We start from the raw sequence: 57,671 nt of genomic DNA, 5'->3' as shown, positions 1-57,671 counted from the left end.
GACTCCACCCTTACTGGCCTGGATATGGGCACCGGCGTGAGCTACCTTGATTTCGAATCACTCAACCTGCATCTTGGAAGCGGTAGCGATCAGCTCACGGTTGTAAGTACCATCAGTGGTTCCACGGCTATCACTGCAGCAGATGGTGACGATCAACTCTTCGTCCTCTCAAGTGAAGGCAATCTTACCCTTGAAGGGAATGCAGGAGCAGACCGACTCACGCTTTATGCAACGAATGGTACTGTCACACTTGCAGGCGGGGCCGATGATGACCGCATACTCATTGGCAACAACCTGACTGGTCTTAATCTGATAAACGGGCCAATCGTTGTTAATGGTGGAACAGGCAACGACCTGCTTGCGCTTGATGACAGCACTGATTCAAGCGATAACAGCGGAATCCTAAGTGAAACCACTGTTACCGGCCTGGGAATGGCGGACGGCATCACCTACCAAAACCTTGAGACACTCGACATTACTCAGGGTGCCGGCAATGACACCTGGATCATTGAAAGCACCATGAATGGCACAACCACCCTTTCGACAGGGGCTGGTGATGATCGATGCACTATCAACCAGGCCGCAGGTACTCTGCAGCTTTTTGGCGAGGACGGAGAGGATACATTCACACTGCGGGCTCTTGGAGGTGTACTCCGTATGGACGGTGGTGAAGAAAACGACCGCTTTGTTCTTGGGAACCTGAGCCAACTCGTTGACAACATTGTTGGACCGGTCACCGTCATCGGTGGTGCAGGGGAAGATAGCATGGTGGTTGATGATTCTGGCGATACGGCAGACAACAGTGCAACTCTGAGTGAGAACAGCCTGACAGGCTTGGGAATGGCAAGCGGGATTGGTTATGACGAACTGGAAAGCATTGACATACGGCTGGGCAAAGGGGCTGATACCCTGACCGTCAATGGAAGCATTTTAGGGACAACGACCCTGATGACAGGTGATGGCCAAGATACGCTTCTGATCAACCAGAGTGGAGGAACGCTTCTTGCCTTCACAGGAGCTGATGAAGATGCAATTCATCTCCGCGAAAGTGATGGCAATGTTATGGTGGATGCGGGTAGTGGCGACGATTCTTTTATTGTGGGGAGTGAGGCAGGTCTGGTTGACGGACTGCAGGGCCCGATATCGCTGATTGGTGGGACCGGGGCGGACAGCCTGGAGATTAATGAGCGTGGGGAAAGTGAGGATAACAGTGGTGTCCTGACCGACTCCACCCTGACCGGTCTGGATATGGGCACAGGCTTGAGCTATCTTGATTTCGAATCACTCAACCTGGATCTTGGAAGCGGTAACGATCAGCTCACTGTTGTAAGCACCATGAGCGGATCCACGGTTATCAATGCAGCGGATGGTGATGATCGCCTCCATATTGGCAGTGCATTCACAGGCCTCAATACATTGAATGGAACTCTCTCTGTGAATGGTGGTTCAGGGGAGGATTTGCTTGAGGTAGATGACAGCGTCGATACCGGTAACAACACGGGTCGTCTGACCGATTCCACCATCACAGGTCTGGGCATGGAAGGAGGCATTTCCTACGCTGCGTTTGAAGAAGTTGAGCTTTCCTTAGGCAGTGGCAACGATCGCCTCGATATCTTCAGTAGTGCGGCTGAAGTAACGACCAGGGTCAATGGTGACTCAGGCAACGATACCTACAACGTAAGCTCGGATGGTGCTGAATTGACCGGTGATCTCGACGGTATTCGGGGTGCACTGGAAATTTTTGATGGTGCAGGGACCAACACCCTCAACATAAGTGACCGGGGCAACACCAATGGCCGAAGTGATCTGGTCTTTTCTGTCAATGCGGTTTCCGGTCTTGGCGATAACGGAGCAGGAACCATTACCTATGCCCCCACCGGCGGATTCAATGGTGGTTTCAATTTCTGGCTGGGTTCAGGTGATGATGACCTCACCATCACGGGGGCCACACCAGGCTTGGTCACCGTTCTTGACTTGGGCGACGGTGATGATCAGGTCACACTCATTGATGAGAACAACGTCGACGACGGTCTTGTTGCCATTCTGGGTGGAGGAGGAGATGATACCATCGATGGATCAGCCTGGAACAGTGATCTCATTGTCTTTGGAGACTATGGCCGCATCAGTTATGAGGGTGAGCACACTCCCGAATCGATCACCTCGCTCATCGCTCGCCCGGGAAATAATGAAGGTGACGACACCATCATCGGCGGCTCTGGGGATGACATCCTTATCGGCAGTGGTGGGAACGATTTTCTGAGTGGGCAGGCAGGAGAGGATAAACTCCTGGGCGACTACGGTATGCTCGTCCTGCAGGATACTGTCCCCAGGGTCATGGAAAGCCTCTTTATGCTTTCCGGTGGCGATGACATCCTTTATGGAGGCAGCGGCGCAGACGCCCTGATCGGTGGTTTTGGAAACGACGAGCTTTATGGCGAGACGGGCAATGATGCGCTTCTTGGCGATAATGGCCAAATCACCTGGCGGCAAGACGGCTCGTTGTACAAAATTGGCTCGTTAGCCTTTTTCGTTGGCGGTAAGGATCTGCTCAGTGGTGGTCCAGGACACGACTTTATGATCGGTGGGTTCAGTGATGATGTATTCGTGGGCTCCATGACCGAAGATATTCTCATTGGGGACAATGGCCAGATCATCCTCAACCGGGAAGGGAAAGTGATCGGGCTTGCTCGCGTCAGCCTGGGGACTCTTGACCTGATCGCCTCCCACCTGCTTGGTGAAGAAACTTATAGCAGAGACGATTCTTGGGAAAAATATACAACCGTTTCGCCCCACTTCCTAGAACCTGAGCATCTCTTGCCGGGTGAACAACCTCCTGGCGTTTTTGACAAAATTCTTCCTGGCCTTGGAGCGAGGGTCTCCCACCATGGGCATGGCCCTGTGGTCGCCGCCACAGATGATGGAGCGAAGCCGCCCCGGCAAGAACAACAGGTGCCGGCAAGTGAGGAGAAAGGGCCCGATGTCCTCCCGACCCCGCCAGATGCACCCAACCCCTCTGTTGACTCCACCCTGGCGGAGACATACACAACGGGAGAAGACAAACAGCTCCAGCTTGAAGCAAGCTCCGAAAATGCTTCCCAGCTTGAAGCGTTGCTGGCTGGCTTCGGCGGCTGGGGGATCGCTCAGGCACAGAACAAAGGCAAGCGCTCCTCCCTGCGCATTGATGCTGGGCAACAAAAAAGAAAACAGCCCTGGAAATGGGAAGATGGCCAAATCAGGAAAGAAGGTGATGCAGGCGGAGCCGCAACAAACGCGCTCTCCTCCCCTCTTCCCGGTTACACCTTTACCCACGCAGGCCAGGAGGAAGAAACGGTGTCGTAACAATACACATTCCCCTGAATCCGTGGGTATGGACTCTCACGGATTCAGAAACAGTACAAACAACATCTGGTTTAATTGGGCAAAATCATTTATTTTCTTCTTTTTTCACAATCAACTCCCTCAATCTGACCTTTATCCCCTTCTGGTAGCCTATCCATATGTCAATGGAATCATCGCCTAGCGAACAACAGCAGACAGTCAAACTCTGGCAAAAATTTTTCAGTGCTTCCAGTGAAACGGACTATTACCGCAACTGGCTCTCCCTCCAATGCCACATAGTCCCGCAAGCCAGGCAGGCGATACTTGTTCTCCGCCAAGATAAAGGGGTTGCTCCCATTGCCCAGTGGCCAGCAGTTGTTGAAGATCCCCAGCAATTTTCCTCCCTTTTTGAGCAAGTGCTGGAAGAGCGCTGTGGGCTGATTGATCCCCTTCCCGAGGCCGGTTGCTATCAAATGGCCTACCCCCTCATAATCGATGGAGAAATCAGCGTCATCCTGGCCTTGGAGGTCAGGGTACCCCGGGAAGAGGTCCTCCACCAGATTATGCGCCAGCTCCAATGGGGAATAGGCTGGCTGGAACTTTTTTTCCGCAGACGGCAGGTGGTGGAAAACGCAACCGTGCTCACCCGTCTCCAAAAAGCGGTGGATCTGTTGGCGGCAGCCTTTGGGGCAGACAATTTTCACAGCGCGACAACGGCCTTTGTCAGTGAGCTGGCTGTAGCCATGCAATGTGAGCGGGTCAGCCTGGGATTTGCCCATAACCGATCCATTCGCCTGGAGGCGGTTTCCCACTCGTCTCATTTTAATGATAAGATGAACCTCAGCCGGGCTATTGTTCAAGCCATGGAAGAGGCCATTATTCAGCGCAAAGAAATCGTTTATCCCCCCGAAACAAAGGCTGAGCTATCCATTCTCCGCGAGCATGAGCAGCTTGCACGACTGCAAAATAACTCGTGTATTGCCAGCTTTCCTCTCTACCATCACGAGCGCTATATCGGCGTGCTGAGTTGTGAGCGTCCCGAGGGGGAGAATTTCAGCCAAGATGATCTTGATTATTTTCGCGCTGTGGTGGCCCTGGTCACCCCTGCGCTTGAGCTTTTGGAAAAGCAGGAGCGACCACTTATCAAAAAGATGGGTGATGCAGCCCGCCAACAGCTTCGCAGGCTTTTTGGCCCCAGGTATGTTGGCCGTAAATTGATTGCAGCGCTCTTTTTGGGAGCTGTTGTCTTTTGTACTTTTGCCAAGGGCGAATACCGACTGACGGCACAGACCGAGCTTGAAGCAATGGTTCGTCGGGCTGTGGTTGCGCCCTATGACGGTTATATCGATCAGGCCCCGGCCCGGGCCGGTGATGTGGTTGATGCAGGCGCACTGCTCTGTACCCTGGATGATCGTGATCTGCGATTAGAGAGACTGGCTCACCTCAGCCAGAGGGCACAGCTCGAGCGCCAGCATCAAAATGCCGTGGCCAAATATGACAGAGCCCAGGCCACGATTATCAATGCCCGATTGGAGCAGGCCACTGCCGAGTTACGGCTCGTTGAAGCCAAACTCTCCCGCTCCCAGCTCAGCGCACCTTTTGCTGGACTCCTGGTGAGTGGTGATCTGAGTCAGCGTCTTGGAGGGGCGGTCGATAAGGGGGAGATCCTTTTTGAGGTGACCCCGCTCAGTGGTTACCGAGTTATTCTCCAGGTAGATGAACGCTGGATTGAGGATGTTCGGGTGGGGCAACTGGGAAAACTGGTATTGGCCTCTCGACCGGAATCCCTGTACCCATTTACGATTTCACAGATAACACCGCTTACCGCCTCAGAAGACGGTCGCACTTTTTTCCGGGTGGAGGCCAAACTGGATACAATCGATTCCGGTCTGCGCCCTGGCATGGAGGGCATCGGGAAAATCTCCATTGATCGCCGCCTCCTCATCTCCATTTGGACCCGTGAACTGAGAGAGTGGCTCCGGCTCTTTTTCTGGCGCTGGATGCCATGAGCCAACAACTCTTCAGCCGCTCCTGGTATAGGGTCGCCCCACTCAAACCACGGCTACGCAGTCATGTCCAGATTCATCGCCACACCTATCGCGGCGAAGACTGGTATATACTTCAAGATCATTTCACAGGTCGCCATCATCGATTTTCCCCGGAAGCCTATCAAATTATCGGTCTGATGAATGGTCAGCTGCGCCTGGATGCCATCTGGGAGGCGGCCTGCGCACGCCTGGGGGAGGACATGCCCACCCAGGATGAGGTCATCGGGTTGGTGGCCCAACTGCATCACTTTGATCTGTTACACACTGAGACCAAGCCGGATTTTGTCGATATAGAGCGTCGTCAGAGCCGCAATCGCCAGAGTCGGTTACGCCAAAGCCTGCGCTCGCCGATGTCGATCGTGCTGCCCCTGTTTGATCCGGAAAAAATGCTTGTGCGTGTGATGCCGCTTATTCGCCCCCTGTTGGGTTGGTTTGGGCTGACGCTCTGGTTGGCAGTGGTGCTCTGCGGTCTTGTCCTGGCAGGTATCCACTGGCAGGATTTGACCAACAATCTCAGCGACAGGATACTCAGCCTGGAAAATCTGGCGCTGATTGGGCTCATTTTTCCCTTTGTCAAAGTGGTGCATGAGTTTGGTCACGCTTTTATGATCAAACGCTTTGGGGGCGAGGTCCATGAAATGGGCATCATGCTTCTGGTGCTTTTTCCCATCCCCTATGTGGATGCGTCCACCTCGCTCTCCTTTCGTAATAAATATCAACGAATGCTGGTGGGAGCCGCCGGCATCATGGTCGAGCTGTTCCTGGCGGCCCTGGCCATGCTGGTCTGGGTGCAGATCGAGCCCGGCCCTGTACGTGCCATCGCTTACAATCTCATGCTGATCGGTGGCGTTTCCACCCTGCTTTTTAACGGCAATCCGCTGATTCGCTTTGATGCCTACTATGTGCTGACTGACTTTCTGGAGATCCCCAATCTCGGGAGCCGCAGCAGCAAATATTTTGGCTATCTGCTCCAGAAATACCTGCTCCACCATAGGGGGGTTGAATCACCGGCAACAACACCAGGAGAGGCGAGCTGGCTCTTGGCCTATGCTCTTGCAAGTAGCGTCTACCGAATTTTCCTTACTATTCGCATCATTCTCTTTATTGCCGGTAAATTTTTTTTTCTCGGTCTCGTGCTCGCGTTCTGGACTGCCGTAAGCATGGTCCTTTTCCCCCTGTCCCGCGCCTTTCATTTTCTGTTCAAGGATAGAGTTATGCAACAAAAACGCTCCCGGGTCATGACGGTGGTCGTGTTGCCCCTTATCCTCCTGGTCCTTGGTCTCGCTCTGGTTCCCTTTCCACTCTCCACCCTGACCCAAGGTGTAGTCTGGGCTCCTGATGAGGCCACAATCCACGCCAGAGCCAATGGTTTTGTCGAACAGATCCTGGTTGCCAATGGATCCCAGGTGACTCCCAACACTAAGATTCTTCAATGTCAGGATCCGGAACTGCAGCTCCGCATTGAGCTCCTCACGGCAGAACTGGGAGAATACAAGGCCAGGTACCAGCAGAGCCGTACCCAGGATCTCTCCCAGGCTGCTATTTTACAGGAGGAGGTGAGCCGGATTCAAACGGAACTCACCCGCGCCCAGGAACGGGCCAAGGATCTGATCATTCGTGCCGAGCTTGGCGGGCAGTTGGTCCTCCCTGAGGCCAACAGTCTGCAGGGACAGTATCTCCATCGCGGGGTTCCCCTGGGCTATATCCTTACCCCGGAACATTTGCTCATTCGTGTGCTTGTTCCCCAAAAAGATATCGATCGAGTTCGTGAACAGACCCTGAAAACAACGGTTCGTCTTGCTGAAAGACCTGAAAGAGAACTCGATGCAAGGATTATTCGTCAGATACCGGCAGCGACTCACCACCTCCCCAGCCTGACGCTGAGTCTTGAGGGCGGCGGCCCATTTGCCCTTGATCCCAACCATCGGGATGAGGCGCGGGTCTTTGACCGGCTGTTCCAGTTCGATTTACGCCTTGTCGAGCCGCTGGCAGACAAAATTAATCAGCGGGTGTATGTCCGTTTCCACCACCCGGCCGAGCCCTTGATCTATCGTTGGGCCCGAGGTCTGCGCCGAATTGTGATGCGTCGCTTTGATATCTGAGCCTATTGCTCTTAGTGTCGAGTTCCTTAACAGCACAAAAAGATGAAATTCTCTTCCCCCTACGAGGGCATAAAAAAACACCCCTGGACTCTACCTGGCAACGATATCATTATGTTTGGTCACTCTCTTTTTTCCCATCCCCCAGCTGACCACACGCTCAGACCGGAACAGGCTGATCGGGTCGAGACCAGTGTTGAGGGCGTTGTGTATGGGGTCCTAGGAAAAGTGCAGCCCCTCTTAAACCTCCGGTTGCGCCCTGCCCGTTTTATCGCACAGGTGGAACAGCTGGTCCCTGGATTCAGGCAACTCAGTGATGGGCAACTACGCCAAGAGGTCCTGGCGCTGGAGCAAAAGCTCCATCAAAATGGTCTTAAACCTTCCCTTGTTGCCAGAAGTTTTGCACTGATCCGTGAGACTTCCTGGCGGGTCCTCGGGCAACGCCATTACCCCTGCCAACTGCACTGCGGCCTGGCGCTGTTACACAATACAGTGGCTGAAATGCAAACCGGTGAGGGAAAGACACTGACAGCAACCCTGGCCGCTGCCACAGTGGCTCTTGCGGGAATGCCTGTCCATGTGGTCAGTGTCAACGACTACCTGACCACCCGTGATGCAGAGGAAATGGGGCCGCTCTACCGAGCCCTGGGGCTGGAGGTCGGTCATGTTGTCCAGGGAATGACTGAGAATGAACGGAAGAAGAGCTATCTGTGCCCCATCACCTATGTCACCAACAAGGAACTTGTCTTTGATTACCTGCGTGACCGCTTGACTCTTGGTGAACAGATTGGTCCACTACAAACCCTTGCGGAAAATCTATACCGAAAGACCAGTCGTAACCGGAGTCTACTGCTGCGAGGCCTGCATTTTGCCCTGGTTGACGAGGCCGATTCCATTTTGATTGATGAGGCCCGCACCCCTCTGATCATCTCAGGAAATGATGATTGCGGTGAAGAACGTCACCACCTGCAAAGGGCCTTACGTCTGGCCCAAGCCCTCATGGCCCCCCAGGATTATACGATCGACCATACGCGGCGCCATATTCGCCTCAGTAAGCAGGGAAAGGCGACAATCAAAAATCAGGCGAAAAATTTTGGTCCCTTATGGCAGGGGCTTGTCTGGCGGGAGGGAATCATAACCCAGGCGCTTGCGTCCCTACATCTCTATCACAAGGATGAGCACTATCTGTTACGTGAGGGAAAAATCGAGATTATAGACGCATTCACCGGACGGGTTATGCCGGATCGTTCCTGGGAACAGGGCCTCCATCAGCTTATTGAAGTTAAAGAGGGCTGTGCACTCAGCCAGCGGCGTACAACCCTTGCCCAAATTAGTTTCCAGCGTTTTTTTCGGAGGTATCTGCACCTTTCCGGGATGACAGGGACCGCTTCGGAGGTGCGCCGGGAACTCTGGACGGTCTATGGGCTGCCAACGCTTCGCATACCGCCCCATAGACCGGTACAGCGCATAACCTGCCCCACAGAAATCCTCCCCACCATCTCCCAAAAATGGGATGCTGTTATCAAACGTGTACAGGAAGAGCAGAGCAAGGGGCGGCCGGTACTCATTGGTACTCGCTCGGTGGCGGCCTCGGAACAGCTTAAAAGGAAGATGGAACAGGCGGGATTACCCCATCAACTCCTTAACGCCCGCCATGACGCAACCGAGGCCCAACTGGTTGCCAGTGCCGGGAAAAAGGGCAATATCACCATAGCCACCAATATGGCAGGGCGGGGAACAGATATTAAACTGGAATCCGGCGTCAAAGATCTGGGCGGCTTGCATGTCATCCTCACTGAACGCCATGAGGCCATGCGAATTGACCGCCAGTTAGCCGGACGCTGTGGCCGGCAAGGTGATCCGGGGAGTTTCGAAGAGATCGTCTCCTGGGAAGACGCACTTTTTCAGGAAACTCCCGCAGCGGACTGGATTAACCGATTGCGCCCTGCCCTCTCCTCCTGTGCGGGTCTCTGGTTGCTTCGCTGGGCGCAGAGGAGCCTGGAAAATTTTCATGCCCGCATGCGCACCGAGCTGTTCCGCCAGGACCAAAAACACAATGAATTACTCTCTTTTTCAGGGCGTCAGGAATAAATTGGAAATACGACGATGCCCTTTTCGGATAAACACTTCAACTCCACCCATCAAGGACAAATGACTATGCCCAAGGCTCAACTCTGGATCATTTTAGGCTGTCTTTTTTTAATACAAACCACAGCCTGGGGAAGTGAACCACTCACCCTTGAGGGTATGCTGGAACCAAGTGAGATTGTTGATTACAGCTGCCAATCGCCTGGAATACTCTCCAAAATTTATGTCGAACGGGGGGATACGGTAAAAGAAGGGCAACTCCTTGCCGAGCTGCAATCAGGTGTTGACCAGGCTATAGTCCAACTGGCGCGGGCCAAGGTGGAGTTTGGTCTGCGCAAAGCCAAACGTAACGAGGATCTCTTTAAGCAGAAGCTCCTTTCAGCCCATCAGAAAGATGAGCTGGAAACTGAAATCCGCCTGGCGCGGATGCAGTTGAAAGAAGCCCAGGAACGGTTAAAACTGCGTAAAATAAGAAGTACCATCAACGGGGTCATTGTCAAACGGACAGGAGCCCCCGGTGAATATGTCAACGAGCTGCCCTTTCTTACGGCTGCCCGCATTGACCCACTCAATGTGGAGGTCATTGTCCCTGCGGCCTTGTATGGAAAGATACAGGAAAATCAGAGCGCGGTTATCGAGCCAGATGAACCCATCGGCGGTCGCTATACGGCAAAGGTGGTGATTATCGATCAGGTGATTGATGCGGCCAGTGGTACCTTTGGGGTGCGGTTACTCCTTCCCAACAACCAGGGCAAGGTCCCGGCCGGGTTAAAATGCCGGGTATATTTTTCCGATACAGTCGCCCAGCAGGCTACCAAAAGTTAAGCAAAAACTCCCCTGAACAACTCTGTTTCAGGGGAGTTGTTTTTGAGATTGTCTCTTACTCTTTATCGGAAAGAGCCTCAATGGTTACCAGAACATCAACATCCTTGCCTATCAGGCCCATTGTATAAAATGCGCCACTCCCAACATTAAGGGCCAATCTATCCAAACTCAGGGTACCATTGAACCCGATCACCTCTTTTCCCTTTGCTGCAGGATGATCTTTGACTCCTGCCAATTGCAGTGGCAGAACCAGCTCATGGGATTTTCCTTTGACCCGCAGGGTGCCCGCCACATTATAGAGACCATTACCGGCATCTGTAATCGACCTTGAAACAAAGGTTATGGTTTTATACTTACCCGCATCGAAAAAATCAGAAGAAAGCAAATGCTTATCGCGTTTTGACTCACCAGTCTCCACCGAGCCGACCTTGATCGTATAAGAAAGACTGCTTGCTTGCAGGTCATCAGGATCAAAGGCAAGAGCAGCCTCTACATCGGTAAAGCGGCCATGCACCTTTGAAAAGATATGATCAATGCTGAAGTAGACGTTGGAATGGACTGCATCCACATCCCAGCTTCGGGCTTGCGCCCAAGCCTGCGGTACACTCAGGGCAAGTAAGGTTACACTCAGGAAAAGAAGACGAAAATATTGCATAGTATCCTCCATGAAGGGGAATGACTTTCAGGGAATCTTGAATAATTGCTTTTTCTGCCAATCCCGGCGTCATGCTTAAAATTTTATCCTCGGAATATCATGTATATGCCTGCGGTAAAATTTTGCGCAATCCTTGGCCTTGATTGAAAAATCTAATTATTCAAGACCCCCTTCAGGTTGAAGGGCGACGAAGACGCACCCTGAGACCAACAGCAGTGGCAAAAACAAATATACAAACAGCGATCAGGCCATAACGGGGGAGCCCGGATTGAAATGATTCACTGACAAAGAGCACATGTAAGGTAAGCAGAAGAAACAGACCATAGCCTAGGGAACGATGCAGCACACGCCAGCCGGCAAAACTGAGTTTCAGCTTGGAGCGAAACAGGGACAGAAGCACTGTCACCAACAAGAGTACCAAGGTGGCGGCCCCCAGCGCCTCCGGCCAATACTCCCATCCAATAGGGAGATTGGAGATGCCTTCCGGTGCGAGAACCAGCAGTACATGGCTTGTTGCCAGCACCGCCACAGCGATACCGTTTCTTCGATGCCAACGCATCAACGTTCCTGAACTGAACCCCTGGGTGAGAAAACCTGGGCGCAGGGCTAGAAGCACCTGCATAACAAGAAAAACAAGGGTGAGCAGGCCTGCAAACTGACCGATCTGCAACAGTATTTTAGCGAAACCAACCTTGTACCACAGGGTCTCGGTCGGATAGAAAAAAGGAACAGCAAGAGCGGCTGCGGTAAGAAGGGCCCCCCCGGCAATTACCAGAATTTTTTTGGTAATACTTTCACGGGGAGATTGGATTGGCTTGTTTTGTTGCACGATATTCTCTCCAGGGAAATGGAACAAATTCGACCAGCCGCTGCTAGACCTGGCAGTGGATGCCGCAATCATCGATCTTGGAAAGAATAATTCTCATTGTTTTAATGCAAATCAACACTGCATTTGAGCAAAGATTGTTTGCAGTCTTGCATACACAGCGAAAAGATTCAGGAGTACTTGCATCCGAGAGCATTCATAGGTGCGGCGGGTGAAGCTGAACAACAAGGGAATTTGTTAAAAATTTTTTGCCGCATCGCTCGAGGATGTTCTTCAGTGATCCGCCAGCCCTCACCGATTCAGGGATTACTTCCAGACACCGTAAATCGAATTTCCGCAGTGGCTGCAATGACCATTCTCGCAGCCTACTACCTGACTGTTAAACCCCTGACGGTGAATCACAAGGTTGCTGCAGGAGGGGCAAAAGGTATCTTCACCATCGGGGATGGCTAGATTGCCGGTGTAAACATAGCGTAATCCTTCTTCAATGCCAATCTCACGGGCACGAATCAGCGATTCCATAGAGGTGGAGGGGCGATCGACCATGTGGTAGGTGGGACGAAATCCACTGACATGCCAGGGGATATCTGGAGATATCGAGACGAGAAATCGGGCGATCTGACGTAACTCATCCTCACTGTCGTTGAGGCCGGGAATGACCAGGGTCGTTACCTCGACGACAACGCCCAGCTCGTAAAACAAACGAATATTTTCACAGACCGGCTCAAGTTGCGCCTTACAAACCTTACGGTAAAAATCCGGCTGAAATGACTTGAGGTCAATATTAATGCCATCAAGCACCGGAGCCAGATGACGCACCACCTCTGCAGTCATAAAACCATTACTGACAAAAATATTTTTTAGCCCCTCTTTGCGGGCGAGGGTGCTGCAATCAAAGGCAAACTCGTAGAATATGGTTGGTTCAACATAGGTATAACTGATGCTCGCACAGCCGGATTTAACCGCTTGCTCCACCACCATGGCAGGGCTGCGCCTGCTTCCAGCGATCTGCCCCTGATGCATCTGCGGATACTGTGAAATCTCATAATTTTGGCAATGGAGACAGTGAAAATTGCAGCCAACTGTGGAGATGGAATAGGAACGGCTACCGGGGAGGAGGTGAAACAAGGGCTTTTTTTCTATGGGGTCAACACTCTCCGCGACCAGCATCCCATAGACCAGTGAAATCAGTTGACCGTTGTGGTTCTCACGAACACCGCAGCGACCTCGTTTTCCCGGTTGAATGTGACAACGGTGATGGCAAAGATGACAGGAGACGCTGCCATCACTCTCTTGTTGATAAAATAGAGCCTCATGCATAACGCAACCCCTTAAGAATTATTGGAAAGCATGGTCTGCAGGTTCGTTTTCTGGTGGGTCAGTTCCAACTTTCTGCGAATGTTTTTTCGATGAATGCTTATTGTGCCAGGCGAAAGGTGCATAATCTCAGCAATCTCTTTGGTTCGTTTCCCCAGTTTCACCAAATTGGCAACCTGCAGCTCTGCCGGAGTCAACCGGTTGAGTTTCGAAGAGAAATTACTGGCAAAGGGAGAGGTAATTTCGTTAATATTGGTGGCAAGTATATCCACCAGAGTACGTTGCTCTGCAGTCAGGTTGGTTTTGCGGAGCCGTTCAAGCAGCGGCTCCACCAGATGCGAAGTGTTCGAGACAACCTGTTCACCTAGTATTTTTCGATCTTCTTCCCTTTTTTTTAAGAGCACGGTCAAGGCAACGTTGGATTCGTGCAACTCTGTTGTTCGGAGCGCTACTCGTCGCTCCAACTCATCGTTCATATCCTGCAGTTGCTCCTGCACCTCGATAAGTTCGGAAATATCACGAAAAGCTCCAACCAGTTTGGTAAACTCGCCTTGCACTTTACAAAAAGGATGGATGGAGACAACGGCTGGGAATTGCTCTCCACCTTGCCGGACCAGGGTCATATTCATGGATTGCATGGGATGGCCCTGTCGCCACTGTCCCATCTGGGAGAGGAGATGTCCTGAACCTTCCTGAGGGCAAATCAGAGAAAGCGATTTTCCCAGGACCGTATCCTGGCGATGACCAAAAAGTCGCTCGGCTCCGGCACTGAAAATATCGATGTGGGCATTGTCTTGGGTCAGACTGCAGACAATCAGGCCAATACTCTGCAATGCCTTATAAATAGAGGCAAGATTTTCAGCCTGCTCTTTTAACTGGAGATTAGCCATCTCCAACTCACTGGTGCGCTGTTGGACCAGTTCTTCAAGGTGGTAGCGGTAGTGCTCCAATTCAACGGAATTTTGCCTGGATTCAGTCACATCCATCATGGCAATGCGTCCGCGTCGCCCACCTGATTGGTCCTCAAAGGCGGCGCCCTCCAGATAAAGCAGACGTTGCCCCCCATCACTATTGGGAATTAAGATTTCACCAGTTGCCTTTTTCCGGGTGGAATAAATTTCTGAAAAAAAAGTTCCCAGCTGATCAAAAGATTCCGGGGCAACGAATTGCTTCAGATGACGCCTAAGCAAACGTGCCCGATCCACCCCCAGTAAAAGGGCGCCTGCCAGATTACTCTCGAGTACCTCTCCCTCCTGATCCACGGTGCAGTAGCCCACTGGAGCAAAATCATAGAGCTGGTAGTATTTTTCCAGTCCGGCCTCAACTTCGGCTCGAGCTAAACGAAGCTCTTCATTTTGCCGCTGCAGTTCAAGACGTTGTTTTTGTAGTTCATTTAAGAGGCGACGCGATCCTGCATCGTTTGTCCTGCCTGAAGTGTTCGCATCCACTATTCCCCTCCGTGGTTATGTATAATAAACATATCTCCATTGAGATGGATACAAATAGGATACAACAGACAAGGTGCTGAGCATACATTTTTTTCTTTCAAAACAGTATGTTCCCTTTTTCATCAAAAGGGTCTTGCCCGCCATCCCTTACGTGACAAAGGCTTCGCAGGAATTGATGTGACTCGCACACCCCTTTTTATCACCAGCAACGCTGAAGAATTATCACTGCGATGAGTTCATGAGAGACGATAAACCACGCTCTGGATCCGGGCAGGCGAGTGCTTGTTGAACAGGCGTATCCCCTTGAATGAATAAGGATTTATTGAAATGGAAATTTTGGTTGTGGAGCACACGCCAGATACACAATTTCCTCGCAGATAGCTTTGCCAAAAAGATTCATTCTTATTAAAGTACCTCTTTTCTCTTGCGTATTCCAAAGGTTCTCGTTGATAATCGCCCAAGAGACCTCTGTTTTTTTCCCTAAAAGGAGTTCATACCATGGATAGTCACCGCCCCTCGGCTCCCCTTCACCTGATGCTCTGGTGGGCAATGCTGGGTCTGCTTTTGCTTCTCGGAGCAAGTCCCCTTTCTGCCAAGGCTGCCAAGGAGTCCCCCATCCGCTTTGCTCCCCTCCCCATGGAGAATCGAGAGGCTCTTGTCCTGAAATTTCGACCAATGATTGAATACCTTGAAGAGCAACTGGGACGCACAATAATTTTCGATTTTTCAGAAAATTACGCAAAAATTTTAGAAAAATTCCAATCAGGAACAATCGATCTGGCCTACCTTGGCCCCCTTCCGTATGTGGAACTACGCGCTGAGTATGCTCAGGCGGAACCGCTGATTCATTTTAAAGAAGCTTCCGGGCAGCCAAAATATACCTGTTCAATCATTGCCCTAGCCGATCAACCCATTAACCTGACCAACCTGCAAGATCACCGTATCGCCCTCACCCAACCGCTATCCACCTGCGGCTACCTCTCTGTCAATGGGCTGTTAAGCAACCATAACTCCAATTGCGAAAAGAACAGCTACCATTATCTGGGGAAACATGATGAAGTCGCCCTTGCGGTCATACGCGGCAAGTTTGATATTGGAGGAATCAAAACCGCCATTGGAAAGCGATACGCTCATATGGGGCTCCGTTTTCTCGCCGAGACTCCCCCATTCCCCGGTTTTGCCCTGATCGGCAACAAGGCGACCCTTTCCCCAGAAACCATGCAGGCAATTCAACAGGCCATGATCACGCTTGATCCGACCCAGAAAGGGGAAAAAGAAATGGCCCGCTGGGGCCGCTCCATCCGCTATGGCGCGGTACGGGCAGCGGATAATGATTACAAGACGGTCCGGGCGTATAAAGGGAATCTGGAGATACCGACTGCCAACAAAGACCTGAATCCATAACGGCGGGTGATTGTTCACGGATTCAGGCAAACATAAAGCCCCCTCCCCGTCTACACCCTCTAGAGGGAATCTTGAATAATTGCTTTTTCTGCCAATCCCGGCGTCATGCTTAAAATTTTATCCTCGGAATATCAGCCATATACCTGCGGTAAAATTTTGCGCAATCCTCGGAGTCTACGCTTACCTGGCCTTGATTGAAAAATCTAATTATTCAAGACACCCTAGAGCCGTTTTCCAAAACCATAAGGGAAGAACGCTTGCATTCACTTTGTTTTACCAATGGCCGCTTTCGCAAAAAGCCTTGAGAACGACATTTCGTGCTCACACAATTATTGGTATGCGCCTTATTACTTATCGAGATATTGTATATGACCGAAAAGCCCACCTACCAGGAGTTGGAGCAAGAGATTAAACGACTTGAAACCTTGTTGAAAAAAAAGGCAGTTGATCAGAAAAAAATTATCCTGAACCAGCAACGGCTCGATTCACTGTGGAAAGTTTCAAGCATGGTGCAGGAGGAGTTTAAAGAAATTTGCGACACCCTGCTCAAAGAAATCGTCAACATGACAGGAAGCGCCTATGGTTTTTTTGGTTTTTTCAACGATGATGAGAGCGAAATGACGGTCTATTCCTGGTCTAAGGCTGTCATGAAAGATTGTGTGGCTTCCCATAAGCCGCTCGTGTTTCCCATTGACCAATCAGGGATATGGGGTAATGCGGTCAGGGAACGAAAACCTGTGGTATACAATGATTATGATCAGAATTGGACAAATAAAAGAGGGCTCCCCGCAGGGCATGTCGAGATCAAAAGAATTCTCTCTGTGCCCGTCTTTTCACTCAGCGGGAAAATAGCGGCCCTGGGCTGTGTTGCAAACAAACATGAAGACTATAGCAATGACGACGTCAGCCAGCTCGTTGCCTACTTACATAACATCCAGCTTATTCTCGAAAGTCGAAAAACTGAAGAAGAGAGAAAACATTTGCTCGAAGTCTCGTTGTCCGAATTAAAGACACTACGCGGTATTTTACCGTTATGCTCCTTCTGCAAAAAAATCCGAGATGATCAAGGGTACTGGGAAAACGTCGACGTTTACATCCATAAATACTCGCAGGCAGATATCAGCCACAGTATTTGTCCGGACTGCATGCAAAAGCACTACCCGGAAGAATATCGTGATATCATGAAAAATAAGGGTCAAAAAGAAAGTTAACATACATCGTATTATTTATGCGCTACACTACCTATTGTCCCCAAAGAGCGCCCATCCCCTCTAGAGGGGGTATCTATAATAACCGCCTTCAATGAAACGTATGCTGACAGGAAATCGACAGAACCGCCTTGTTCTTGTCTTCATCGCCTTATTCTGCCCGCTCTTAATCGGCCTGTTTCTCTCCAGCAACAAAGCCCAGCGAGAGGAAAGCCACTACTCAGAACAACAGGCTATTTTGGACACCGCCTACCGTGCGGCAATCCAGTCGTATCGCCTCGCCATGGAGAGTTTTTTTGATAACGCACTGGACACAGCCCAAACCAAAGCCCTGTTTGCCCATGGTGTAAGCAGCCAGGGGGTGGAGCGGGATATTGCTCGAGGCCAGCTCTACCGTCACCTCTATGAAGCCTACGAATCGATGAAGCGGCAAAATCTCCTGCAGCTTCAATTTCACACCAAAGACGGCTCCAGTTTTCTTCGATTTCATCAGCCCGATCGTTATGGCGATTCACTGTTGACCGCTCGTCCCAGCGTCCGCATCTGTAACGAGAGAAAACAGATTGTCCAGGGGATGGAATTAGGCAAAATACGCTCCGGTTTCTGCTATGTCTTTCCGATGATGGATGCGGCAAACCATCACCAGGGAAGCGTTGAGGTGAGTGTTACCTTTAAATCCATACTGGATGCACTCAAAGAACTCGCCCCGCAGAAAGAGTTCGGCTTTGTGCTGAAGAAGACTCTGGTGGATAAACTGCTCTTTCCTGAGCAGCGCTGGCTGTACAGTCCCTCAATTTTGAACAACGACTATGTGGTTGAGGACGCCAATGCAACCCTGGCCAACAGCCCGGACCCACTCTCCAATACTGCCAGGGAACTCAACAGACAACTCAGTGGTAACGCTTTTGTGCAACAGTCCATGGAAGAGGGGAAGACCTTCTCTGTTACGGTGAATTTAGCCGCTGCCCCCTACACGATCACCCTCTTGCCACTTAAAGACGTCACTCACCGCTTATCAGGATACCTTGTCACCTATGCCCGGGATCCGGTCTTTGCCCAGATCCATCAGGAATTCATTGTTCTGCTGCTCTACTCTCTGCTGGCTCTCTGTTTAATTTTCCTTCTTTTTTGGCGTCTGAACCAGCGCACCCTGGCCCTTGATGAAGAACAGCGTAACTTAAGCGCCATGAACAACGCCTTGGCAGAAGGGGTGTATGTACAAAACAGGCAGGGCATTATCGAACGAGTCAACCCGGCAGCCTGCCAGCTTCTTGGCTATCAACAGTCGGAGTTGATTGGTCAGGTCGCCCATGATCTCTTCCACCGCGATGACGATGGTTTTTGCTGCCCCAAAGAGGAGTGCACCTTTTTTAACAAAACCAATAAGGGGGCAACATTTGACGGCGAAGAGTATTTTCTCTGCAAAAACAGGGAATTACTTTTAGTGGAAATTTCAAGCCGCCCCATCTATCAAAAGAACACCCTTGTGGGTGCCGTAGTCGCCTTTCATGATATAACTACGCGCAAAAGGACGGAAGAAGCTCTGCAAACCAGTGAATCCATCGGTAGACAGCTCTCCACCGCTGTTGAACAAAGTCCTGCCAGCGTCGTGATCACCGACGCGACCGGTGCCATTGAATATGTGAATAAAAAATTCACCCAGAAAACCGGGTACAGTTTTGCTGAAGCCAAAGGCCAGAATCCACGTATACTCAAATCAGGGGCCATGCCCGAGAGCATCTATAAAAACCTCTGGGAGACCATCAGCGCCGGTTTTGAGTGGAAAGGCGAGCTGCAAAACAAACGAAAAGATGGCAGCCTCTACTGGGAATCAATTTCCATCTCGCCTATTCGCAATAAACTCGGTGTCATCACAAACTTTATAGCGATCAAAGAAGATATCACCGACCGTATTCGCATGGAAAGCGAGCTTAGGGAAAACGAGCGTATCCAGCGGGCACTGATCGAAAGTCTTCCCATCGGGCTTGCCATCATTGACGGAGAAAGTCGTATCATCGAAGAGGTGAACCCCTTTGCCGCCGAACTCTTTGGCTCAACCCGAGAGGCAATTATTGGTCACCGCTGCCACCGCTTCCTCTGCCCGGCCAACGAATCAGCCTGCCCTATTGCCGATCTTGGCCTGCAGGTGGATAATTCCGACCGGCTGATACAGCGCACCGATGGACTTGAAGTGCCTGTAATGAAGACGGTCCGTTCCATTACGATTAAGGGACGAACCAAGATGCTGGAATGTTTCGTTGATATTCGTGAACGCAAACGTGCTGAGGAGAAAGTGCAGCACGCCAATCGGCAACTCAAGGACGCCATTGACCGGGCTGAACAACTTGCCAGAGAGGCCGAGGCTGCCAACAAGGCAAAATCACAATTCCTGGCTAACATGAGCCATGAAATTCGTACCCCGATGAATGCTATTTTGGGTATGACGCACCTGGCGATGCAGGCAGGGGACAATGAAAAGCGGCAACGTTTCCTGGAAACCGTACAGCATGCAGCGGAAAGCCTTCTGGGCCTGCTCAATGATATTCTTGATTTTTCAAAAATGGAAGCAGGCCAACTCGAGCTCAACTCAGTCCCCTTCTCACCTGTCCAGCTGATACAGGGCATTATGGCAACCCTGCAAATGCCGGCTGAAGAAAAGGGATTACAGCTCTTGCAGCACCTTGGTTCAAACCTACCGGACTGTCTGCTGGGCGATGATATGCGACTCCGGCAGATTCTTTTAAATCTGATCGGCAATGCCATCAAATTCACCGACAGCGGGTCGATCAGCTTGCATATCGGTCTGGATGAATCCAAGATACCCGGTCAGTACCAGGTCCATATGAGTGTGAGCGACACGGGGGTCGGCATTCCTCCGGAAAAACTCTCCCGCATTTTTAATACTTTTGAACAGGTTGACAACACCTATGCCCGTCAGTATGGGGGAACGGGACTGGGCCTTTCTATTTGCCGCCAGCTCGTCGCGCTTATGGGAGGTCATATCTGGGCCGAAAGCAGTTTAAACAGCGGCAGCACCTTTCATGTGGTAGTGCCGCTGATGGTGGGCAATGTGGCAGATTTACGTCAGCCTGAAGAGACGCCTCTAACACCATCTCCTCAATCGGGTACACTCAAGATTCTGATTGCGGATGACAACGAGGTCAACCGGGATGTGGCCGCAATGCTTCTTGAAAAGGAGCATAGGATTCTCACTGCAAAAAACGGCCTGGAAGCGCTCGAAACACTGACGCAGGATACCGTTGATGTCATCCTTATGGATGTACAGATGCCGGTCATGGACGGACTCACCGCCACCCGCATCATTCGCCAATTTGAACAGGGTATGGAACCGGAGGGTACCCTGCCTCAGGATATTGTCGTAAGCCTCAAGACGAAACTCCAAGGGGGACATCTTGCCATCATCGCCATGACTGCACACGCCATGGGGGGAGATCGTGAAATGTGCCTGAAAGCCGGGATGGATACCTATATCACCAAACCGTTTCAACCAGAGCAGCTCAAAGACATCCTCCTCTCCCTGGAAACAACTAAAAGCTCACGAGCAACAACCACAGAAAATATATCCCCTATGACAGAAGAACATCCAGCCAACGATACAGGACTTACCCCGCCAACCTCGAATGAAGTGGCAGCGTACCTGCAGCAGTCCACCATGCTCAAGCCCGCCCAGATCGAACGCATTCTCGCCGCTGTCCAGCTCAGCCTGGCCGATAACCTGCAAAAAGCGGAAACAGCCGCCGAGGCGGGAGATCTCTCAGCCTTAGCCAAGGCAGCGCACACTCTAAAAGGTACCCTGCTCCAGTGTGGACTACATGACTGGGCCGAAAAAGCCCAGTCTATTTATGACAGCGCCAAACAGGAAGAAACGCTTCCCTATACGGAGCTTCTGGCGCCGATTCGGAGCGGTATGCAGCAACTCATCTGAGCCATCCCCGGAGATCATCCTGAATCCGTGAGCATTTATCGATCACCCACCGTCACGGATCCAGGTTTAAGGGAATCTCGAATAATTGCTTTTTCTGCCAATCTCGGCGTCATGCTGATAATTTTATCCTCGGAGGTAAGCGAAGACTCCGATATCAAACATATGCCTGCGGTAAAATTATCAGCAATCCTTGACCTTGATTGAAAATCTAATTATTCAAGACACCCTTAAGATCATCAAAAGGGGTCTTCTTCTAATACATCAGCTTGGGGGGGATCTATGATCCTCTCTATCTGGTCTTCAAGATCATCCAGTTCCTTTTGCCAGTAACTTCTGCTGGCAAAATCAGCGATGACTCCTGTTTCTCCGTCCTCGACGACCTGATGGGCGCACCAGGCGCAATAATGAATAAAGCGCATGGCCCGGAGAGGCTCGATCAGCTGGAGGCTGGCATAATCAAAGGGGCGAAAAGTCTCATACCCCTCAATAAACAAATTCAACTCTCCACGCACCTCTTCAGGTGGGCCGGGGAGCAGCATCCAGATATCCTGCACCGGTGGCCCAACCACCATATCATCAAAATCCAGCACGTACAGTGAGTCACCCGGTCGATGGATCAGGTTACCGCTGTGACAGTCCCCATGAATTCGTATCATTTCACGTCCAGCAAACAGTGGCGTGATCAGGTTGATGAGGCGATCAGTCAATGCGGTGTAGCGTGCGACCATATCAGCAGGCAACAGGCCGCACTGAAGAATATACGCTGTCTGCGCAGTAGTACTGTGGGCTGGATGCATGCGAACCCGATCCCGTGGCATTTTCTGCTGGCCAACAAGATGCATCCTGCCAAGCAACCTGCCAACGGCCAGCCACAGCTCTTCGTCAAACTCATCAATGAGCCGCCCCCCTTTTTTAGAAAACACGGCAAAATACATTCCATCGATCTGGCCCAAGGTTCGTCCAGCGGCAAGCGGGAGCGGTGCCAACACCGGAATCTCCGCTGCCGAGAGTTCCAGCAGAAAATCATGCTCGTCCTGAAGGGCGGCTGCAGACCAGCGACCAGGTCGGTAAAACTTGACCACCATACCGTTACCTTCGCTGTCGGCAATCTCATAGACGCGATTGATATAACTGTTATAGGAACGACACAGATTAGAGCAGGTGATGCCCATTTCAGCTTCAACAGTTTCCAGTATTCGCTCCGGGACTAATCCCTGAAACGGGCCCTGATGCCCAAGGCGTTCTTGGCTCTTGCTCTGCATGTGTGCCCCCCAGCAAAAAAGTTATGCAGTATCGATCGGGAAAAAGAGCCTGAATCCGTGATCGCAGGATGCTCATGGATTCAGGAAGATGCCATCCCCTGCCCTCAGAATCAGAGAAAAGGACAATAACAGTGGCTAACCTTAGGCAGGATACACTATTTGGCAAGTCTGGATTGCATCAATATGCACAACAGCAGAGAAAAAGCCCCCGTCCGCATGATTCCTTCCAGAATCCGTGACGGCAGGGGATTGCTGAACAGCGGGGAAAATGAGGCAGGATAGGCTCTACCCTTTAGTGAGCAAGAGCGCTCTCCTGATTTTTCAGAAAACAGAGCAATTCTTCATGGGTGGGCTGGCGCTTGGTTTGAGCGGCATGCTGGCGCAGGTGGGGGAGCACGGTCTGCGCTTGATTTTCATTGATTTCAACTCCGATCTGGCTGTACCCCCAACAGACGGCATCTGTGCCCGAGTGTTTTCCCAAAACCAACTCGTGACTCCGACCAAGTTCAGTGGGATTAATGGACTGGTAATTGGCAGGATCCCGTAGAAGTCCGCTGACATGAATGCCAGATTCATGGGTAAAGATTCCAGAACCGACAATAGGCTTGTTCACCGGGACGGGCCGCCGTGAGGCCTGGGCAACGGTTTCAGAAACCGCTGCCAGAGATTGGATGTGAACGCCGGTTTGACGATGGTAAAGCTGATGCAGCGACATCACGACCTCTTCCAGAGGGGCGTTGCCGGTTCGCTCTCCCAGCCCGTTCACCGTGGTGTTCACATGGGTGGCCCCGCCCATAATTGCGGCCAGGGTATTGGCTGTGGCCATCCCCAGATCATTATGGGCGTGCATTTCCAATTCCAAGTTGCAAGCTCCACGGAGTTTTTCAAAAACAGCCTTGGTAGCAAAGGGATCAAGAACGCCCAAGGTATCTGCAAAGCGAAACCTACGCGCCCCGGTACGCTGTGCAACCTCGACCACTTGCAGCAAAAAATCTGGATGAGCCCGGGAGCTGTCTTCACCACCGACACAGACTTCAAACCCCAGGTCCAGTGCCTGGGAAACCATGCGTTCTATACGCGCAAGAACCCAGGTCCGATCACGTTTAATCTTGCGGGCGATCTGCTGATCAGAAACAGGAATGGAAAGATTAAGCGTCCCCACACCAAGCCCTCTGGCAGCGGCCAGGTCATGTTCATGCATTCGACACCAAACCACCAGACGGGCCTGCAGTCCGAGCCCTGCTATGGCTGCGATCTCTTCTCGCTCTTGATGGCCCATGGCTGGAATACCAATCTCCAACTCCGGCACTCCCGCCAGATCAAGCATCTGTGCTATGTGTAAGCGCTCCTCTACGGTAAAGGCCACACCAGCGGTCTGCTCTCCATCGCGTAGGGTTGTGTCGTGGATGGTCACTATGCTCTTCATCTCTTTCATGATCAATCTCCTCAAAATACAACCCATTTATAGCAAAGTGTATTCCATATGAAAGAAACTCAGACCTGGCATAACCTAAGCCTCGACAACAACGTATAAAATCATTTCATATTTTTTTTGGGGGAGTCGTTCCTCGTACCTGAACAGGGCACGCCGCGCACTACAATTATGTACAAACTCACCTCCAAATGACATATTTGTCGACCATGCTTCAATTGAGTCCATTCCAAAAGAAGTTGCAGCGCACAATAATTTGCACTAATGGAGAGGAGAAGTTCGGACCGAATTCGTGACAGTGGGTGGTCCCACACAATATATCCTTCTGAATCATTACAGGGCATCTTGAATAATTGCTTTTTCTGCCAATCCCGGCGTCATGCTTAAAATTTTATCCTCGGAGGTAAGCGAAGACTCCGATATCACATATATGCCTGCGGTAAAATTTTGCACAATCCTTGGCCTTGATTGAAAAATCTAATTATTCAAGACACCCTACAGATTTTCTTGGATTTTTTTATTGTATTCAGTCTCACCCGATGAACGCCTACGGATTCAGGTAAGAAGCTGACCTCGCACTCGATTCCTGGGACTCAAGCATCGTTTTTCGGCATTGATCCCTGCTTTTAGCTTTGGGGGCCCCATGTCTTGTTCTGCATTGCTGACTGATCTTTATGAACTGACCATGCTCGCTGGATATTTTAACGAGGCAATGGCTGATCAAGAGGCGGTTTTTGATCTGTATTTTCGACACAACCCATTTCAGGGAGGTTATGCGGTCTTTGCCGGACTCGAACCAGCCCTGAATAACCTTGAGAATTTCTCGTTTACACCCGATGAGATTGATTACCTGCACTCCCTTGGTTTATTCTCCTCTGCGTTTCTTTCTTTTCTTGAGCAGTTTCGTTTTCAGGGTCAGGTCATAGCTCCTCCCGAGGGGACAGTGGTCTTTGCCCATACCCCTCTGCTCACTGTTCGAGGAACGTTGGCTGAAACCCAGCTGGTTGAGGCCATGCTGCTCAACGTCATCAATTTTCAAACACTGGTGGCAACTAAGGCTGCACGCATCTGTCATGCCGCAGCCCCAGCAGAGGTGATTGAATTTGGATTACGCCGTGCCCAGGGGCCCGATGGCTCCATTTCCGCCGCCCGGGCCGCCTGTGTGGGCGGGGCGAAAGGAACCAGCAACGTACGTGCAGGCCAACTCTATGATCTGCCCGTTCGCGGAACCCATGCCCACAGCTGGGTACAGTCCTTTGATTCAGAACTCAACGCCTTCCGTGCCTATGCCAGAACCTTTCCAGACTCCACCGTGCTGCTGGTGGACACGTATGACACATTACAGCAAGGTGTTCCCAATGCCATCAAAGTTGCTCGGGAACTCAAAGAGCAGGGACACAGGTTGCGAGGCATTCGGCTGGACTCGGGAGATCTGGCCTACCTGAGTAATGAAGCACGCACTATGCTCGATGCGGCAGGATTCCCCGATGTTCCCATACTGGCTTCCAACGAAGTGGATGAAGAGGTGATTGACTCCATCAGGAATGAAGGAGGAAAAGTTGATATCTACGGTGTGGGGACGAAGCTTGCGACCGCTGCCGGTGCGGGTGGCGTAGCGCTGGGTGGGGTGTATAAACTGGTCGAATTTGCAGGCAAGCCCAAGATGAAGATTACCAGTGATCCCGCAAAAACAACCCTCCCTGGTGCGAAACGGGTCCTGCGTGCAATTGGTCCACAAGGAGAATATGTGCAGGACCTGGTCTGCCTCCACCAAGACAGTGCTCAGGCCGGTGACAGGGTGTATGATCCAAAAAATCCGGCCCGCCACACCACCCTGCCTCAGGATATTCGTCTTGTTGACCTGCGCCAGGTTGTCATGGATAAAGGAAAGTGCAGCCTGGCAGCCGAATCAATCGAGACCATGGCCAATCGTTGTCAACAGCAGTTGGCTCTGCTGCCCCCTGGCTGTCGACGCTTTTGCAACCCACACCTGTACAAGGTATCTATCTCTGCCCAACTCAAGGCTTTGCGCTGCCGGTTGATTGAGGCGGCACAATGATCAAGGAGCTGCACCAATGAGTACGACCGCACTCATCCTCGTCGATGTCCAAAATGATTTCTGCCCCGGAGGCAGCTTAGCCGTCCCCAAGGGGGACGCAGTTTTGCCTTCTCTCAACCAGGCTCTTTTTCTGTTCCAGCAAAAAGGGTGGCCAATTGTTGCCAGCAGAGACTGGCACCCCCAAAACACAAACCACTTTCAATCCCATGGGGGGCCATGGCCTGTCCATTGTGTTCAGTACACCTCAGGCGCCTCTTTTCATAGCGGGCTAGAGCTTCCCTGCTCTGCATATATTGTCTCCAAAGGTATGGATGAGACAGCCGATGGCTATTCGGCCTTTGAAGCTCTCGATGAAACCTCAACCCCACTTGCACAACTTTTGCAGAGTCTTGATGTGCATCGACTGGTCGTTGGGGGACTCGCCACAGATTACTGCGTTAAGGCGACTGTTCTGGACGCGTGTAGGTTGGGATTTGAAGTCATTGTCTTAAAAGATGGAGTGGCAGCGGTGAACCTGCAGCCAGAAGACGGGGACAAAGCAATTGAAGCTATGCGACAAGCCGGAGCATCCGTAGTGCCTGTACACGAGCTTTCTTTGTAAAATACCAGGCGCGTTCCCAGTGGAGATGGGACAATTTTGCCCGTCTCTGCCTCCCCCTCCCCCCTGTATCTCCCCATTTGACAAGTTTTCTAACTTGTTCACTCCAGTTCATCAAAACGAGACTTACCGCCCCCGCCCCTCCTATCACACCGTATTTCAGTCCCTATCAGGGGCCTTCTCCTCATAAACACCTGCTAGGTTGCTCGAAAAATAGTCCTCACCAAGACCTGCTCTCAGCTCGGTATTGCACACCTCACCAATGAGCCCAACGACTGAAAACCACACAGAACGGGAACATTTTTCACAGATTATTTAATTATGATGAGCAAACGGGCACATTTTTCCCACCCTCTTCGCTCTTCTGATTTCCCCTGGATAATTACTTCGGTTGAATGGTTCACATCTCCCCTTCTCGACCTGACACAAAAAAAGCTCCACCCCTCGGAAGGTGAGGACTTTTGCACAGTTCAGTTCGTTTTTTGCTCGGACAGGCTCAAGGAAACCTCTGCTTGGTATAACTATTGCTAATTTTGATTCGTTAACGACCAAAAACGAAAGAACCATGGGACAAATATATCAATTTTTTTAGCAGCATTAGCCACGCTGCTGGTTTGCCCCCCAAAAGAGGTTGTCTGCCTGATAGCCCTAAAACAGATTTCAGGAGTACTCCATGACAATGGAATTATGGTGGGAAAGAGCTGACCTCGCCTACAATGAAAAGAACGAATTAATCTTTGCCAATCACAACGTTCATCAGTACGCCAAACAACTCGGAACCCCCCTTTTCCTGTACAGTGCAGAGCGCATCCTGGCAAATATCAAACGTCTTGAGCAGGCACTCCATGCAACCGGACTTAAGAGTAGAGTGTTTTATGCTTTAAAAGCAAACCGTTACTCTCCACTCCTGACTTTTATCAAGTCCTCCACTGGTTGCGGAATCGATGCCTGTGCTCCAGCAGAGGTACGCCGAGCCATGGGCTGCGGTTTTTTAGCCTCGGATATCTCCTACACCGGTACTTCGGTCTCCAACGCAGATCTTGATTTTCTGACTGGGCTTGAAGGATTGAAACTCAACTGCGACGGTTTGAGTATGTTGAGGCGGATAGGTAAAAAAAGCCCGGGAAGAGAAATCGGTATACGCATCAACCCTGCCATGGGCACCGGCTATGGCGAAAACGAACTTCTCCGCTACAGCGGTGAAAAACCAACCAAATTCGGCATTTATGCCTCAGAGCTCAACCAGGCCATCGAGATAGCTGCTCATTACAATCTCACTATCACACGTATCCATTTCCACACCGGGTGCGGGTATCTCAACGATCAATTGGAAATCTGGGAAGAAATTCTTAAAACCTGCTTGAAGATGATTCGAAAAATTCCCAGTGTTCAGGCGGTGAATCTGGGAGGAGGACTCGGAGTTCCGCTCACCCCCAAAGATGCCCATCTGGACCTTGACCAGTGGTCGACTGTGATACAAAGGGTCTTTAACGGAACCGAGTATGAAATCAACGTTGAACCGGGAACCTTTATAGCAAAAGATGCTGGCCTGCTCGTGCTGGAAGCCAACACGGTCGAAAAGAAATCAGGAAAACGATTCATCGGTGTGAACGGCGGCTTTAACCTCACCATGGAGCCAGTCCATTATCAACTGCCGGCTGAACCGGTTCTCTGCCACTTTCAAGGGAACAAAGAAGAAACCTTTGCCCCTGCGCACCTATCTCCGGCGACCTTTGCCGGGAATATCAACGAAGCACTTGACATACTCTATGATGATCTTCCTTTTCCTGAAATTTCCGAGGGAAGTCTCCTGGCCCTGATCAATGCCGGAGCGTACACATCATCAATGCACTCAAACCACTGTATGCGGGGCGAGTTTAACGAATGTCTTCTGCTCGACAGCCTGTAGTCCCCTCTCAAGGACTGCTAGAGCCAGATTGCATTATTTGAAATTACAGGGTGTCTTGCATCTTTAAATTTTTCAATCACGGCCACGGATTGCTCAAAATTTTACCGCAGGCAAAGAGATATTGGCGGAGTCTTCGCTTACCTCTGAGGAAAAATTTTAAGCATGAAACCGGGATTAACAGAAAAAGCAACTGTTCAAGATTCCCTACAGCAAAGACAGGAGAGAAAACATGCTGATTTACCCTGACGAATATGGGCTCGATCCCAATGACGGTTATCCCCAGAAAAAAGACTTCCTTGTCAGCCGCCAAGAGGATGGCAAAGGAGCAGGTGTCTACACCAAAAAAGATATCAAGCGCGGAGAATTTGTTGCCCGAATTACCGGCAATATAGTGCCCAATATTGCGCAACATACCCTGCAGATTACTCCAACCACCCATCTCTACGACCCCTATTTTACCGGTTATCTGCTCCACTCGTGTGCGCCAAATATCTTTTTGGATATGACAGAATTTGAAATATGGGCTCTGCGCGATATTGAGGCTGGTCAGGCGCTGACCATGGATTACGCCTCCACCGAAGACATCCTTTTCAAGCAATTTCCCTGCCTCTGCGGGACCCCCAACTGCCGCTTCTGGATCAGCGGCCGCAAAGAAGAGGTTTCTCCGGAAGGAATACGCCACATAGAGGAGCAGCTCAAAGCACTGGGCCGTGACTCATGCGAAATAGTAACACTTGAGTGCATGTAAGAAGGCATCTATGACGACAATGGTACACACCCCGGTAACGCATCCTGATGCGACAACCCAACAGATAAGCAAAGCAGATAAACGCCACACTCTTCACCCTTGGGCAGATCTCGCGACCGCACCCACAGATGGTGACCTGGTTATCAGCGAGGGTGAGGGATATCACGTTTGCGATTCCGATGGCAAACGCTACATAGATGGCATTGCTGGCATGTGGTGCGTCAACATCGGCTACGGCAATACAGAGATGGCAGAAGCCATGGCCCGGCAGGCTGAAAAGCTGGTCTATTACACGCCGTTTGGAGCAATGACCAACCCGCTCTCTGCAGAGCTTGCCCGTGTTTTGGCCGGGCTCACTCCGGGTGATCTCAACCGGGTACAATTTACCAACAGCGGCTCAGCGGCAGTCGACTCCGCCATTCGTTTTGTTCATTTCTATTTTAGTGCCCTGGGTAAACCAGAGAAAAAACACATCATTTCTCGCCTGGAAAGCTATCACGGCAGCTCGTATCTCACGGCGTCGCTTTCAGGGAAACAGGTTGATCGCACCTATTTCCATTACATGGATGATATTATTCACCATATCTCTGCCCCCAACCCCTATCGCCGTGATCCTGGGCTTTCCCTGGAGGCCTACTGCCAGTCGCTTTTCGATGAATTTGAAGCAAAAATAGACGAGCTGGGGCCAGAAAACATTGCCTGCTTTATTGCCGAGCCGATCATGGGTTCCGGTGGAGTTCTGGTGCCCCCCCCTGGGTATCACAAGGGGATGAAAGCACTCTGTGAAAAATACGATATCCTCTACATCCTCGATGAGGTTGTAACCGGATTTGGCCGTCTGGGCCATTTTTTCTCCGCCGAACCGGTCTGGGAGATCACCCCGGATCTGATCACCTGCGCCAAGGGGATCACCAGTGGCTACCAGCCCATGGGGGCGGTTATTATTTCGGATCGTCTTTTTAATCAAATCTCAGGTGAAAACGCACCTGATGAAGCCTATTTCACCAACGGCTACACCTACTCGGGCCATCCAATCGCCTGCGCTGCAGCCCTCAAAAACATCGAGATAATGCAGCGGGACAAAATCTGTGAGCACGTCCAGGAAGTAGGACCTTACTTTCTCGAGAAACTGAAAACTCTGGAGCAGTATGAAATCATCGGTGAGGTTCGGGGCAACCACCTCATGGCCTGTGTCGAGTGTAATATCAGTGGCAATCCGGTGGCGGCCGAGGACAAAGATATTACCGCTGCCCGCACAGTCGACGCGTTCTGCGACCAGGCCGGGCTCATTGTTCGCCCCTACGAAGCCTTGCTGATCCTCTCCCCTCCCCTCATTATCGATAAGGAAGGAATTGATCAACTGGTGGCGATTATGGCGGCAAGCATTGAAAAAGCCACGGAAAAACTGAGGAAAGAAGAACTGCTCACTGCATAAACCTTTACTTCCGTTCCCTTTTTTGTCCTAAATCGTCATTCCTGCACAACCTGTGCGGGAATGACGTTTTTCATTGAACTGAGTCCATCAGGGAGAAAATAATGCAAGATAAACTACTGATAAACGGTGCGCTCATCGCGGGTGAAGGCAGCATCGAAGAGATAGTCAACCCGGAAAACGGGGAAACAATAGCGCGCATCCCCGGGGCCAATACAGCCCAGGTGAACGATGCGGTTCTAGCCGCAGAACAGGCCTTTGCCAGTTGGTCCCAGGTCACACCTGCAGAACGCAGCGGGCTGCTTGCCAAGGTGGCCGATACCATCGAAGCGCGAGCAGAAGAACTGTCCCGCCTGGAATCACTTGATACCGGAAAACCCTACCAGCGTATGCTGGAAGATGAGATCCCGGCCATTGTCGACTGTTTTCGTTTTTACGCTTCAGCCTGTCGATTAATGAGCGGCTCGGCCGCGGGGGAATACTTTGAGGGCATGACCTCCATGATTCGCCGGGATCCTGTTGGCGTGGTCGCCCAGATCTCCCCCTGGAATTACCCCTTGATGATGGCGGCCTGGAAAATTGCACCGTCACTTGCCGCAGGCAACTGTGTGATCTTCAAGCCCTCGGAAAACACCCCGCTCACCATGCTTGAACTGGCACCGTTTTTTGCCGAACTCTTTCCACCAGGTGTACTCAATATCGTTGCGGGCAATGGCCCCGAGGTGGGTGCCGAGTTGGCCAAACACCCGCGTGTGCGTATGATTTCAGTCACCGGCTCGGTGAACACAGGAAAAGAAGTACTGAAACTGGCAGCAGGCAACTTAAAGCGCACCCACTTTGAGTTGGGCGGCAAGGCACCGGTGATCATCTTTGATGATGCCGATATTAAGGATGCTGTAGAAACCATCCGGAGTTACGGGTATTACAATGCCGGCCAGGATTGTACTGCAGCCTGTAGGGTGTATGTGGCAGAACGCATTTATGACGAATTTGCCACGGAACTCGCCAAGGCAGTCAGCACCATCAAATACGGAGACATCAACGATCCTGAGGCCGAGATTCCACCACTGATCACAGCCCGTCACCTTGAGCGCGTGGATGGCTTTGTTAAGCGGGCCGTGGCCACAGGTCATATTGAGGTGCTTTGTGGAGGAAAACCCGTTGACGGGCCGGGATTTTTCTATGAGCCCACTATCCTTAAAGGTGCCCTGCAACAAGATGAGATTGTGCAGCAGGAGGCCTTTGGTCCAGTGGTGTCCATCACCAAATTCGACAACACCATCGAACAGGCCATTGAGTGGGCCAACGACTGTGAGTACGGCCTGGCTTCATCCGTCTGGACCAAGGACGTGGGGCGTGCCCATGCCATGGCAGCCCGCCTGCAGTACGGAGCCACCTGGATCAACACCCACTTCATGTTGCCCAACGAGATGCCCCACGGCGGTATGAAACAGACCGGCTACGGCAAAGATCTCTCCATGTACGGCCTGGAAGACTACACCATCGTCCGTCATGTGCTGGTGACCCATTAAAAGGCAGATAGAAGGCGGAGGTTTTCCCTCCGCCTTTGGATAGCATAATCAAATAAGGTGACATAGATATTGACACGATAGAGAGTTCCGTGTTAGCAAAATAATAATTTATAGAGTTATATCAAAATCTAATCACGGTGCCCACACGGGCTTGATAGGGAAGAGGGGTGACGCTCAATTGTTTGAGCCATTCCCCCGCGGACCCGCCGCTGTGAGCGAGGACGAAGGGCGACAACGTCACTGATCTCTACGATCGGGAAGACCGCCCTGAGAGTGAATCGCGAGCCAGAAGACCTGCCGTTGATTGAAAACCACAGGCTAACTCCCCGGGGATTGGGAGTGTGGTCCCCCAGCAAAGATAACCATCCCTGCAAAAATTCGTATATCGCACAGGCGTAACCGTTTTTTGCTCTCTTCTGGATCCTTTGCTGTCACCTCACTCCTTTTTTGCCACGAGTTTTTAGCATAAGGAGTGCTCTTCCATGCAGTCATTTCTTCCCTCCCCGCCACTCTGTGTCTTTCTTCGGCACAAACCTAACCTCTGACCCGAGGCGACTTTCCATGTTTTTCCCTCTGCGTACGACAGCCTGGATCAAAGCCAATGCCCACTGACCTGAGCTTTTTCGAAATCATTCCGATTGAGCTCCCCCATGCAATGATTCTGACTCGGCTCGGCTACCGCAGCAAAAGAACGGTCCTTCCCCCGAGACAACGGGAACAACTGGAAGCAACCATTGCCCAGGGGTTCAGCCTTTGTGAGCCGCAAGGTTGCTGGCAACGGTTGCCCATCACCGGTTGGGAAGGCGACACCATTATTCTAAGCAATGATCTGGCCTTTACCAGCCGCTCGTTATGCCAGATGCTGCAAGGAAGTGTTGCCGTGGCATTGATGGCCTCAACCGTTGGTCTCACCATTGTCAACGCTGCAGAAGAAGCCATGGCACAGGGGGACGGCTCAACCGCTGTCATCTTTGATGCCGTTGGTGGTCAAAGTGCCAACGCGGCCATGGCCTGGATCAATGAATACGTGCGTAGGCAGATACGTCGCAATGGCGAGCACCTCACCAAGCACCGCTTTTCTCCCGGTTACGGTGATTTCACCCTGGAAAACCAGGAGCTCTTCTACAAACAGCTTCAGCTTGAGCATCTGGGGCTGGAACTCACCTCTCGGAGCATGCTCGTTCCAGAAAAGTCAGTCACCGCCGTGGCCGGTATCAAACAATCCATTTCGAGTAGGTGAATCATATGCATCGCCGGGAATTTCGTAATTTGATCTGTCAAAGGCCGGTACTGCTCGACGCGCCCCTGCCCTCGAGCTGTCTTTCATCGAGGTGGTCAGAAGCAGAAATATTTCACAATCTTGATGAGGTCATTGCATCGCTTACATCATTCAAGAACATCTGCTGCGATATTGTTCGTTGCCCCTCTGCAGGGCTCAACCGCTTTGCGATGAAGACCGCATTATCGGGTGAGCCCCCCATGGCAATGAACTGCGAGCTTATGCGGCTCTGTTGTGCAGCCCTTGGCGATACACCTGTCTTTGGAACCGTCTCGACGACCGGACAACGGCTGGAACCGTACGGCACCCTTGATTTCGATGATGCTGTTACCTGCTATGCAGAGCAGGGACGGGCATTGCTTGAAGGGGGAGCACAGGGGTTTATTCTCTGCGGCTCCAACGATATCCAGGAGGCTCGTGCCGCACTCATTGCCTTACGAGAGCTGCAGGATTGCCCTTGTATCGTAGAACTGACCGTCAATAGCCAGGGACAAGTGATCGGCGGGACAGAACCCCTCTCTGCCTTGATTACACTCCAGGCACTGGGGGCGAACGCGATCGGTTTTGTCCCCACAGAGGCAAGCCTTTCTTTGGCGCCATTGCTCAAACAATTAAAGCCCTTTGCAACGGTCGCACTCTATGGGGTGGTTCCTAGATGCACCACCCCTGTTGAGTGCATGCTCGCAGGAGAAGCCCTGGTAGCGGCGGGAGCCAACTTACTTGGCTGTTCCCATCAGTGTTCAACAACAGACCAGTACGCACTCGGTGTTCGGCTCCACAACCTCCCAGCACAGCCCGTTCAAAAAAGTGGCATCAGCGCCCTTTCTTCATTGCACAGCTCTGTTCTTCTGGGCCCCCAGCACCCCTTTGCCATAGTTGGCGAACGCATTAACCCCACCGGAAAGAAGAAGCTGCAGGCAGGCCTGCGCCAGGGAGATCTTGAACTGGTTCACTCCTTTGCCCTGGAACAGGAACAGCGAGGTGCGGCCGTTCTTGATGTCAATATGGGCCTTTCAGGCATTGACGAGAAGGCAATGATGCTCAAGGCCACCGGAATGCTTTCCCGCCTGACACCGCTGCCGCTCTGCATCGACACCACGCGTCCCGATGTGATGGAAGCGGTGCTGCGCCGCTATCCCGGGCGGGCGCTGGTCAATTCGGTGTCCGGAGAGCAGGCAAGAATCGAAGAGACCTTACCTGCTGCGGCCAAATACGGCGCCATGTTTATTCTTCTTCCGCTGACTGATGCCGGTATCCCGGAAACCACCAAAGAACGAATTGCAGTCGTCGAGTCTGTTCTCGAGACTGCCACCTCTTATGGATACGGTGTTGAAGACTGTGTTGTCGACGGTTTGGTGATGACCATCAGCGCCAATCCTGAAGCCGCTCAAGTAACACTTGACCTCATAGGCTGGTGCGCCGAGACCTTGCAGGCAAATACCATTGTCGGATTGTCCAACGTCTCCTTTGGTATGCCTGAGCGGCAATGGATCAACAGCGCCTTTCTGGGGATGGCCATGGGACGCGGCTTGACCATGGCCATTGCCAACCCCTCAGCAAACTCCATTATGGCAACAACCCAATCCTACAATACACTCTGGGGACATGATCTCACCCTGTTACTCAATGGCGGCGCCTTGACACCTGAAAACGTATGAAGAAAAGCGACTTTAAAACCTGGGCTGAAAGGCAGGTACTTATTCTGGACGGAGCAACAGGCACCGAATTGGCCCGCAGAGGCATGCCCGCCGGAGTGTCACCAGAGGCCTGGGTTCTGGAACATCCTGAAGTTATACGAGAGATACAGCGTGCCTATATGGAGGCGGGCAGTGACATCGTCTACTCCTGCACCTTTGGCGGCAATCGCTGCAAGCTTGAGGAGTTCGGCCTTGCGTGGAAAACAACGGAACTGAACACCGCGCTGGCCCGCATCTCACGGCAGGCTGTAGGTAATCAGGCAATGGTATTTGGCGACCTGGCGCCGACCGGACTTTTTGTTGAACCTTTTGGTCAACTCCCTTTTGACGAGGCTGTAGCCGTATACGCCCAACAGGCGATGGCCCTTGTGGCGGGTGGCGTGGACGGTTTTGTCATTGAAACCATGATGGATCTGCAGGAAGCCCGCGCTGCGCTGCTTGCTGTTCGTGAAACCTGCGATCTTCCGGTTATGGTAAGTATGACCTTTGGCAGCGATGGCCGCACCCTGAACGGGACCGATCCCCTCTCGGCATTAATCACCCTGCAGTCTCTTGGCGCAGATGCGGTCGGTTGCAACTGTTCCACCGGTCCTGAGGACATGGCAAAGGTGATCGCAACCATGAAACGCCATGCCACAGTCCCCCTTTTAGCCAAACCAAACGCGGGTATGCCCCGCCTGAAAAACGGCATAACCACCTTTGACATGGAGGCTGACGAATTTGGCGACCACATGGAGCCCCTTGTCACGGCAGGTGCGGCAATCCTCGGCGGCTGCTGCGGTACCACCCCTGAATATATTCAGACTCTCAAGGCACAGACAAATTCCCTTTGCCCCACACCACCCACCAACAAAAGACAGACTGTTGTTTCCTCCTATAAACAGTCCCTCTGCATTGGAAAAGATCAGCCCCTGACGCTTTTTGGAGGGAGAATAAATCCCTCCGGTCAACTGGCTTTGGCCGCGGCATTGCGGAAAAACGACATGACATTGGTGCGGAGGCTGGCGCAGGAACAAGCCCGCCAGGGCGCGCACGTCATCGATATCAATGTTCACATGCAGGGTGGGGATGAGGCCAACCTCATGCGTGCGGCAGCCTTGGTTGTGACCAAAGGGGCTGGTCTTCCCATCTCCATTGATACGGTCAATATTCAAGCAGCAGAGCAGGCGCTCCGGGTTCTGCCGGGCCGAGGTATTCTCAACAGTGTCAGCGCAGAGGAAGAGAACATGGAGGCGATGTGTCAGCTGGCTGCAAAATATGGTGCCGTGATTGTCTGTATGCCCGTAGATGGCTCAGGGAGTTTCGGAGGCTCGGCGGAGGTCATCGCCCACATCAAAAAAATTCTTGCCTGCGCAGCCCGTTACGGAATCCCTGCCCATGATTGTCTCATCGATAGTCTAGTTTTCACTACAGCCGCTGGCAAAGAGGCCCACCGACGCACTCTGGAGATTATTGATTGGTGCGTTCGCTCAGCAAAGCTCACCCCCCTGGCAGGCGTTTCAAACCTGAGCTATGGCCTGGAGACCAGGCATTGGCTGGATGTCAGCTTCCTGTGTATGGCAGCGGGACGTGGGTTAAGCGCCGCCTTCATCGACACCTCTTCCGAGCAGGTTGTCAATGCGGTTTTTGCCATTGACGCTCTGGCTGGGCATGATCCTCATATGAGCCGATATATAGATCGCTTTAGTCAGCAGGCGTTGGCGGCTGCCGAGACGACAATGCCTCGAACCGCAGGTGAAAAGGTGTTTGATGCGGTGGTCAATGGCGATGAAGAGGGTATGGAGCGGCTCCTGCGCCAGGCGCTGAAACAAGGGGAATCACCGAACTCCTTGGTTGATAACCGGCTCATCCCAGCCATTAACCTGGTCGGCGAAAAATTTGACCGTAAAGAGTACTTTCTGCCGCAGCTTATCACCTGCGCAGATACCATGCGCAAAGGGTTTGCCCTGCTTCAGCCACTCCTGGACGCCGCAAACGGTGGCTCCGGGAAGAAAGAGGCAAAGGTCATCCTGGCCACGGTGCAGGGGGACATTCACGATATTGGCAAAAATATTGTTGCCCTGATGCTCAACAACTATAACTTCGAGGTTATCGACCTGGGAAAAGATGTTGCGGCTGAGGACATCATTCGTGCCGTTAAGCATCACGGGGCCGACATCGTCGGTCTCTCAGCCCTGATGACCACAACCATGATCGAAATGAAAAAGGTGATCGATCTTGCTCAGGCCTCAAATTTAACTGATGTTCGTTTCATGGTCGGCGGTGCTGTGGTTGATCAGCATTACGCCAAAGAAATCGGCGCCAGCGGCTATGCCGGCGACGCCATAGGTGCAGTACGTCTTGCCCAGCAGTTCAGCGGTATTGAAAGTGAACAGCTCTCTTCCAATCCTCCAACCAAGGACGCCACTGATGATCAAGCAACACAAGAACAGGGCCGCAATCAATGAATTAATCCGACAATTACGAAAACATAGCTCCTGGGAAATCGAAGAGGTTCGCCAACAGTGCACGCGCGTGGTCTACACCTGTTTTCTCATGGGAATAGAACCCTTTCAGCTGCCCATTACCAAAAATTTTGCAGGTGATCTCTCCGAAGAACAGAAGGGGGACTTTCTCCAGCGCTATCTTGTCCTGCTTCTTGATAATGCCGACCTGGAGAGTACGGCCACGCGACTTTCCTGTCGCAAGTCGGTTTCATCCCTGGTCCAGGTGATCGATGAAATTCTCGAGAGGAGAGAGCCTGCTCCTGCTCATCCGCGCCAGGAGGTAACGCCTCTCCTTTAACCGTTACCGGGGCACCAAAAAATCAGCCTGGGTATGCCCTTCAAGAAATTGAGCAAATTTTTTCTTGATCTTAGGGAGTTTATAAAGCCGCCCATAGACGTTTTTACGGGTACTCTTGGCAAGACTTGAGGGATCAAAATATCCCTTGGCATTGTCAATGGAGAGCACAAAGGGCGGCTTGCCCATACGCACTAAAATGGTGCTCATCAAAAGGGCACCGGTTCGATGATTCCCTTCGGCAAAGAGTTGGGGCCAGCTCACCTGCAAAATGTAAGCGCCAGAGGCCTGTTTCCAGGGGGAGTCACTCTGGTGCTTGGCGGCCCATTTGCGCAACGTTGAGATGGAGAATTCCTGCTGCTGATAAAACCGATCCGTTGTACTTTGGATATGCTCTTTGTAATCCCGTCGTTTTTCCGGGGTGGTTCCACAGAGGACAATATGATTCAACTCTAAAAAATGGTGAAACCCCGGTCGCTTCAACAGGTCTACATCGCGGGCGAGCAGAGTGTTGACATACGCATAGCCGCTGAGCAGATTAAGCAGTATTTCTTCCCGCATGGGCTCACGCCGCATGTCCAGCTTTCGATTAATCCGGTCAAAATTTTTTTGCACCTCCCGAAGTGATGCCTCGACTTTTTCCAGGTCGATACAAAACCGCTCCCCCATACACATTCCCTGCTGTCAGCCCAATTTTTTTTCAAGGGAGATCCCGGTCGAGCAATACTGCCACGCCTGCCTGAGCGGGGATGGCTTCAACGTACACCATCCAAAGCACGAAGTGAGGCTTTGATGATCTGTTGCGGCAGGGGGGCATACCCATACTCAGCGGAAACTTTTTGTCCCTCAGTCAGCCCCCAACGAACAAACTGTTTAACCCTGCCCGCCTGCAGCGGCTCTGCGTAGTGCTTATAAAGCAACAACCAGCTATAGGTTGTTATGGGATACGAGTCGGGACCGGCAGGATCCGGCAAAAAAAGGCGCAGATTAGAGGGTAACGCTTTTGCATTATTGCTCAGGGTAATCGTTCCGCTTGAATCCTGGGGAGTAATGTAGCGCCCTGCCCTGTTCTCTAAAGCGGCCATCCGCAAGCCCGCTTTTTTCGCTACACCGTATTCCATGTAGCCTATGGTACCCCAGGAATGGGAAATCTTGGTGGCCACGCCCTCATTATAGTTGGCTGCCATGGAAAAACCCGGCCAATCAACCTTCTTTTGAACCCCATACCCAGCCTCATGCCACAGAGCAGTGATTGCGTTAAGATGATTGGTAAAGGCCCAGGTCGTTCCCGAGGAGTCACTGCGCGTGACGGTGACGATGCTCATGGCAGGCAAGGTGAGGGAGGGATTGATCATTTGGATACGCGGATCGTTCCAATATCTTATTTTACCAAGAAAAATATCCGTGTACACCTCCCGGCTCAACCGCAGTTGGCCTTCAAGGTCTGGGATATTGTAGGCCAGGACGATAATGCCGGCAGTGGCGGGAATGAGCTGCACTCCCCTCTGCACCTGGGCCATCTGCTCATCACTCAAAGCGGCATCACTGGCGCCAAAATCAACTTGGTCAGCCAGGAAACGACGTGTTCCCTCGCCACTGCCCACTGCATCATAGTCGAGGGTAAACCCGGGAGATCTTTGTGCAAACTGCTTAAGCCAACGTTTATACAGAGGCGCTGGAAAGGTTGCTCCGGCACCGAGAACATCGGCTTTTTTGCGTAGGTGACTCCCTTGAGTTGCCAGTGCCGATTGCGAGCTGGAAGCAAAAAGAAGAAAAGTGATCAATGAGAGACACAACGTTTTTGTTCTCATGGGAATACGGCTCCGTTGGTGGTGGACTCAGGCCAACTCAAAGGTTCTCTTGGCAGCGTCACATTTTCAACATTCAACACGTTTTACTTTGTAAGGTGCTCCGGAAGACAATACCGGTACGCAGGCAAAATCATCCATCAAGAACCCGCACTTTCCCTGTTCTGGTCGGTCTTTTCGTGACATCAGGAGAAGAAAAATGCGGGGGAGTCTGTGCAATAAAAAAAATCAGGAGAATTCCCCGTGAAGATAATCTTTGGTCAGCTGTTCCTTGGGATTATTGAACAACTCTGAAGTCGGCCCCATCTCCACCAGATATCCGGTACGTCCGCCTTGGGAGATATCGACGGCAAAAAAAGCAGTCTGATCAGCCACGCGCTGGGCCTGTTGCATGTTGTGGGTGACGATGGCCACGGTGAAGCGTTGTTTGAGCTGGATCATCAACTCCTCGACCTGACGGGTGGCGATAGGGTCCAGAGCGGAACAGGGCTCATCCATAAGAAGGACCTGTGGCTCGGTGGCAATTGCCCGGGCAATGCACAACCGCTGCTGCTGACCGCCTGAAAGCGACAATCCATTGTTTTTTAATTTATTTTTTACCTCATCCCAAAGCGCTGCACCACGAAGCGCCTTTTCTACCTTTTCATCCATGTTGCCCCGAAAACGATTCAAACGAAGTCCAAAGGCCACATTTTCATAAATGGACATGGAAAAGGGATTGGGTTGCTGAAACACCATACCGATATTGCGGCGAACAGAGACCGGATCGACTTTTTTGTCATAAATATCAATCCCGTGAAACTGGACCTTGCCTTCAAAACGAAAAGTTCGGACCAGGTCGTTCATGCGATTGATACTTTTTAAAACCGTGCTTTTGCCGCAGCCTGAAGGTCCGATAAATCCGGTAATTTTATTTTTTTGAATCGGCACCTTGCTGTCACGGACAGCGAGAAAATCTCCATAAAAAATCTGCTCTGCATGACAGTCGAGCACAACCTCAGCCGGAGTATCGTTGGTCTGCGTGGCTGCTTTTTCTTCCCTTTGAGTTGATTTCATCAACATTGTTTCACTCCTTTAAAAGCGCATTAAATTTTTTTGCGGCCACCAAGGGTACGGCTGATGATATTGAGGAGAAAGACCATCAACACCAAAACCAGGGAAGCAGCCCAGGCCAACTCAATCTGATTTTCAAACGGCATACCTGAGTAGTTATAGATGAGCACGGCCAGGGAGGCTGTGGGCTCCTGTGCTTTCAGCCAGTAATCGCTGAAGAGTGCGGTAAACAGCAGCGGTGCCGTCTCACCGGCAGCACGTGCAACCGCCAGAACAACGCCGGTGATGATGCCCGGTAAAGCAACGGGTAAGATGACTTTGACCATGGCCTGCGCAGGAGTACAGCCAATCCCTACAGCAGCCTCCTTCATCGCCCGTGGCACCATCTTGATCGCCTCTTCAGCAGTGAGCAGAACCACGGGAATCATCAATAAAGACAGGGCAATGCCACCAGCCCAGGCTGAATAGGTCTTGAACACCACCACCACGGCCGCGTAGGCAAAAACACCGGCTAGAATGGAAGGCAGTCCGGTCATGATCTTGGCGCAAAACCTGGCTGTTATGGCTACCTTACTGTCCGGCCCCAGCTCGGCTAAAAAGATGGCGGCAAGGATACCGAACGGAACAGAGATCAAAGCGGCAATACCGACCATAAACAGGGTGCCGACGATAGCGTTTCCAAAACCACCACCAGTCTCAAAGGCCGTGGGCGGCAACTGATAAAAGACTTCCAGCGATAGCCGTTTGCCTCCACGGTACAGCAGCATAATCAGAACTGAAAACAAAGGGATGCAGGCTGTAATGGCAGCGGCAACCGTAATTGAACTCAGCACGATCGACTTGAGTGCCCGGGGCTCGAACGGTTGTCGTTCAAGACGGGGCAGGTGAAACTCGTTCTCAGCAGTTTGGGCGTGTTTCATTTTTTCGCTCCTGATCCGGTCATGGCGATAATGGCGGTACCGGCGATATTGACCAGCAGAGTAATGAGCAGGAGAATACAGGCCGCATACATGAGCACGGAAACCTCATACTCGGCAGCTTCAGGGAAGTTGAGGGCAAGCAGGGAGGCAAGCGTGTTGGCCGGGGCAAACACAGAAAGGCTAATCTGATTGGAGTTTCCCACCAGCATGGCCAGAGCCATGGTTTCCCCCAGTGCGCGTCCTAGCCCCAGCACCAGGGCACCAAAAATACCACCCGAGGCAGCGGGCAGCATAACCTTGAGGATTGCTTCCCAACGGGTGGTCCCCATGCCAAAGGCAGCCTCTTTGGTTTTGTGGGGGATGGCGCGAAAGGCATCCTGGGAAATAGCCGCGATAGTCGGCAAAATCATGATAGAGAGGACCAGTGCCGCCGGAAACATACCTGGGCCGCTCAGACTGGTGGAGAACCAGGGCAGCCACCCCAAATGGGTATGCAGGAAATCAGCCAGTGGCCGGATTAAGGGGATCAGCACAAAAATACCCCAGAGGCCGTAGACAACACTTGGAATAGCGGCAAGCAACTCGATAATGGACTTCAGCACCACCTCTACCCGATGGGGAAGAAAATCCTGGGTGAGAAAGATAGCGATGGTGATACCGAAAAAGCCTCCAAGTATCAGGGCCAAGAGCGAACTATAAAGAGTCCCCCAGATTTCGGGCAATATACCGAAATGTTGACTGTTGACATCCCAGGTGGTGGTAGTGAGAAATGCAAGTCCGTGCCGTTCTATGGCTGGTATAGCCTTGATTCCGATTTTAATGACAATCGCGGCAAGCAAAAGAACCATAGCCCAGGTAAAGGCGTAGGTCAGCGAGCGAAAGGATTTATTGAAGATGATGTCCATCTTTGAAGGAGGCTGGGACAGAGAGGCAGCCTCCTGGGGAAGAGTCGTCGTAGGATGAGCCATTGTCGATGCTCCTTATACGTCACTATCCAGAAGTACCTCCTGGATAGTGACATGGTTATGAGGGGAAGGAAGAGAGCTGATTACTGAATATTGGCAGAAGCAGCGCGAACCTTCTCAACGACATTGGCAGGCAGCGGGATATATCCGATCTTGTCGGCAATTTTTTGACCATGGTCCAGACAGTAGGCAACCATGTTACGCAGGATCTCTGCTTTTGCAGGATCACTGTACTTCTTGTAGAACATCATCCAGGTATAGGTGGCGATCGGGTAGGATTGATCACCCGCGGGATCAGTAATCCAGGCGATCATATTCTCCGGCAGTTTGGCGTTGGCCAGCGCTGCCTGCCCACCTTCAAGACCGGGAGCAACAAATTTGCCCGCCTTATTTTCCAGTTTTGCCATGGGCTGTTTGGTCATCTTGGCATAGCCGTACTCAATATACCCAATCGCGCCAGGGGTCTGTTTGATGGTTGCGGTTACACCATCATTTTTCGGCGCCTTCACCATTTTAATAGCCGAGGGCCAGTTGACGGTCTTCCCATAGCCTGGATTCTTGGCAAATTCCGGTGAGATGGCGGCAAGATGCTGGGTAAAGACATAGCTGGTTCCGGAACTGTCAGCGCGGGAAACCACGGTGATTTCCTCATCAGGCATTGTTACTCCGGGATTGGCTTTCACCAAAACCGGATCGTTCCATTTTTTAATTTTCCCCAGGAATATACCGGTGTAGGCCTCACGGCTCAGTTGCAGGTCTTTGACTCCTTTCAGGTTGTACGCCAAAACAATCTCACCGGCGGTCATGGGCAGCAACTGAACGCCTTCAGGAACCTTGGCGATCTGCTTCTCGGTCATGGCAGCATCACTGGCAGCAAAATCAACGGTGTGATCGATAAAATCACGAATTCCGGCGCCAGAACCTTTGGCCTGGTAGTTGATCTGCACACCTTTGTTAGCACGACTGAACTGCTTAAACCAGGTTGTGTAGATGGGAGCGGGAAAGCTGGCACCAGAGCCAACGACGGTGGTTGCAGCCATGGCTGACACCGCAAAGAAACTACACATTGAACACAGAACCAGTGAACGCACTGTTTTCGCCAACTTCATTGTCTACTCCTTGTTGTAAGTGTGAATAGAAGGTCGATAAAAATGATGGCGAAAAGTATAGGCCCCACTGTTTAAGGATGGGTTCAAGTCATGTGAAATTTCAGTTTATAAATATTATTCAAAAACTAAAAAAGGACTCAACAGAGACATGCTGATAGAAACGACACTCATAGAGAATGAAGGTCAGACAAGCCAGCAAACATGGAGGGAAATTTTGGAGAAATACTCCACCTGAGAAAGACGACAAACTCTATCGAAAAAAGATCCGCTCTGCAAGCCTTCCTTTCTTTGCACCTGCCCCCTCTAGTTTCCTGCATGAAGAAGCCCCCATTGCACCAAAAAAATGAGGCAGCAACAATTCAAATAGAGCTTTTATCCAATCCACATAGACTTCTAACACAAAGCCGGTAAGCAAAGCCGGCCTATAGAAGGCTCCCTTCATGAAGGAACATGCTCTTCATCACTTCGGGAATCTTGAATAATTGCTTTTTCTGCCAATCTCTGCGTTATGCGAAAAATTTTATCCTCGGAGGTAAGCGAAGACTCCGATATCATGTATATGCCTGCGGTAAATTTTTTTGCATGCCTTGACCTTGATTGAAAAATCTAATTATTCAAGACACCCTTCCATCATGAAAGATCGTAGGGTACACCACCCAATACAGCAGAACAATCCAGGAGGTTCGCCAGGAATGCGTCACTTATTTATTACCTCAGCAGCAGTTATTGCCGGCATATTGCTCTCCAGCCCGATCGCTTTTGCAAAGGAGAAAGCGATGAACAGATGGGGGCATACGCACAATCACAACCATGCAATACACAGGCATCACTTCAAAAAAAAGCACAAAAAAGTCCACAAAAAATCTCTTATTATCAATGAGTTCAAAGCAAACATTCCTGAAGATATCCATGCCTTGCAATATATTGAATTACGGGGGACAGCTAAAAAAGTCATTCAAAACACATATCTCGTGGTTATCGATGGCGATGAGGGGGAAGAAGGAAACGTCGACTATGCCCTGAACCTGACAGGAAAAAAGATCGGAACCAATGGGCTGATCATTGTCAAAAATGCGGACGAGTATAATGAGGTCGTCAGCTCTGAGACCACCGTCATTAATGAACCACTTATTAAGACCTACATTGATGATGATGCCCATGAAGACGGCTTACTTGAACACGATGCGGTGACCTACGCCCTGATCCAAACACGGGCAAAAATCAGCATCAACGATGACCTCGATGTGAATAACGATGGTGTGCTTGATCTGCCCCGTGATGCAACCATCATCGACAGCGTTGGCTCCCTCAATGGTGACGAGGGCTATGTCTACAGCGATGCCGTTTTATCGCAGTCGGCCAGTGATCCGGATGCTGCGACCCGCTTCTATGACGACCTGAACGCGAATTCTGTGGACGCCTGGGCCAACGGTGACATTTACGAAGAACCCGAAAAAAGTGATAAAGAGATGGCAGCCGAGCTGCGCTACGATACGCTTGAAGCCAGCGCCAACTTACCGCCCAACGCCAAGTTGACCCCGGGGACGCACAATTTTTTAAAAGCGCCCTTTGTCCTGCTTAATGAAATTGTCAATACCGGTAATAAATACGTTGAACTCTACTCAAATCCTTCCCAGAGCCTTGAGGACATCTACCTGGTGGTTATCGACAATAACGAGGGAACCGCCAACCTGAGCATAGACCTCAGCGGTAACGCGGCTAAGGAGGCTGGCATTACCTGCATCAAAGACAGTAGTTACGAGTTGGCCACCGGATCTGCGGCCACCAGCGTTGAGGCCGATCTAAGCAGCTTGAATTCCGATGATGCAGCCTACTTGCTTATCTATTCCCCGCAGACAGTTATTGCCAGTGGTGATGATCTGGATAACGATAACGATGGCGTTCTTGATCTCAATGATGGAGCCGTTGTCCTGGATAACTTTGGCTGGGGTACCACCCTCTATTCTGATATTGTAGCGGACAACACGAGTTATGCCATTCAGGCTGCAAGCCGTTATAAGGATAACCGCATGGCCTCACTGGGCGTATGGACCTACGGTTCCCTGACAAACGAGTATGAATACGACAGTGTCCAGTCCAAAAACAGCCCGGAATGGGGATTCGTCACTCCGGCTGCGATCAATATTGCCGCGGAGACCTCTCGCATAGTCGCCCCGGTTCTGGAGACCACCCGTTCAACCATGCCAGATCCTGATGCCGATGATATTGCAATCTGGATCAATCCTGATAACGTCAACGAAAGCCTCGTCATCGGCACGCAGAAAAATGCAGGGTACTCAATCTATGACGCCCAGGGCAATACACTGACCGACGCTCTGCCTGGCAATAACCGTTATAACAATGTCGATATCATTTACGATTTTGATTTGAATGGTACAAGTGTTGATATTGCTCTGTTCACCGATCGGAACAATAACAAGTTTGCCATTTATGCAATTCAGGCTACGCCCCCCTATATTTCGGACATTACCGATTACGCAAGCGATCAGCTTTTTGTGGCAGAGGAACTTGGCAAAGATACTGCCTACGGAGAAGGTGTGTACAAGAGCCCGGTTGACGGAACGGTTTACGCCTTTGCCACCCAAAACGACACCTGGAATGTGGCCCAGTTTGAATTGGTCGCACGAAGCAACGATACCATCGGCTGGGAAAAGGTGAGAACCATCACCCTTGAAGGCGGCGATGATGACGAACATGCTGAAGGCATTGTGGTGGATCAGGAATATGGCAAAGCCTACATCGCCCAGGAAGGAGTCGGCCTCTACGCCATTGATGCTGAACCAACGTCAACTGGCAGCGTAGTGCAACTGGGTGATGGTGATATGATCGCCGAGGAGGGAGAAAACAATCTGGTTGCCGATCTCGAGGGCATGACCATCTATTACGGTGATAACGGTGCCGGTTATGTTTTCCTTTCCAGTCAGGGAAACCAAACCTACGCTGTTTTCGATCGAACTCCTGTCGGTACGGCCAACAACTATCTGACCTCCTTTGCCATTGTCGATGACATGGAGGGCATTGATGGTACCCAGCACACCGACTCCATCGATGTCACCAACATCGCACTGAGCGAGAACTTCCTTTACGGAGCGTTTATCGCCCAGGATGGAACCGATACCAACGAGGATCCCGATGATGTGGGAACCAACTTTAAGTGGCTGCGCTGGGATGATATAGCCGCAGGCCTTGGAGATCTTGATTTCAGCTCAGATTATGACCCGAGAAATCCAGTGAACAGAAGATAATTGAGAGCCCCCCTTGGGCAGATAATGCCACAGGGGGGTATGCCTCCACGACGGGAGCATTCTCGTTAAACAAGTAAATATCAAGAATTTCTCAGAGATAGATCGGTGCCATACGTCGCCAGTAATAGCCGCTATGAGCACGCTCTTCCCAGTAATGCAGCGTGTGGGGCACCTTTTTTTGATGCAAAATATGGCTTAATGCTTCGTTATTTGCCTTAAAGGGATCGTGCTTACCGATCACCAACACTATTTCCATCCGTCGCAGATGCGACAAGAGTGTGGAGCACTGCACATTGGGAAGAAAATGGGTGGGCATGTGAAAATAGACATTTTCATCGTAGTAGCCATCCAACAGGTTGGTGAAACATTCCACAGAAAGCGTCAAGTCATAGCGACCGGAAAAGGTGACAAGCTTTTGAAACAGGTGAGGATGGCGAAAGGCAAGGTTTGCGGCCAAAAAGGCGCCCAGGCTGCAGCCATGGGCAATGACGCGTTCACTGTTGTTGATCATCTCCATGAGGGGAAAGACCTCGTGCAGCACATACTCTTCAAACTGCCAGTGCCGGTGTAATCGACCAGCAGGATGGGCCCACCAACAATAGAACGTTTCACCTGCAAGGTAATCCACACAAAAAAGCTGGAGTTCTCCGCCATCAATCTTCTGCTGCAGGGATTCAGGCATGCGTAACCGTTCATACTCCTGAAAATTCCCGTCCCTTGTTGGAAAAACAAGCACCTTAGCCCCTGCATGTCCAATCACCAAGAGTTCAACCTCCCGGTCAAGGCGCCAACTGTGCCATTTATGATACTGTTTCTGCATGGCCTTATACCTGAATCCGTGACGGCGAGTGGTCACGGAACAGCCTATCCAATTAATGGGACAAGGATTTTTAAATTAATTCATTTGTTGTTCAACTTCACCTGACGCCCCCGATGAATGCTCACGGATTCAGGTTATAAATTCCTGAAAAAACGCTCCACCTCTGTTTGCAGTTTCAGCTCTTCGTTTTCCTGCTCCGGATACGAATGATGCCCAGCTGTGAGGATAAAACGTTCCTTGGGGCCACGAAGTGCATTAAACAGGGCAAACTGGCCAGGGGGTGGCACAAAGGGATCATACAGGGCCAATGCACAGTGCACCGGTATATGAATGAACCGGGCTGCCGTTGCGGCGTCGTAATATTGCAGGGTCGTAAAAATGGACTTGCCCTGCTCCTGGTAATAGTCCTGAAGACTGGCCCCACTGCCAATATTGGGCAGGGTTAAGCGGAGAGGATGGTTTCCAAAGGTGGGCACGGAGAGATGAGCCCGCGCAATACGTTTTTCCCAGGCCAGAGCCAATGCACCAATCCCGCCACCAAAACTCTGTCCGAGGTAGCCGACATGCCCCGAAAGATAAGGAAAAAGGCGCAGCAAGGCACTGACACCTGTCCACACATCTTCCACACAGCCCCTGAGAATGTATTGCTCAGGCTTGTCAATATCATGGAGTACATGCCACTTAACCTCATTGGAGATCGGTTGCCGCTGGCTTCGACCAAGACCACGCAGACAGGGAAAAAGAATGGCGGCATCTTGAAATTGGAGGTGGTAATCTGGCTGCTCTCGATTACCGTACCCATGCGTTATGATAAAACCCCTGCGCGGCTCCCCCCCCTCGGGGAGCAGCAGCCAGCCCCCTATGGGAAAAACATCTGTTGAGGTGTATGCCAGATCAAAAACCCGCCAGCCTTTAAAATTACCGCCGGTATCTTTCAAAACCGGCACAGTCTGTACCTTGAGGGCCGCAGCATATTTTTTTTGCCAGAATGCTTGAAAATCCTCAGGTCCTTGAGGAGCGGTCACTTGAAGCAGTTGTTGCAGATCATAGCCGTGGGTGGGGTCAAACCCATAGGGCGATGCGGCACTGCCTGAACTACCGTTTCCACCTCTTTTTTTCTCTTGTCTTGCCACCAAAGAATACCCCCTACCAATCAATGTTGTTTTTGCGGGGGGACAAAAGAGCCACTTGGCCAGGAAGGTGTGGCAATGGCCTCACCGAGTCCATAGGTAACGAGTCTGGTGCGCAGTTCAAGCAACTGGGTAACAAGCCTTTCTTCGATTTGTGCATACGCGGACTCATCGGCAACACGCTGCACGACAATACCCAGCAGCTCGGTGATGGCGTTACCTACAGAATTCTGGCTGATCGTCACAATGAGCCGTCCTGCATCATCGCGGTACAAAAGCTGTTTATAAGCAGGCTGCCATCGAATTTCATTGGCGATCATGGGATCTTCAATAATCTGCAGGCGCAGAATCCGTGCAGCCTGATGAAATTGATCACTGTACAGTAAGATATCTTCGATCTGATCCGCATAGACTGCAGTAGCAGGTATTTTGGTATCCCCCGAGGCCACAAGAGTGAAAAAAGTGTGATAGAATTCCAGAAATCCACGAAGCACCATGTCGTATTCTTTCCAAAATTGTCCCTTTGCAAGCTGCTCCGCCCCACCCACAACTTCCCAACTCGGAAGCCCCTGAGGATATCCGGTTAATATCAGCTTGCACGCGTCAGAAGAAACTGGGCGAAGAACTTTGAGATCAAGAACATCAAAAAACCGCAGATACACCTCACTTAAATAACTCAAAAATAATCCATTCTGGCCGCCGTCGGTCAAATTAGGATCATCCTTTGAGGCAGGGGCTGATTTGGCAAGCAATGCCTGCTCAAACACCATGAAATGATTATGAATCATGCGAATGCTCGGCACTCCCGGCTTATTAATCGGCCAGGTTGCATCAAGGCTTGCCTCGCCACAAAAGACCAGGTGTTCTTTGGGGTCTGGGTACCGCTCCAACATGTACTGAAAAACAACATTGGTCATTCGACTGAAGGTTAAGCTTTCCTCACGGGACAACTGGTCTCGCCGAACTGGACGCCCCATGGGATCCAGAACCTTGGAGGAGGTGTCAAATATTATCGATGTATCGAAAAGATTGGAATGGCCGATGGCCTTCCTATAGAGCAAAAAGCCTTCATCTGAGCGCAACAAACCGTTTTCTCGCGTCAGATGCCGCAGGTTACATGGGCTGTTGAAAAATTCTGTAGGCGCAACGCCTGCAGGGATATCTAAAGGGAGAGGACGATGCGGGGTGAGAATCGATCGAGGATAGGATGAGCTCATATATACTCCACTTGCCTAGATTCGTTTTTATCATGACAAGTTAAGGGACTATGCCGAATTTCGCTTATCAGCGTACACCTGTGAAGTCAGGTCGATAACTCTGCAGATTCGTTGCCCCTCTGCTCCTCAATTCATTATCAAATGCTGTTAAAACGCAGGCTCAATGTACAATAAATTTTCATTCCCTTGAATGGAGCACACCAGAAAACAACGAGAATTTAACACCTTCATAACAGAGCTAACAGGGGGGCGCGACCTGCCTTGTGTGTGAGGGATAGGACTCAGCGCCCTCTCGGTGGCCTAATCGAAGAATCTCAATAGACTGAGAAGCTGAAGAAGAGATGGACTGTACATCATAACGCACTGAAATGACGTTACCGAAGACCGTTCACCTAGTTTTTTTGGAGGGGAAGGCGCAACTGTCAACCATCAGGTTCAACTTCTCGCCCCCCTCCAGGAGGGGTTACTTTTTCTTTTTTCCTTTCTTGTCCTTTTTCCCTTTCTTCGGAGATTTTTTTGGTTTCTTCTCTTTGTCTGGATTTCCCTTTTTCTTTTTTGATTTTTTTTTCTTCTTTGAAGGTTCTTCATCAGATACTGCCAAAGCAGACGACGGAGATAGTATCTCAGAAGCAGAGTCAGTTGAAGCTACTCCATCTTGTTCCTCTTTCAGGCGAGCTTGCTCTTCCTCCAGCAAAGATTTCGCGGCATTGATAACAAGATTGGCGCGCACGGGCCCAAATCCAGAAATAACCACCAGATCACTTTCCTGGGCAGCGGCCAGCTCCTCAACCTTTGAATAACCATGTTCTGCCAATACATCTGCGGTATGAGGGCCAATGCCCTGTATTGCAGAGAGAGTAATCGCCATACAACACCTCCAAAAAATATAATTGCGGTTTCACCTTCACCAGCGCTTAAGCCAAAGAGACCCCCTCATTGACTCCTTCTCTTGCACTTTTGCAGGGTTCCCCACATCCCTCCAAAGAAAAGAGATACTTGGATACATTGAATTAATCCTATAATTTTACGATATTTTTTGCAACTCCTCTCTCTTTGACAAGACTTTGAGTTCGGTGCCCGACTGTTTTCCAGCCCCCTTTTTACGACACCATACTGGATACCAGGTAAAACAATATAAAAGGGGGACCTTGGGAATTCTATGTTGAGGACACACGAAGTTTTAGCCTCCTTGATTAACAGCAGTTCGTCATTATTATGAAATTCATAAGCGTTCAATAACTATCGTTGCTGTTTAAAGCGATCATTAAAAAATAGGTGTCTCATTCTCAATAAACAAGATGAGTCATTTTAAATTTCGCAGCTAACTATTTTTCTCATATAGCGAGCACAATAAATAATCAGCTCGATTCCACAGGATAACATTATGCGAACAAAAGTAACAATTAACAACACTGAACTACAAGTAGCGCCGATCAACTTTGGTGGGAATGTATTTGGCTGGACGTTGGATGAACAGCAATCATTTGCAATCCTCGATGCGTTTACTGCTGCAGGGTTTAATTTCATTGATACAGCTGATACCTATTCCTGGTGGGTCAATGGCACTGGTGGCCAATCCGAAACCATCATCGGCACGTGGCTCAACACTCGAAAAAATAGGGATCAGGTTGTTATCGCAACTAAGGTGGGTTCACATACGGCCGAACATCCTTATGACCTCAGCCGTTCCCATATTTTAAAATCGGTTGATGCAAGTCTTAAACGTTTACAAACCGACTATATCGACCTGTATTACACCCATTTTGACGATGAAAAAACGCCAATCGAAGAAACGCTGGCTGCCTATGACCAGATCATAAAGGCTGGGAAGGTACGTTATATTGCAGCCTCAAACGTCTCACCTCCACGAATACAAAAATCCATGGAACTTGCTGAGAAAAACAATCTGCCGCGCTATGTAGCTCTGCAGCCGTATTACAATCTGATCAACCGGAAAACCTTTGAACAGGACTACGCCCCTCTGGTTGAGCAGTATAACTTCTCCGTGTTTACCTACTTTTCTCTGGAATCTGGTTTCCTTACAGGGAAGTACAGAACTGAGGCTGATTTTGGCAAGACCACACGTGGCGAGGGCATCAAAAAATATTTTGATGCGCGAGGAAAGGCTATCCTTACGGCCCTTGACAAAGTAGCCGCAAAGCACAGCACAACACCGACAACAGTCTCTCTGGCCTGGTTACTGGCCAAACCACTGGTAACCGCCCCGATTGTCAGCGCTCGGACCACTGAGCAGCTTACGTCGCTCATCAAGGCGCCGGAGCTGAAACTGGACATGGAGGATATGGAACTGCTGGATAATGTGAGCAACCTTGAAGAAGCAGGTGTGTAAATCTTAAAAGAAATGACCTGTGAAATGGGAGAATCACTCCTCTCTAGCCGATGGCAACAGGGCTCTCCCCTGCCCCCAACGTTATTTTTTCCCTGATTGCTGAAGTGATTTTTCTCTTTCAAATGCATTATTGAGCATTGACCAGAAAGGACAGGGGCTTATTGTTGGACATCGTAGCCCCCGCTAGGATCCATAATCAGATTTTGAGCAGACTCACCAGGTCGGATTGTCTGTAATTATAGTAATTTTCAAAGAGGAAGAGGCCTTGCATTCGCCCCTTCCTCTTTTTCTGTTTTTGCACCCCACTAAAGGTAAAAGGTAGAACCATGCAACTTGAACAAATTGTCCCTATGCTGCAGTTGGCCATCGGCCCGGTAATCGTCATCTCCGGTGTTGGCCTGCTCCTGCTCTCCATGACCAACCGTTTTGGCCGGATTATCGACCGCTCCAGAATTCTTGCGGAATCAGCTCATGCAGCATCAGGCACCTTTATCGTACATGTTGAAAAACAACTGACGATCATGATGCGGAGGGCGTATCTCCTACGCATGGCCATTGCTTTTGTAACCCTGAGCCTACTCTTGGACAGCCTGCTGATCATCGCCCTCTTTCTCAGTGAGCTGGTCAGCTTTGAGGCCAGCATCTTTATCATTATTCTCTTTATATGCTGTATGCTCTCGCTCATTGCTGGCCTGATTTACTTCCTGGCGGATATCAACGTTTCCTTATCGGCACTGAAGATAGAGACTGAGGTGCAGCAAAACAGTATCGCGAAGGCCTGAAACACCTTTGCAACAGATTTTTTCCCCTTGGGTACGAAACCAAAACGAAAAGATTTCGTTTTTATGAACATGCTTAGGGATAGATGAGGGCATACAAGTGTTTGCCTTGGTTCTCCCTGCCTACGTGGGCTCTCTTTCTGTGTTGTCTGCCACACCGTTTCAATCTGCTTTGTTGTCTATGTCTTTCGACATCATGGGAACAAGAATGGCGTTGGTTCGTCCATCGCTGCCGGTGTACCCATCGAACCGCCGCGGATCGATCGTAAAAAACATGCTGTCGGAAAGGTTTTCAACCCCTTCCCACCACCCCATGGGAAGGTTACCGACATAAGGAATCACCTTTGGTTTCACATGGTACACCTTGACCGAGCTTCCTGCAGGCACCAGCACGCTGCTGCCCGGATCATTAGAGGCATAAAATACTGCCAGTATCCGATTCTGCTCCGTATTTGGAATCTCCCATCTAACCGCTCGACTTGATCGCAGCATCAAGACCACAGGTCTGTCCGTGGCCGTGGTCGTTACCCGGACGGCGTGATCCGCCTGGTCGCTTCCGTGCGCTGCTGCATACCACAGGTGGGGCTTGTCTGTCATCGCCTCGGTGAGCAGAAGGCGGACATCGGACTCGGAATACTCGGGCTCTTCTTCAGCAAACCGAACCAACAGGTCCGCAATGTGCCACTTGTTGACGTATTCGATTTCGACCAGGTGGTTTCCCTGGGGAAACCAGTGTTGAATTTCCGCCTTGTGTACCTTGTCAGTCGTGAACACAACCGCGCCATCCACGAGGATTTTCATGCGCGCCGGTGTGCTTGTCACCTGAAAAAGCATCCGGCGTGGTGTGGAAAACTCGAAATTGCCAGCCCAGTAAGCGCCAAAGTGGTCCGCATGTATTCCATGAAATTCCTTGAAAAAGTAGTTCACTCCGATCCGATCGACCATCTCGTCTGCGATCGGATGCATCGGATCATTGGTGTTGTAGTAAAAAGCATGGAAGCGATTTTGCCCTGCCTGGTTTCGCTTCCCGGCGTAATCTCCCCAGGTTTTCACCCGTGCGGTGTCGGTCCCAGCCATGGCCCCAGCCTCGGCCTCTGTAGTTCCCCCCTCCTTTCCGGTAAACCGATAGCGGTTGGTAAGACGCCTAACCTCCTGGATCCGCTCCTGGTAGACCGGACGAAGGCATTTGACAGCCTTATAAAAAGCGTTATCCTCTGGATAGTGTAACTTGGAAAAAACGCACGATTCGCGGCCTTCCGTAAGCCACTCTCGCTGCTGTTCCCGGAAAGGCTTCGCCTTGTCGGGTTCGAGGGAGGTGACGAGCAGTTGAAAGTAATGATTCAGCTCAACATCCAGGTTGGATAGTTCCCGGTCGGCGCAGATCAGTTGCTCAATGGAGGACGCGGCCCGGCCGCAATCAAAACTGGGATCAAACGGTGTTCCGGCGGCCTTCATTATGAGACGATATGCCTTGCTTCCCAGCAACGAATCCCGTTCCGTCTTAGCTAGTTCGATTGGAGTAACGTCCCGATTGTCCTGGGTATGAATATCGGCGTGGTGATCAAGTAGCACCTGGACCACCTGCGGACTATCGTAACTCACGGCAGAGTGCATTGCCGTCCGGCCGAAACTACCCTGGTTGTTAATGTCGGCGCCGCCCTCGATCAGTGCCCGCGCCGCCTCACCGGCGTTCCGTCGAGCGGCGATCATCAGCGGCGTGGCCCGGCGGCCATTGGCATTTACATCCGCCCCCCTTTTCAGGAGGAACTTTACCACTTCGGCCTGATTGCCCCGTGCAGCAGCATGTAAAGGATTTTCTCCGTAATTGGTCTTGTCGGTGACTCGGCATCCATTATTCAGAAGAAACCGACATGCCTCAAGCTGACCATGCTGGGCGGCCCAGAAGAGTGGAGTCTTTCTCTCGAACCCACGAAACATGGGAAGCCCCCCGTGCTTGATAAGCCAGCGCATGGCATCCAATTGCCCGGCGGCGGCCGCAAAGTGAAGCGCCGTATCACCGAAGGCATCCCGTTCATTGATATCCTGCCCCTGGTTCACCATTTGTTTCAGCGCTGTGATATCCCCCTCGACCGCCGCTTTTTCAAAGTCGGTGGCCGAACTATACCAGCCGTCGTCCACAGAGTAGTGGGCTCCCTTGGATTCCAGGAAGGCCGCTATTTCGGCATTTCCGCAGTTTATAGCGAACCAGAGCGGGGTCCGCTCTTGGAACCGGCAGGTCGCATTGATATCAGCACCGTGTGCAACAAGCATTTTGACCATGGGAAGTGACTTGCAGGCAGCATCGTGAAGAGCTGTCCTATAGCCCCGTTCCTCACGGGCATCCGGTTTTGCCCCCTTTTCGAGCAACATCCGAACCAGCGTCTGATTGCTGCTGTCCACTGCCTCCCGCAACGGTTTGCCAAAAGGGATGTTGGGATCGACGCCAGCTTCAAGCAGGGTTCGGGCGGAAAGAACCGCTTCAGAGAAGATGGCTGTTTCCAGGGCATTGGCTTCGTACTTATTGGGTATATACGGATTATCACCAGCACGAAGCCTTTCCTTCACGGCGGGAGCAGCATCGTGTTTTACCATCTCGATGAGTCTGGTTCCGGGGGCGGATGTCCGCAGAACGGGCACGCCCTTGCTGCTCAGCAGATCAATAGATGGCTTGTGCTTGGCCAATAATGCGTAATCGAGCAGTGTGCGCCTGCTTGGAGAAACGTAAGAAAGATCTGCGCCGTGCTCTACCAGCAAATCGAACCAATCGTACTGCTTTTTCCGGTAGCAGATAAAGGCGATCGGGTACCCGTAATCGGTGATCACGTTCGGATCGCTGCCATGTTCCAGCAGCAGTTGAAAAGCCTGCTTGTCATTTGCCTTGCTTGCGATCCACAGCAGAGGATTACGCCGCTGCCGGGGATGAAAGTCCATATCGGCGCCGGATGCCGCCAGTCGTGCCACAATGTCATCGAAACCTGCCCGGGCGGCAAGGTACACCATCGGTAGGTTACCGGCCCCCAGATAATTCGGGTCGGCGCCTGCTTGCAGGTAGTTCTCCACCTGCCGGGAGGCGTTCTTAGATACCGCTGCCTCCAGCAGTCGGTTAAGGTTAAAGCGATCCGGATGTCCTCCAAGACGAAGCCATATCTCCGCCTGTTTGAAGTCTTCTCTGGCAAGCGCCGAGCCTGCCAGAATATCGGTCAGGTGCTGGCGATCGACAACAACATAGCCAGCTCCAAACATTATCACCCCAACCAGAAGCCCGATCAGAATATTCCGCATCGAAATCTTCCCACTTTTGCGCTTTTTTTCCATCATGCCGTCTCCAGCAGCGATTTTTAATATTTTTTACCACCTGATACGGGCGAATGTACTTACGCCCCGCGTCCATTGCTTGCTGCCCGGCAGCGCTTTCAACACCTTCCATAACACCATATATTTCCTATGAAAAGCAGCTTAATGGATTGTCTACTTTTCTTTGATTACGTCAAGTCTTACCAACTTGTTTAATTACCAGAAAAAACGTTGACAAACTGAACAAAAACCTGTCATTAGTTTATCCTAATTAATTTAGCTACTTCTTCTTTCTTAAGGGTTTATTGAATGACAATACAGAATCAGAAACGATAAAGTTAGCCGCATCTGAGATAAATAAATGGAACATGATTTCAAGCAGGTGGGAAGATGGCAAGAAGGAATTGATGGGGACACCTTGTTCAGCTCAACCGTTTTTCACAAAGACGCCATCAACTGGGTGATGTCGGATATTTTCGGCCAGGGTTCCATTCAAATGATAAAATTTCGCTCCGGAATAACCTTAAGTATTCAAAGGCGCCGCTTTAAACATCCAACTAAACTATATGCCCAAAACAATATGGAGTGCTTCGGTTTCAACTTTTGTCTGTCTGGTTTTGAACGGCATAAGGTGAACGGCATTGGAAAGGATGTTCCATTTCGTCAGGACAATAATGGTTTCATTCTCGCAAAAAACGGTTACCAGTGGCAATTTGACGTTCCTGTTGAACAAAATTTTTTGCTTATCTCTATCGGCTTAACGTCCAATATTTTCAGGGAAATTGTCTGCGATCAAAAAGAAAGATTACCCTCAGTCTTCCAGTCCGTATGCGACGACAAGATCCCCGAGTTTGAGAGCGTGACCATGCCATCAACCCCACAAATACGGTTGGCACTGACTCAGATGCTTAATCCATCTTTAGAGAAGTGGTCCCTCTTTTTGGACCACCACTTTATGTCTTTAGGCTAACTCCATAGCTCCGGTGGTGCCGCTCAGCCCCTCCCCCCGCGGGGGGAGGGGCTGATTTTTTTCAGGCCGCTTCTTTTGT

Annotated in this window: 39 protein-coding genes and 1 riboswitch (1 of these 40 running past the window's edge); of the genes, 22 read left to right on the top strand and 17 right to left on the bottom strand. The window is 51.0% G+C overall.

What is annotated here, in order from left to right:
- From JWJ90_RS10450 to JWJ90_RS10430, 5 genes are all read left to right on the top strand, one after another.
- Positions 1-3,339, top strand: the 3' portion of a protein-coding gene (locus JWJ90_RS10450; RefSeq protein ID WP_205227168.1) for a DUF4347 domain-containing protein. Its footprint begins 41,790 nt before the window's first position; only the last 3,339 of its 45,129 coding nucleotides appear in the window; the start codon falls outside the window, past its left edge; the stop codon is at positions 3,337-3,339.
- A gap of 164 nt (positions 3,340-3,503) precedes the next feature.
- Entirely contained in the window at positions 3,504-5,327 is a 1,824-nt protein-coding gene (locus tag JWJ90_RS10445) for a GAF domain-containing protein (protein ID WP_205227167.1), read from the top strand.
- Positions 5,324-7,468 carry an efflux RND transporter periplasmic adaptor subunit gene (locus JWJ90_RS10440; RefSeq protein ID WP_205227166.1) on the top strand — a complete coding sequence of 715 codons (2,145 nt, stop codon included), beginning with the start codon at positions 5,324-5,326 and terminating at the stop codon, positions 7,466-7,468. Before JWJ90_RS10445 ends, JWJ90_RS10440 begins: the two co-directional genes overlap by 4 nt.
- Positions 7,469-7,510: 42 nt before the next feature.
- Positions 7,511-9,556 (top strand): preprotein translocase subunit SecA, encoded by a 2,046-nt coding sequence (locus tag JWJ90_RS10435; protein WP_240194874.1) that lies wholly within the window; start codon positions 7,511-7,513, stop codon positions 9,554-9,556.
- A 15-nt stretch (positions 9,557-9,571) separates the two neighbouring features.
- Positions 9,572-10,378 (top strand): efflux RND transporter periplasmic adaptor subunit, encoded by an 807-nt coding sequence (locus tag JWJ90_RS10430; RefSeq protein WP_205227165.1) that lies wholly within the window; start codon positions 9,572-9,574, stop codon positions 10,376-10,378.
- A 55-nt stretch (positions 10,379-10,433) separates the two neighbouring features.
- On the opposite strand, the gene JWJ90_RS10425 is transcribed toward JWJ90_RS10430, so the two are convergent.
- From JWJ90_RS10425 to JWJ90_RS10410, 4 genes are all read right to left on the bottom strand, one after another.
- On the bottom strand, positions 10,434-11,033 hold the full coding sequence (locus tag JWJ90_RS10425) for a YceI family protein (RefSeq protein ID WP_205227164.1): 600 nt from the start codon (positions 11,031-11,033) through the stop codon (positions 10,434-10,436).
- Positions 11,034-11,205: 172 nt separating this feature from the next.
- The gene (locus tag JWJ90_RS23565) at positions 11,206-11,862 is read right to left on the bottom strand and encodes a ferric reductase-like transmembrane domain-containing protein (RefSeq protein WP_205227163.1); all 657 of its coding nucleotides are present in this window, start codon (positions 11,860-11,862) and stop codon (positions 11,206-11,208) included.
- 303 nt (positions 11,863-12,165) lie between these two features.
- Entirely contained in the window at positions 12,166-13,179 is a 1,014-nt protein-coding gene (amrS, locus tag JWJ90_RS10415; protein WP_205227162.1) for an AmmeMemoRadiSam system radical SAM enzyme, read from the bottom strand.
- A gap of 11 nt (positions 13,180-13,190) precedes the next feature.
- Positions 13,191-14,624 carry a PAS domain S-box protein gene (locus JWJ90_RS10410; protein WP_205227161.1) on the bottom strand — a complete coding sequence of 478 codons (1,434 nt, stop codon included), beginning with the start codon at positions 14,622-14,624 and terminating at the stop codon, positions 13,191-13,193.
- Between the two features lie 498 nt (positions 14,625-15,122).
- Between JWJ90_RS10410 and JWJ90_RS10405 the strand changes: the two genes are divergently transcribed.
- The 3 genes from JWJ90_RS10405 to JWJ90_RS10395 all read left to right on the top strand — a co-directional run bounded on the left by JWJ90_RS10405 (position 15,123) and on the right by JWJ90_RS10395 (position 21,182).
- On the top strand, positions 15,123-16,028 hold the full coding sequence (locus tag JWJ90_RS10405) for a PhnD/SsuA/transferrin family substrate-binding protein (RefSeq protein ID WP_205227160.1): 906 nt from the start codon (positions 15,123-15,125) through the stop codon (positions 16,026-16,028).
- 368 nt (positions 16,029-16,396) lie between these two features.
- On the top strand, positions 16,397-17,239 hold the full coding sequence (locus tag JWJ90_RS10400; RefSeq protein ID WP_205227159.1) for a GAF domain-containing protein: 843 nt from the start codon (positions 16,397-16,399) through the stop codon (positions 17,237-17,239).
- Between the two features lie 100 nt (positions 17,240-17,339).
- Positions 17,340-21,182, top strand: coding sequence for a PAS domain S-box protein (locus tag JWJ90_RS10395; protein ID WP_205227158.1), 3,843 nt, complete (start codon positions 17,340-17,342; stop codon positions 21,180-21,182).
- Between the two features lie 236 nt (positions 21,183-21,418).
- On the opposite strand, the gene JWJ90_RS10390 is transcribed toward JWJ90_RS10395, so the two are convergent.
- Both JWJ90_RS10390 and nifV read right to left on the bottom strand, forming a co-directional pair.
- Positions 21,419-22,444, bottom strand: a complete 1,026-nt coding sequence (locus JWJ90_RS10390; RefSeq protein ID WP_205227157.1) for a serine/threonine protein kinase — start codon at positions 22,442-22,444, stop codon at positions 21,419-21,421.
- Positions 22,445-22,736: 292 nt separating this feature from the next.
- Positions 22,737-23,879 carry a homocitrate synthase gene (nifV, locus tag JWJ90_RS10385; RefSeq protein ID WP_205227156.1) on the bottom strand — a complete coding sequence of 381 codons (1,143 nt, stop codon included), beginning with the start codon at positions 23,877-23,879 and terminating at the stop codon, positions 22,737-22,739.
- 640 nt (positions 23,880-24,519) lie between these two features.
- Here nifV and JWJ90_RS10380 point away from each other — a divergent pair.
- The 10 genes from JWJ90_RS10380 to JWJ90_RS10335 all read left to right on the top strand — a co-directional run bounded on the left by JWJ90_RS10380 (position 24,520) and on the right by JWJ90_RS10335 (position 37,914).
- Positions 24,520-25,935, top strand: a complete 1,416-nt coding sequence (locus tag JWJ90_RS10380; protein ID WP_205227155.1) for a nicotinate phosphoribosyltransferase — start codon at positions 24,520-24,522, stop codon at positions 25,933-25,935.
- 16 nt (positions 25,936-25,951) lie between these two features.
- A complete protein-coding gene (gene pncA, locus JWJ90_RS10375; protein ID WP_205227154.1) occupies positions 25,952-26,536 on the top strand; it encodes a bifunctional nicotinamidase/pyrazinamidase in 585 nt (194 codons plus the stop codon).
- Between the two features lie 670 nt (positions 26,537-27,206).
- Complete coding sequence (locus JWJ90_RS10370; protein ID WP_205227153.1) at positions 27,207-28,442, top strand: type III PLP-dependent enzyme domain-containing protein; 1,236 nt, start codon at positions 27,207-27,209, stop codon at positions 28,440-28,442.
- Between the two features lie 229 nt (positions 28,443-28,671).
- Positions 28,672-29,190, top strand: a complete 519-nt coding sequence (locus JWJ90_RS10365; protein ID WP_240194873.1) for an SET domain-containing protein-lysine N-methyltransferase — start codon at positions 28,672-28,674, stop codon at positions 29,188-29,190.
- A gap of 19 nt (positions 29,191-29,209) precedes the next feature.
- Positions 29,210-30,625 carry an aminotransferase gene (locus tag JWJ90_RS10360; RefSeq protein WP_205227170.1) on the top strand — a complete coding sequence of 472 codons (1,416 nt, stop codon included), beginning with the start codon at positions 29,210-29,212 and terminating at the stop codon, positions 30,623-30,625.
- 101 nt (positions 30,626-30,726) lie between these two features.
- Positions 30,727-32,154, top strand: coding sequence for a gamma-aminobutyraldehyde dehydrogenase (locus JWJ90_RS10355; RefSeq protein WP_205227152.1), 1,428 nt, complete (start codon positions 30,727-30,729; stop codon positions 32,152-32,154).
- Between the two features lie 118 nt (positions 32,155-32,272).
- Positions 32,273-32,470: riboswitch (cobalamin riboswitch) on the top strand.
- Between the two features lie 285 nt (positions 32,471-32,755).
- Complete coding sequence (locus JWJ90_RS10350; protein WP_205227151.1) at positions 32,756-33,394, top strand: vitamin B12 dependent-methionine synthase activation domain-containing protein; 639 nt, start codon at positions 32,756-32,758, stop codon at positions 33,392-33,394.
- Positions 33,395-33,399: 5 nt separating this feature from the next.
- Positions 33,400-35,091 (top strand): dihydropteroate synthase, encoded by a 1,692-nt coding sequence (locus tag JWJ90_RS10345; protein ID WP_205227150.1) that lies wholly within the window; start codon positions 33,400-33,402, stop codon positions 35,089-35,091.
- The gene (locus JWJ90_RS10340) at positions 35,088-37,577 is read left to right on the top strand and encodes a homocysteine S-methyltransferase family protein (protein ID WP_205227149.1); all 2,490 of its coding nucleotides are present in this window, start codon (positions 35,088-35,090) and stop codon (positions 37,575-37,577) included. Before JWJ90_RS10345 ends, JWJ90_RS10340 begins: the two co-directional genes overlap by 4 nt.
- Positions 37,540-37,914, top strand: coding sequence for a hypothetical protein (locus JWJ90_RS10335; protein ID WP_205227148.1), 375 nt, complete (start codon positions 37,540-37,542; stop codon positions 37,912-37,914). Before JWJ90_RS10340 ends, JWJ90_RS10335 begins: the two co-directional genes overlap by 38 nt.
- A 3-nt stretch (positions 37,915-37,917) precedes the next feature.
- Here the strand turns inward: JWJ90_RS10335 and JWJ90_RS10330 are convergent, their stop codons facing one another.
- The 6 genes from JWJ90_RS10330 to pstS (JWJ90_RS10305) all read right to left on the bottom strand — a co-directional run bounded on the left by JWJ90_RS10330 (position 37,918) and on the right by pstS (JWJ90_RS10305) (position 43,766).
- Positions 37,918-38,580 carry a Fic family protein gene (locus JWJ90_RS10330; protein WP_205227147.1) on the bottom strand — a complete coding sequence of 221 codons (663 nt, stop codon included), beginning with the start codon at positions 38,578-38,580 and terminating at the stop codon, positions 37,918-37,920.
- 86 nt (positions 38,581-38,666) lie between these two features.
- Positions 38,667-39,722, bottom strand: coding sequence for a phosphate ABC transporter substrate-binding protein PstS (gene pstS, locus JWJ90_RS10325; protein WP_205227146.1), 1,056 nt, complete (start codon positions 39,720-39,722; stop codon positions 38,667-38,669).
- A gap of 225 nt (positions 39,723-39,947) precedes the next feature.
- A complete protein-coding gene (gene pstB, locus JWJ90_RS10320; protein ID WP_205227145.1) occupies positions 39,948-40,775 on the bottom strand; it encodes a phosphate ABC transporter ATP-binding protein PstB in 828 nt (275 codons plus the stop codon).
- 29 nt (positions 40,776-40,804) lie between these two features.
- Complete coding sequence (pstA, locus tag JWJ90_RS10315; RefSeq protein ID WP_205227144.1) at positions 40,805-41,692, bottom strand: phosphate ABC transporter permease PstA; 888 nt, start codon at positions 41,690-41,692, stop codon at positions 40,805-40,807.
- Positions 41,689-42,660 (bottom strand): phosphate ABC transporter permease subunit PstC, encoded by a 972-nt coding sequence (pstC, locus tag JWJ90_RS10310; protein WP_205227143.1) that lies wholly within the window; start codon positions 42,658-42,660, stop codon positions 41,689-41,691. Before pstC ends, pstA begins: the two co-directional genes overlap by 4 nt.
- 80 nt (positions 42,661-42,740) lie before the next feature.
- A complete protein-coding gene (gene pstS, locus JWJ90_RS10305) occupies positions 42,741-43,766 on the bottom strand; it encodes a phosphate ABC transporter substrate-binding protein PstS (protein WP_205227142.1) in 1,026 nt (341 codons plus the stop codon).
- A 692-nt stretch (positions 43,767-44,458) separates the two neighbouring features.
- Here pstS (JWJ90_RS10305) and JWJ90_RS10300 point away from each other — a divergent pair.
- Positions 44,459-47,032, top strand: a complete 2,574-nt coding sequence (locus tag JWJ90_RS10300) for a phytase (RefSeq protein ID WP_205227141.1) — start codon at positions 44,459-44,461, stop codon at positions 47,030-47,032.
- A 91-nt stretch (positions 47,033-47,123) separates the two neighbouring features.
- On the opposite strand, the gene JWJ90_RS10295 is transcribed toward JWJ90_RS10300, so the two are convergent.
- From JWJ90_RS10295 to JWJ90_RS10280, 4 genes are all read right to left on the bottom strand, one after another.
- Positions 47,124-47,852, bottom strand: coding sequence for an esterase family protein (locus JWJ90_RS10295; protein ID WP_205227140.1), 729 nt, complete (start codon positions 47,850-47,852; stop codon positions 47,124-47,126).
- 134 nt (positions 47,853-47,986) lie between these two features.
- Positions 47,987-48,985 carry an acetylxylan esterase gene (locus JWJ90_RS10290; RefSeq protein WP_205227139.1) on the bottom strand — a complete coding sequence of 333 codons (999 nt, stop codon included), beginning with the start codon at positions 48,983-48,985 and terminating at the stop codon, positions 47,987-47,989.
- 20 nt (positions 48,986-49,005) lie between these two features.
- Complete coding sequence (locus JWJ90_RS10285; RefSeq protein WP_205227138.1) at positions 49,006-50,199, bottom strand: hypothetical protein; 1,194 nt, start codon at positions 50,197-50,199, stop codon at positions 49,006-49,008.
- Positions 50,200-50,662: 463 nt separating this feature from the next.
- Positions 50,663-51,067, bottom strand: a complete 405-nt coding sequence (locus JWJ90_RS10280) for a helix-hairpin-helix domain-containing protein (protein ID WP_205227137.1) — start codon at positions 51,065-51,067, stop codon at positions 50,663-50,665.
- Positions 51,068-51,583: 516 nt separating this feature from the next.
- Here JWJ90_RS10280 and JWJ90_RS10275 point away from each other — a divergent pair.
- Entirely contained in the window at positions 51,584-52,549 is a 966-nt protein-coding gene (locus JWJ90_RS10275; protein ID WP_205227136.1) for an aldo/keto reductase, read from the top strand.
- 326 nt (positions 52,550-52,875) lie between these two features.
- A complete protein-coding gene (locus JWJ90_RS10270; RefSeq protein ID WP_205227135.1) occupies positions 52,876-53,331 on the top strand; it encodes a DUF2721 domain-containing protein in 456 nt (151 codons plus the stop codon).
- A gap of 159 nt (positions 53,332-53,490) precedes the next feature.
- On the opposite strand, the gene JWJ90_RS10265 is transcribed toward JWJ90_RS10270, so the two are convergent.
- The gene (locus tag JWJ90_RS10265) at positions 53,491-56,646 is read right to left on the bottom strand and encodes an ankyrin repeat domain-containing protein (protein WP_205227134.1); all 3,156 of its coding nucleotides are present in this window, start codon (positions 56,644-56,646) and stop codon (positions 53,491-53,493) included.
- 337 nt (positions 56,647-56,983) lie between these two features.
- On the opposite strand from JWJ90_RS10265, the gene JWJ90_RS10260 reads away from it, so the two are divergent.
- Positions 56,984-57,592 (top strand): hypothetical protein, encoded by a 609-nt coding sequence (locus JWJ90_RS10260; RefSeq protein WP_205227133.1) that lies wholly within the window; start codon positions 56,984-56,986, stop codon positions 57,590-57,592.
- Positions 57,593-57,671: the final 79 nt, after the last annotated feature.

The sequence above is a fragment of the Desulfobulbus rhabdoformis genome (genome assembly GCF_016919065.1).
Taxonomy (GTDB): Bacteria; Desulfobacterota; Desulfobulbia; order Desulfobulbales; family Desulfobulbaceae; genus Desulfobulbus; species Desulfobulbus rhabdoformis.
This window is presented reverse-complemented; position numbering and strand designations above follow the sequence as displayed.

Excerpts from the sequence above, each read along its gene's own strand:
- JWJ90_RS10445 (WP_205227167.1), top strand. The coding sequence starts at position 3,504 with ATGGAATCATCGCCTAGCGAACAACAGCAGACAGTCAAACTCTGGCAA.
- JWJ90_RS10440 (WP_205227166.1), top strand. The coding sequence starts at position 5,324 with ATGAGCCAACAACTCTTCAGCCGCTCCTGGTATAGGGTCGCCCCACTC.
- JWJ90_RS10435 (WP_240194874.1), top strand. The coding sequence starts at position 7,511 with ATGAAATTCTCTTCCCCCTACGAGGGCATAAAAAAACACCCCTGGACT.
- JWJ90_RS10430 (WP_205227165.1), top strand. The coding sequence starts at position 9,572 with ATGCCCTTTTCGGATAAACACTTCAACTCCACCCATCAAGGACAAATG.
- JWJ90_RS10425 (WP_205227164.1), bottom strand. The coding sequence starts at position 11,033 with ATGCAATATTTTCGTCTTCTTTTCCTGAGTGTAACCTTACTTGCCCTG.
- amrS (WP_205227162.1), bottom strand. The coding sequence starts at position 13,179 with ATGCATGAGGCTCTATTTTATCAACAAGAGAGTGATGGCAGCGTCTCC.
- JWJ90_RS10405 (WP_205227160.1), top strand. The coding sequence starts at position 15,123 with ATGGATAGTCACCGCCCCTCGGCTCCCCTTCACCTGATGCTCTGGTGG.
- JWJ90_RS10400 (WP_205227159.1), top strand. The coding sequence starts at position 16,397 with ATGACCGAAAAGCCCACCTACCAGGAGTTGGAGCAAGAGATTAAACGA.
- JWJ90_RS10395 (WP_205227158.1), top strand. The coding sequence starts at position 17,340 with ATGCTGACAGGAAATCGACAGAACCGCCTTGTTCTTGTCTTCATCGCC.
- JWJ90_RS10390 (WP_205227157.1), bottom strand. The coding sequence starts at position 22,444 with ATGCAGAGCAAGAGCCAAGAACGCCTTGGGCATCAGGGCCCGTTTCAG.
- nifV (WP_205227156.1), bottom strand. The coding sequence starts at position 23,879 with ATGAAAGAGATGAAGAGCATAGTGACCATCCACGACACAACCCTACGC.
- JWJ90_RS10380 (WP_205227155.1), top strand. The coding sequence starts at position 24,520 with ATGTCTTGTTCTGCATTGCTGACTGATCTTTATGAACTGACCATGCTC.
- pncA (WP_205227154.1), top strand. The coding sequence starts at position 25,952 with ATGAGTACGACCGCACTCATCCTCGTCGATGTCCAAAATGATTTCTGC.
- JWJ90_RS10370 (WP_205227153.1), top strand. The coding sequence starts at position 27,207 with ATGACAATGGAATTATGGTGGGAAAGAGCTGACCTCGCCTACAATGAA.
- JWJ90_RS10365 (WP_240194873.1), top strand. The coding sequence starts at position 28,672 with ATGCTGATTTACCCTGACGAATATGGGCTCGATCCCAATGACGGTTAT.
- JWJ90_RS10360 (WP_205227170.1), top strand. The coding sequence starts at position 29,210 with ATGGTACACACCCCGGTAACGCATCCTGATGCGACAACCCAACAGATA.
- JWJ90_RS10355 (WP_205227152.1), top strand. The coding sequence starts at position 30,727 with ATGCAAGATAAACTACTGATAAACGGTGCGCTCATCGCGGGTGAAGGC.
- JWJ90_RS10350 (WP_205227151.1), top strand. The coding sequence starts at position 32,756 with ATGCCCACTGACCTGAGCTTTTTCGAAATCATTCCGATTGAGCTCCCC.
- JWJ90_RS10345 (WP_205227150.1), top strand. The coding sequence starts at position 33,400 with ATGCATCGCCGGGAATTTCGTAATTTGATCTGTCAAAGGCCGGTACTG.
- JWJ90_RS10340 (WP_205227149.1), top strand. The coding sequence starts at position 35,088 with ATGAAGAAAAGCGACTTTAAAACCTGGGCTGAAAGGCAGGTACTTATT.
- JWJ90_RS10335 (WP_205227148.1), top strand. The coding sequence starts at position 37,540 with ATGATCAAGCAACACAAGAACAGGGCCGCAATCAATGAATTAATCCGA.
- JWJ90_RS10330 (WP_205227147.1), bottom strand. The coding sequence starts at position 38,580 with ATGGGGGAGCGGTTTTGTATCGACCTGGAAAAAGTCGAGGCATCACTT.
- pstS (WP_205227146.1), bottom strand. The coding sequence starts at position 39,722 with ATGAGAACAAAAACGTTGTGTCTCTCATTGATCACTTTTCTTCTTTTT.
- pstB (WP_205227145.1), bottom strand. The coding sequence starts at position 40,775 with ATGAAATCAACTCAAAGGGAAGAAAAAGCAGCCACGCAGACCAACGAT.
- pstA (WP_205227144.1), bottom strand. The coding sequence starts at position 41,692 with ATGAAACACGCCCAAACTGCTGAGAACGAGTTTCACCTGCCCCGTCTT.
- pstC (WP_205227143.1), bottom strand. The coding sequence starts at position 42,660 with ATGGCTCATCCTACGACGACTCTTCCCCAGGAGGCTGCCTCTCTGTCC.
- pstS (WP_205227142.1), bottom strand. The coding sequence starts at position 43,766 with ATGAAGTTGGCGAAAACAGTGCGTTCACTGGTTCTGTGTTCAATGTGT.
- JWJ90_RS10300 (WP_205227141.1), top strand. The coding sequence starts at position 44,459 with ATGCGTCACTTATTTATTACCTCAGCAGCAGTTATTGCCGGCATATTG.
- JWJ90_RS10295 (WP_205227140.1), bottom strand. The coding sequence starts at position 47,852 with ATGCAGAAACAGTATCATAAATGGCACAGTTGGCGCCTTGACCGGGAG.
- JWJ90_RS10285 (WP_205227138.1), bottom strand. The coding sequence starts at position 50,199 with ATGAGCTCATCCTATCCTCGATCGATTCTCACCCCGCATCGTCCTCTC.
- JWJ90_RS10280 (WP_205227137.1), bottom strand. The coding sequence starts at position 51,067 with ATGGCGATTACTCTCTCTGCAATACAGGGCATTGGCCCTCATACCGCA.
- JWJ90_RS10275 (WP_205227136.1), top strand. The coding sequence starts at position 51,584 with ATGCGAACAAAAGTAACAATTAACAACACTGAACTACAAGTAGCGCCG.
- JWJ90_RS10270 (WP_205227135.1), top strand. The coding sequence starts at position 52,876 with ATGCAACTTGAACAAATTGTCCCTATGCTGCAGTTGGCCATCGGCCCG.
- JWJ90_RS10265 (WP_205227134.1), bottom strand. The coding sequence starts at position 56,646 with ATGATGGAAAAAAAGCGCAAAAGTGGGAAGATTTCGATGCGGAATATT.
- JWJ90_RS10260 (WP_205227133.1), top strand. The coding sequence starts at position 56,984 with ATGGAACATGATTTCAAGCAGGTGGGAAGATGGCAAGAAGGAATTGAT.